Source organism: Pseudomonas sp. SB113, assembly GCF_040754745.1.
In the GTDB taxonomy this organism is placed as follows: domain Bacteria; phylum Pseudomonadota; class Gammaproteobacteria; order Pseudomonadales; family Pseudomonadaceae; genus Aquipseudomonas; species Aquipseudomonas grimontii.
Genome location: NZ_JBFMHW010000006.1, coordinates 230,687 through 286,646 on the forward strand (window position 1 = coordinate 230,687; position 55,960 = coordinate 286,646).

At 62.6% G+C, this 55,960-nt stretch carries 53 protein-coding genes and 1 pseudogene (2 of these 54 cut by a window edge); 23 read left to right on the forward strand and 31 right to left on the reverse strand.

The window, feature by feature from the left end:
* The 6 genes in view from AB1462_RS10685 to AB1462_RS10710 are tightly spaced (at most 30 nt apart) and all read right to left on the reverse strand, a layout consistent with a single transcriptional unit that may run on beyond the window.
* On the reverse strand, positions 1-1,262 hold the 5' portion of the coding sequence (locus tag AB1462_RS10685) for an NAD(P)-binding domain-containing protein (protein WP_090402548.1). The gene continues 106 nt to the left of window position 1, outside the view; 1,262 of the gene's 1,368 nt are visible here — the first part of the coding sequence; it begins with the start codon at positions 1,260-1,262; its stop codon lies beyond the left edge, outside the window.
* A 20-nt stretch (positions 1,263-1,282) separates the two neighbouring features.
* A complete protein-coding gene (gene purU / locus AB1462_RS10690; RefSeq protein WP_367246702.1) occupies positions 1,283-2,149 on the reverse strand; it encodes a formyltetrahydrofolate deformylase in 867 nt (288 codons plus the stop codon).
* 30 nt (positions 2,150-2,179) lie between these two features.
* On the reverse strand, positions 2,180-3,310 hold the full coding sequence (locus tag AB1462_RS10695; RefSeq protein WP_367246703.1) for an aminomethyltransferase family protein: 1,131 nt from the start codon (positions 3,308-3,310) through the stop codon (positions 2,180-2,182).
* 30 nt (positions 3,311-3,340) lie between these two features.
* Positions 3,341-4,357, reverse strand: coding sequence for a DUF3445 domain-containing protein (locus AB1462_RS10700; RefSeq protein ID WP_090402554.1), 1,017 nt, complete (start codon positions 4,355-4,357; stop codon positions 3,341-3,343).
* An 11-nt stretch (positions 4,358-4,368) separates the two neighbouring features.
* Entirely contained in the window at positions 4,369-5,298 is a 930-nt protein-coding gene (locus tag AB1462_RS10705) for a 2Fe-2S iron-sulfur cluster-binding protein (RefSeq protein WP_367246704.1), read from the reverse strand.
* Positions 5,295-5,741: a dimethylamine monooxygenase subunit DmmA family protein gene (locus tag AB1462_RS10710; RefSeq protein ID WP_090402558.1), complete on the reverse strand. Its 447-nt coding sequence runs from the start codon at positions 5,739-5,741 to the stop codon at positions 5,295-5,297. Before AB1462_RS10710 ends, AB1462_RS10705 begins: the two co-directional genes overlap by 4 nt.
* 249 nt (positions 5,742-5,990) lie before the next feature.
* Between AB1462_RS10710 and AB1462_RS10715 the strand changes: the two genes are divergently transcribed.
* Genes AB1462_RS10715 through AB1462_RS10725 form a run of 3 tightly spaced genes read left to right on the forward strand, consistent with a single transcriptional unit; the run spans position 5,991 to position 8,406 of the window.
* A complete protein-coding gene (locus AB1462_RS10715; RefSeq protein WP_090409894.1) occupies positions 5,991-7,037 on the forward strand; it encodes an ATP-binding protein in 1,047 nt (348 codons plus the stop codon).
* On the forward strand, positions 7,006-7,665 hold the full coding sequence (locus AB1462_RS10720) for a response regulator (RefSeq protein ID WP_090402560.1): 660 nt from the start codon (positions 7,006-7,008) through the stop codon (positions 7,663-7,665). Before AB1462_RS10715 ends, AB1462_RS10720 begins: the two co-directional genes overlap by 32 nt.
* On the forward strand, positions 7,666-8,406 hold the full coding sequence (locus AB1462_RS10725; RefSeq protein ID WP_090402562.1) for a PAS domain-containing protein: 741 nt from the start codon (positions 7,666-7,668) through the stop codon (positions 8,404-8,406). It abuts the gene before it with no gap.
* A 518-nt stretch (positions 8,407-8,924) separates the two neighbouring features.
* Here the strand turns inward: AB1462_RS10725 and AB1462_RS10730 are convergent.
* From AB1462_RS10730 to ribBA, 5 genes are all read right to left on the reverse strand, one after another.
* The gene (locus tag AB1462_RS10730; RefSeq protein WP_090405953.1) at positions 8,925-10,079 is read right to left on the reverse strand and encodes an ABC transporter ATP-binding protein; all 1,155 of its coding nucleotides are present in this window, start codon (positions 10,077-10,079) and stop codon (positions 8,925-8,927) included.
* A 17-nt stretch (positions 10,080-10,096) separates the two neighbouring features.
* Entirely contained in the window at positions 10,097-10,906 is an 810-nt protein-coding gene (locus tag AB1462_RS10735; protein WP_010567348.1) for an ABC transporter permease, read from the reverse strand.
* A 6-nt stretch (positions 10,907-10,912) separates the two neighbouring features.
* On the reverse strand, positions 10,913-11,830 hold the full coding sequence (locus AB1462_RS10740; RefSeq protein ID WP_367246705.1) for an ABC transporter permease: 918 nt from the start codon (positions 11,828-11,830) through the stop codon (positions 10,913-10,915).
* Positions 11,827-12,852 carry an ABC transporter substrate-binding protein gene (locus tag AB1462_RS10745; protein WP_367246706.1) on the reverse strand — a complete coding sequence of 342 codons (1,026 nt, stop codon included), beginning with the start codon at positions 12,850-12,852 and terminating at the stop codon, positions 11,827-11,829. Before AB1462_RS10745 ends, AB1462_RS10740 begins: the two co-directional genes overlap by 4 nt.
* A 228-nt stretch (positions 12,853-13,080) precedes the next feature.
* Positions 13,081-14,190 carry a bifunctional 3,4-dihydroxy-2-butanone-4-phosphate synthase/GTP cyclohydrolase II gene (gene ribBA, locus AB1462_RS10750; protein ID WP_259194860.1) on the reverse strand — a complete coding sequence of 370 codons (1,110 nt, stop codon included), beginning with the start codon at positions 14,188-14,190 and terminating at the stop codon, positions 13,081-13,083.
* A gap of 69 nt (positions 14,191-14,259) precedes the next feature.
* On the opposite strand from ribBA, the gene AB1462_RS10755 reads away from it, so the two are divergent.
* A complete protein-coding gene (locus AB1462_RS10755; RefSeq protein WP_259194859.1) occupies positions 14,260-14,553 on the forward strand; it encodes a DUF1330 domain-containing protein in 294 nt (97 codons plus the stop codon).
* Between the two features lie 139 nt (positions 14,554-14,692).
* Here AB1462_RS10755 and AB1462_RS10760 read toward each other — a convergent pair whose 3' ends face one another.
* The 8 genes from AB1462_RS10760 to AB1462_RS10795 form a co-directional block, all read right to left on the reverse strand.
* A complete protein-coding gene (locus AB1462_RS10760; protein ID WP_090405938.1) occupies positions 14,693-15,256 on the reverse strand; it encodes an NUDIX hydrolase in 564 nt (187 codons plus the stop codon).
* A 2-nt stretch (positions 15,257-15,258) separates the two neighbouring features.
* Positions 15,259-16,011: a GntR family transcriptional regulator gene (locus tag AB1462_RS10765; RefSeq protein WP_027603600.1), complete on the reverse strand. Its 753-nt coding sequence runs from the start codon at positions 16,009-16,011 to the stop codon at positions 15,259-15,261.
* A gap of 130 nt (positions 16,012-16,141) precedes the next feature.
* Entirely contained in the window at positions 16,142-16,627 is a 486-nt protein-coding gene (locus AB1462_RS10770) for a flavin reductase family protein (RefSeq protein ID WP_053139508.1), read from the reverse strand.
* A 12-nt stretch (positions 16,628-16,639) separates the two neighbouring features.
* Complete coding sequence (locus AB1462_RS10775) at positions 16,640-18,121, reverse strand: aldehyde dehydrogenase (RefSeq protein ID WP_367246707.1); 1,482 nt, start codon at positions 18,119-18,121, stop codon at positions 16,640-16,642.
* Positions 18,118-18,951 (reverse strand): alpha/beta fold hydrolase, encoded by an 834-nt coding sequence (locus tag AB1462_RS10780; RefSeq protein ID WP_090405928.1) that lies wholly within the window; start codon positions 18,949-18,951, stop codon positions 18,118-18,120. The genes AB1462_RS10775 and AB1462_RS10780 overlap by 4 nt, the downstream gene beginning before the upstream one ends.
* 42 nt (positions 18,952-18,993) lie before the next feature.
* On the reverse strand, positions 18,994-19,584 hold the full coding sequence (locus AB1462_RS10785; protein WP_065939735.1) for an amino acid synthesis family protein: 591 nt from the start codon (positions 19,582-19,584) through the stop codon (positions 18,994-18,996).
* 162 nt (positions 19,585-19,746) lie between these two features.
* Complete coding sequence (locus tag AB1462_RS10790) at positions 19,747-20,631, reverse strand: proline iminopeptidase-family hydrolase (protein WP_367246708.1); 885 nt, start codon at positions 20,629-20,631, stop codon at positions 19,747-19,749.
* Positions 20,632-20,712: 81 nt separating this feature from the next.
* On the reverse strand, positions 20,713-21,471 hold the full coding sequence (locus tag AB1462_RS10795) for an autoinducer binding domain-containing protein (RefSeq protein WP_090405923.1): 759 nt from the start codon (positions 21,469-21,471) through the stop codon (positions 20,713-20,715).
* A 139-nt stretch (positions 21,472-21,610) separates the two neighbouring features.
* On the opposite strand from AB1462_RS10795, the gene AB1462_RS10800 reads away from it, so the two are divergent.
* Positions 21,611-22,984 carry an APC family permease gene (locus tag AB1462_RS10800; RefSeq protein WP_090405920.1) on the forward strand — a complete coding sequence of 458 codons (1,374 nt, stop codon included), beginning with the start codon at positions 21,611-21,613 and terminating at the stop codon, positions 22,982-22,984.
* A gap of 49 nt (positions 22,985-23,033) precedes the next feature.
* Here the strand turns inward: AB1462_RS10800 and AB1462_RS10805 are convergent, their stop codons facing one another.
* Both AB1462_RS10805 and AB1462_RS10810 read right to left on the reverse strand, forming a co-directional pair.
* The gene (locus tag AB1462_RS10805; protein WP_090405916.1) at positions 23,034-24,977 is read right to left on the reverse strand and encodes a methyl-accepting chemotaxis protein; all 1,944 of its coding nucleotides are present in this window, start codon (positions 24,975-24,977) and stop codon (positions 23,034-23,036) included.
* Between the two features lie 143 nt (positions 24,978-25,120).
* Positions 25,121-26,011, reverse strand: a complete 891-nt coding sequence (locus tag AB1462_RS10810; protein WP_090405912.1) for a bestrophin family protein — start codon at positions 26,009-26,011, stop codon at positions 25,121-25,123.
* A 261-nt stretch (positions 26,012-26,272) separates the two neighbouring features.
* On the opposite strand from AB1462_RS10810, the gene AB1462_RS10815 reads away from it, so the two are divergent.
* From AB1462_RS10815 to AB1462_RS10835, 5 genes are all read left to right on the forward strand, one after another.
* On the forward strand, positions 26,273-27,151 hold the full coding sequence (locus tag AB1462_RS10815; protein ID WP_367246709.1) for a hypothetical protein: 879 nt from the start codon (positions 26,273-26,275) through the stop codon (positions 27,149-27,151).
* A complete protein-coding gene (locus AB1462_RS10820; RefSeq protein ID WP_090405905.1) occupies positions 27,136-28,164 on the forward strand; it encodes a GGDEF domain-containing protein in 1,029 nt (342 codons plus the stop codon). Before AB1462_RS10815 ends, AB1462_RS10820 begins: the two co-directional genes overlap by 16 nt.
* Positions 28,165-28,286: 122 nt before the next feature.
* Positions 28,287-28,550, forward strand: a complete 264-nt coding sequence (locus tag AB1462_RS10825; protein WP_090410054.1) for a hypothetical protein — start codon at positions 28,287-28,289, stop codon at positions 28,548-28,550.
* A complete protein-coding gene (locus tag AB1462_RS10830) occupies positions 28,547-29,302 on the forward strand; it encodes a Fic/DOC family protein (RefSeq protein WP_367246710.1) in 756 nt (251 codons plus the stop codon). Before AB1462_RS10825 ends, AB1462_RS10830 begins: the two co-directional genes overlap by 4 nt.
* A gap of 7 nt (positions 29,303-29,309) precedes the next feature.
* Positions 29,310-29,771: a metallophosphoesterase family protein gene (locus AB1462_RS10835; RefSeq protein WP_367246711.1), complete on the forward strand. Its 462-nt coding sequence runs from the start codon at positions 29,310-29,312 to the stop codon at positions 29,769-29,771.
* 8 nt (positions 29,772-29,779) lie between these two features.
* Here the strand turns inward: AB1462_RS10835 and AB1462_RS10840 are convergent, their stop codons facing one another.
* Positions 29,780-30,091: a helix-turn-helix transcriptional regulator gene (locus AB1462_RS10840; RefSeq protein ID WP_090405896.1), complete on the reverse strand. Its 312-nt coding sequence runs from the start codon at positions 30,089-30,091 to the stop codon at positions 29,780-29,782.
* A 78-nt stretch (positions 30,092-30,169) separates the two neighbouring features.
* Between AB1462_RS10840 and AB1462_RS10845 the strand changes: the two genes are divergently transcribed.
* Together AB1462_RS10845 and AB1462_RS10850 are read left to right on the forward strand one after the other, a co-directional pair.
* A complete protein-coding gene (locus tag AB1462_RS10845) occupies positions 30,170-31,261 on the forward strand; it encodes an NADH:flavin oxidoreductase/NADH oxidase (RefSeq protein WP_090405894.1) in 1,092 nt (363 codons plus the stop codon).
* Between the two features lie 221 nt (positions 31,262-31,482).
* Positions 31,483-33,609, forward strand: a complete 2,127-nt coding sequence (locus AB1462_RS10850) for a TonB-dependent siderophore receptor (protein WP_367246712.1) — start codon at positions 31,483-31,485, stop codon at positions 33,607-33,609.
* Positions 33,610-33,733: 124 nt separating this feature from the next.
* On the opposite strand, the gene AB1462_RS10855 is transcribed toward AB1462_RS10850, so the two are convergent.
* Entirely contained in the window at positions 33,734-34,456 is a 723-nt protein-coding gene (locus AB1462_RS10855; protein ID WP_027603617.1) for a FadR/GntR family transcriptional regulator, read from the reverse strand.
* A gap of 48 nt (positions 34,457-34,504) precedes the next feature.
* Complete coding sequence (locus AB1462_RS10860; RefSeq protein WP_367246713.1) at positions 34,505-36,241, reverse strand: IlvD/Edd family dehydratase; 1,737 nt, start codon at positions 36,239-36,241, stop codon at positions 34,505-34,507.
* A gap of 193 nt (positions 36,242-36,434) precedes the next feature.
* Here AB1462_RS10860 and AB1462_RS10865 point away from each other — a divergent pair, with 193 nt between their 5' ends.
* From AB1462_RS10865 to araH, 7 genes are read left to right on the forward strand one after another with little or no spacing between them, the layout of a single operon-like run.
* A complete protein-coding gene (locus tag AB1462_RS10865) occupies positions 36,435-37,757 on the forward strand; it encodes an MFS transporter (RefSeq protein ID WP_367246714.1) in 1,323 nt (440 codons plus the stop codon).
* Between the two features lie 15 nt (positions 37,758-37,772).
* On the forward strand, positions 37,773-38,765 hold the full coding sequence (gene araD1, locus AB1462_RS10870) for an AraD1 family protein (protein WP_367246715.1): 993 nt from the start codon (positions 37,773-37,775) through the stop codon (positions 38,763-38,765).
* Between the two features lie 10 nt (positions 38,766-38,775).
* Positions 38,776-40,356: an aldehyde dehydrogenase (NADP(+)) gene (locus tag AB1462_RS10875; protein WP_315338656.1), complete on the forward strand. Its 1,581-nt coding sequence runs from the start codon at positions 38,776-38,778 to the stop codon at positions 40,354-40,356.
* Positions 40,357-40,375: 19 nt separating this feature from the next.
* Positions 40,376-41,239, forward strand: coding sequence for an SMP-30/gluconolactonase/LRE family protein (locus AB1462_RS10880; RefSeq protein ID WP_367246716.1), 864 nt, complete (start codon positions 40,376-40,378; stop codon positions 41,237-41,239).
* A gap of 31 nt (positions 41,240-41,270) precedes the next feature.
* A complete protein-coding gene (locus AB1462_RS10885; RefSeq protein WP_090405878.1) occupies positions 41,271-42,275 on the forward strand; it encodes a substrate-binding domain-containing protein in 1,005 nt (334 codons plus the stop codon).
* Positions 42,272-43,774: an L-arabinose ABC transporter ATP-binding protein AraG gene (gene araG, locus AB1462_RS10890; RefSeq protein WP_367246717.1), complete on the forward strand. Its 1,503-nt coding sequence runs from the start codon at positions 42,272-42,274 to the stop codon at positions 43,772-43,774. Before AB1462_RS10885 ends, araG begins: the two co-directional genes overlap by 4 nt.
* 9 nt (positions 43,775-43,783) lie before the next feature.
* A complete protein-coding gene (araH, locus tag AB1462_RS10895; protein WP_090405872.1) occupies positions 43,784-44,752 on the forward strand; it encodes an L-arabinose ABC transporter permease AraH in 969 nt (322 codons plus the stop codon).
* Between the two features lie 121 nt (positions 44,753-44,873).
* On the opposite strand, the pseudogene AB1462_RS10900 reads toward araH, so the two are convergent.
* Together AB1462_RS10900 and AB1462_RS10905 are read right to left on the reverse strand one after the other, a co-directional pair.
* Positions 44,874-44,999, reverse strand: a pseudogene (locus AB1462_RS10900) (galactose-1-epimerase); the annotation flags it as partial.
* 104 nt (positions 45,000-45,103) lie between these two features.
* Positions 45,104-46,252 (reverse strand): aldose epimerase family protein, encoded by a 1,149-nt coding sequence (locus tag AB1462_RS10905; protein ID WP_367246718.1) that lies wholly within the window; start codon positions 46,250-46,252, stop codon positions 45,104-45,106.
* Positions 46,253-46,388: 136 nt separating this feature from the next.
* Between AB1462_RS10905 and AB1462_RS10910 the strand changes: the two genes are divergently transcribed.
* Positions 46,389-47,156 carry an SDR family NAD(P)-dependent oxidoreductase gene (locus AB1462_RS10910; RefSeq protein WP_090405866.1) on the forward strand — a complete coding sequence of 256 codons (768 nt, stop codon included), beginning with the start codon at positions 46,389-46,391 and terminating at the stop codon, positions 47,154-47,156.
* Positions 47,157-47,293: 137 nt separating this feature from the next.
* Here AB1462_RS10910 and AB1462_RS10915 read toward each other — a convergent pair whose 3' ends face one another.
* Positions 47,294-47,890 (reverse strand): glutathione S-transferase family protein, encoded by a 597-nt coding sequence (locus tag AB1462_RS10915; protein ID WP_367246719.1) that lies wholly within the window; start codon positions 47,888-47,890, stop codon positions 47,294-47,296.
* Between the two features lie 113 nt (positions 47,891-48,003).
* On the reverse strand, positions 48,004-48,966 hold the full coding sequence (locus tag AB1462_RS10920; protein ID WP_367246725.1) for a cupin domain-containing protein: 963 nt from the start codon (positions 48,964-48,966) through the stop codon (positions 48,004-48,006).
* A 100-nt stretch (positions 48,967-49,066) separates the two neighbouring features.
* Between AB1462_RS10920 and AB1462_RS10925 the strand changes: the two genes are divergently transcribed.
* Both AB1462_RS10925 and yghU read left to right on the forward strand, forming a co-directional pair.
* Entirely contained in the window at positions 49,067-50,302 is a 1,236-nt protein-coding gene (locus tag AB1462_RS10925; RefSeq protein WP_367246720.1) for an MFS transporter, read from the forward strand.
* A gap of 44 nt (positions 50,303-50,346) precedes the next feature.
* On the forward strand, positions 50,347-51,174 hold the full coding sequence (gene yghU / locus AB1462_RS10930; protein WP_315339116.1) for a glutathione-dependent disulfide-bond oxidoreductase: 828 nt from the start codon (positions 50,347-50,349) through the stop codon (positions 51,172-51,174).
* 123 nt (positions 51,175-51,297) lie between these two features.
* On the opposite strand, the gene AB1462_RS10935 is transcribed toward yghU, so the two are convergent.
* The 3 genes from AB1462_RS10935 to AB1462_RS10945 are packed head-to-tail and all read right to left on the reverse strand — an operon-like array spanning position 51,298 to position 54,039.
* Positions 51,298-52,224 carry a sugar ABC transporter substrate-binding protein gene (locus AB1462_RS10935; protein WP_090405854.1) on the reverse strand — a complete coding sequence of 309 codons (927 nt, stop codon included), beginning with the start codon at positions 52,222-52,224 and terminating at the stop codon, positions 51,298-51,300.
* Between the two features lie 19 nt (positions 52,225-52,243).
* Positions 52,244-53,023: a TIM barrel protein gene (locus AB1462_RS10940; protein WP_090405851.1), complete on the reverse strand. Its 780-nt coding sequence runs from the start codon at positions 53,021-53,023 to the stop codon at positions 52,244-52,246.
* The gene (locus AB1462_RS10945) at positions 53,023-54,039 is read right to left on the reverse strand and encodes a Gfo/Idh/MocA family oxidoreductase (RefSeq protein WP_315339119.1); all 1,017 of its coding nucleotides are present in this window, start codon (positions 54,037-54,039) and stop codon (positions 53,023-53,025) included. The genes AB1462_RS10940 and AB1462_RS10945 overlap by 1 nt, the downstream gene beginning before the upstream one ends.
* Positions 54,040-54,224: 185 nt before the next feature.
* Here AB1462_RS10945 and AB1462_RS10950 point away from each other — a divergent pair, with 185 nt between their 5' ends.
* Positions 54,225-55,960: the 5' portion of a sigma-54 interaction domain-containing protein gene (locus AB1462_RS10950; protein ID WP_367246721.1), read on the forward strand. Its footprint extends 238 nt past the window's final position; the window shows 1,736 of its 1,974 coding nt (coding positions 1-1,736); it begins with the start codon at positions 54,225-54,227; its stop codon lies beyond the right edge, outside the window.

Genomic DNA, 55,960 nt, shown 5'->3' on the forward strand with positions numbered 1-55,960 from the left:
GTCATCAGCGAGCGATAGGACTTGTCGCGATAGCCCATGATGTTTTCCGCCTTGTCGTGCTTCCAGTGCAGAAAGGTTTCGTTGACGGCGGCGATGTCGAAATTCGGGTAGTCGGTGGCGTCCACCAGTTGCTGGATATAGGCGCCCTGGTACTCGAACATCTGCTGGTTGGTTTCCAGGGTCTGTTCCCGTGCGTGCCACGCTTGGCTGTCGGCGACCATCTCGGCGTGGCCGGGCAGCTGAATGCGCCCGAGGATCACATCGCGGGCATACCAGGCCTGGGCGTCGAACATGTTGAAGGAGTACCACTGGTCCTGCATGCCGAGGTAGATCAGGCGCGGGTTGGGTTCCCAGAACACGCCCTTGTAGAGGTTCATCGGCCACAGGCGGTTGTCGGTCTTGAGGCTCAGTTCATCGGGCAGGAACGGGAAGTGGTGCTTGTAGCCGGTGCACAGGATCACCGCGTCGATGTGCTTGCTGCTGCCATCGATAAAGTACGCGCGGTTGTTTTCCAGGCGCTGGAGCAGCGGTTTTTCTTCCCAGTTATCCGGCCAGGCATAGCCCATGGGCGCGCTGCGGTAGCAACTGGTGATGCTGCGCGCGCCGTATTTGTAGCATTGCGAGCCGATGTCCTCGGCCGAATAGCTGCTGCCGACGATCAGCAGGTCCTTGTCCTTGAACTCCAGCGCCTCGCGAAAATCGTGGGCATGCAGGATACGCCCGGCGAACTGTTCGAAGCCTTCGAAGTACGGCACCTTGGGCGTAGAGAAGTGGCCGCAGGCGTTGATCACGTAGTCGAATTCTTCGCAGGTCAAGGTGTCGCTGGTGTAGTCGTGGGCGTAGAGGGTGAAGCGCTGGCTCTGTTCGTCGAAGGTGACTTGGCGCACCACATTGTTGAAGCGGATGTAGTCGCGCACGCCGGCCTTTTCCACGCGGCCCTTGATGTAGTCCCACAGCACTTCACGCGGCGGGTAGGAGGCGATGGGTCGGCCGAAATGCTCTTCGAAGGTGTAGTCGGCGAACTCCAGGCATTCCTTGGGGCCGTTGGACCACAGGTAGCGGTACATGCTGCCGTGCACCGGCTCGCCGTTCTCGTCGAGGCCGGTGCGCCAGGTGTAGTTCCACATGCCGCCCCAGTCCTGCTGTTTTTCGAAACACACCAGCTCAGGGATGGCGGCGCCTTTGTCGCGGGCCGACTGGAACGCGCGAAGTTGCGCCAGGCCGCATGGGCCGGCACCGATGATTGCAACACGTAGGGTCATGAGCGTGCCTCCTGAAGGTTTCAGCGAAAGATCACTGTCTTGTCCTGGTTGATGAACACCCGGTGTTCCAGGTGGTATTTCAGGGCTTTGGAAAGGGCCACGGTTTCGGTGTCACGGCCGATGGCGACCAACGAGTCGGGCAAGTGGGTATGGTCGACGCGCTGGATTTCCTGCTCGATGATCGGGCCCTCGTCGAGGTCGCTGGTGACGTAGTGGGCGGTGGCGCCGATCAGCTTGACGCCGCGGTCATAGGCCTGGTGATAGGGTTTGGCGCCCTTGAAGCCGGGCAGGAACGAGTGATGGATATTGATGGCGCGCCCCGACAGTTGCTGGCACAGACCGTCCGACAAAATTTGCATGTAGCGCGCCAGCACCACCAAGTCGGTCTGGGTGTCTTCGACGATGCGCATCAGCTCGGCTTCCTGGCTGGCCTTGGTGTCCTTGGTGATCGGCAGGTAGATGAAGCGGATGCCTTCGCGCTCGGCCATCGCCCGCAGGTCCAGGTGGTTGGAGACCACGGCGGTGATGTGCATGTCCATCTCGCCCTTGCGGTGGCGGTAGAGCAGGTCGGTAAGGCAGTGGTCGAACTTGCTGACCATCAGCAGCACGCGGGTCGGTTGGCGCGAGCTGAACAATTGCCAGTGCATGTCGAAGCCACCGGCGAGGTCGCCGAGGCCCTTGCGCAGGGCGCCGATGTCGCCGCTCACGCCGGTGTTGAAACGGAACACCGCACGCATGAAAAACTGCCCGGTGAACTCATCGTCGAACTGCGCCAGCTCGCTGATGTAGCACAGTTGTTGGGCCAGGCACGCGCTGATCGCGGCGACAATCCCGGACGCCGCCGGGCAGGTGATCTTGAGGATGTAATGTTCGCTGGAGGCGTCCATCGAAGGCTCCTGAATTGCGTGAAGGAAGGCTCAGCCCTTGGCCGTGCGCTTGGTTTTTTGCGGGTCGTCGAAGGGCAGGGCGTGGGTGCTGGCGCTGGCCTCAAGGCTGCCGCGCACCTGCAAGGCGATGCCGGGTTCGGAGCAGGCGACGCTCATGCGCGCGATGGCCATCGAGCGTTTGCTCAGGCGTGAATACATGCCGCAGGTGATCACGCCGACTTGTTGGTTGCCTTGCCACACAGTGTCGCCGGCCTCGGCGGCGCGGACGCCCTCAAGCAGCACGCCGGTGATCTTGAAGCGCTCCTGGCCGCGCAGGCGCAGGTGTTCTTCGGCGCCACGGAAGGCGTTCTTGCCAGGGGAAACGGTGAAATCCAGGCCCATTTCCCAGAGGGTGTCGCCGGCCTTCTGGTCGGCGAAGGGGTACATCTGCGAGTTGTCGTAGGGGAAAAACATCAGCGAGCTTTCCACCCGCAACCAGTCCAGGGCGGTGAAGGCGCAGGGGATGATCCCCAGGCTCGCGCCTTGTTCGAGGATGCTGTCCCACAGGAACGGCGCATCGGCGGCCTTGCAGAAAATCTCGTAGCCACGTTCTCCGGTGTAGCCGGTGCGCGAGATCATCACCGGGCGGTCGAACAGGCGGGTTTGCAGGTGGTGGAAGTACGCCAGTTGGCGGATGCCGGGCACGTGTTCGGCGAGGAAATCCACCGCCAGCGGGCCTTGCAGCGACAGGTCGTGCAGGTCGTCATCGAACAGCACCGCCACTTGCCGGCCCTGGGCCGAGCGCACGAGCATTTCATGCCCGGTGCCGGCGCCATGCACCACCATGAACGCGTTGGGGCCGGTGCGGTAGACGATGCAGTCATCGACGAATTTGCCATCCTCATCGAGCATCGAGGCATACACCGATTTGCCGGGGTAGAGCTTGGCGATGTCGCGGGTGGTGGCCCACTGCAACAGGCTCTCGGCGTGGGGGCCCACGTAGTGGACTTTTTTCAGGCCGGACACGTCCATCAGGCCGGCGCAGGTGCGGATCGCCTGGTGGTGGTCGGCGAGGTCACTGCTGTAGGTCCAGGCAGTGCCCATGCCGTTCCAGTCTTCGAGGTTCGAGCCGAGGGCGCGGTGCCGGTCGGCCAATGCAGAAATACGCCATGAGTGGGTCATGTGAGGTTCCTTGTCGTAGAAGAAGGGGCGTCAGGCCTGTGGGTCGAACTGGCTCAGCCACTCGACCAGCGTGTGGCGGTAGCGGGTCATGCCCTTGTAGTCGGCGATGGGGTCGGGCAGGTCGCGCAGCACACGGTGCAGGCGACAGCCCCAGCCGGGTTGCGTGACCAGTTCGTCCAGGCTGATCAGGTAAGTGCGGATGCTGAACATCACCGCGTGGCTGCGCGGCAGGCGCGCCATCACTTGCAGCTCGACCCGCAGGTGCACTTGTCGGCCGACGTTCTGCGCGGTGATCTGGCCGCGATCGGCGCCCCATTCATGGAAGGTTTCCGGCGACGAATCCAGGCGCGGGTTGATGGTCAGGGTCCAGTTCAGGCGCCGCACGGGCTGGCCGACCTGCAGGTTGAGCAGGTACTTCAGCGCCCGCTCGAACACGCCCATCTGATGGGCCATGGGCACCGGTGCGTGCCACTGCTTGAAACTCATGCCGGCGTCGAACGCCAGCGACCAGTCGGCCGGGCTGGTGACCAGGCCGGCGTCCATGTACAGGTCGCCGTCGCGCTGGTCGAGCAGGGCGAAATCCCCCTGCACCTGGCGGCCGATGTACTCCAGCGGCGCGCAGGGCAGGCTGCTGGCATCGCCGAAGATGAAGGACTGGTCGATGTCCAGCAGGTGGTTGCGCCACTGCCAGCGCTCGCCGTTTTGCGTCAGGCTGAACGACTGCGGGTAGTCGGCGGCCAGGTGTTCCATGATCATCTGCAGCGCATCCCAGGCTGCCACTTGCATGTGCGGCATCACCAGGTAGCGGCGCGGGTCCTTGTCCAGCACCAGGGCGCGCTCGGCCATTTCCGAGCGGTAGTGCTCGTCGATGTCGAAGGCGTGTTCATAGATCGAGCCGGGGTCGCGGGAGATGGCCGGTTCGATGTTCACCGAGTACAGGTAGCTGTCCTCGATAAAGGGAAAGGGAAAACGCCGGATCGCTGCGGGGCTGTTGCGAAAACTGAAATCGTCGCGATAGCTCAGCACGGGGCTCGTTTGCAGGGGCATGGCACTCACTCCTATAGGTCCAGCGAAACGCAGGGGCCGCTGCCGCGCGAGACGCAGGGCATCAGAAAGTCGGCCTGCTCGGCCGGGCTGAGGAAGCTGTCGCGGTGTTCGATGGCGCCGCCCTGATGGCGCGTGATGCACTGGCCGCAGACCCCGCCACGGCATAGGTTGGGCACCTGTAATCCTGCGTGTTCCAGGGCTTCGAGCAGGCTTTGTTCGGCCTCGACCCGCAGGCGCCGGCCACTGCGCAGCAGGTGCAGGTCGAATGGCTGGCCGGGTTGTGCGCCCTTGAAGGCTTCCGAATGCACACGCCTGCTCGGCCAGCCGAGGCGTGAAGCGTGTTGCTCAACCGCCTCGAGCAAGGGCTGCGGACCGCAGGTGTAGACGTGGCTGCCCAGCGGCCGGTTGGCGAGGATCTGGTTCAGGTCCGGGCGGCGGTCGTAGGTGTGCAGGCGCGGGCCGAGGCGCTGTTGCAGCTCGTCGAGATAGGCGTCGCTGAGGCCCCGGCGGAACAGGTAATGCAGTTCGAAGTCGGCCTGCTGCTGTTCCATCGCGGCGATATAGGCCATGAACGGCGTGATCCCGATCCCGGCGGCGATGAGGATATGCAGGCGCGCGGTGCCATGGGGCGCGAACAGATTGGCCGGCGGGGAAATCTGCAAGGTGTCGCCGACCTGCACCTGCCTGTGCAGGTACTGCGAGCCACCGCGCGAGGCGTCTTGCAGGCGTACGGCAATGCGATAGTGCTGGGGGTACGCCGGGTCGCTGGTGAGTGAATAGGCGTTGCGCACCGTGCCTTCGGCCAGCGGCAGGTGCACCTGCACATGGCTGCCGGGCGAGAAGCCGGGCAGGCTGCCCGTGGCGGGCGTCAGGGTGAATTCGCGCACCACCGGCGTGAGCATGCGTGCCGCACTGACGTGGACGTTGAGGGCCGCGCTCATGGCTGGAACCCCGCGTAGGGTTGGTCGGGGTTGATGCATACGCCGAGATACGCCCCCAGGCGCCGGGAAAAATGCGTGCGGACCTCCAGCCCGACGTGGCAGCCGATGCAGTTCAACAGCGGCTCCGGCCCCGCCGCCTGGGTCAGGCCGCAGTGCGCGCAATACACCTGGCGCAGGCCCGGCGTGGTGCAGGTCATGTCGATCTCGTCGTCTTCCAGACCGGCGGCGCGGGCCTCGCCGTGCACACGCCAGATAAAGGCTTCGTCGCCCAGCAGGTAGAGCCGGCAGCCCACGGTGGCGCTGGCCAGCGCCTGTTGCAGGCGCCGCGTAAAGTCGGGGTGTTCGCCGTTCAACAGCACGGGCATGTGCAGTTCGCTGATGAACGCTGCGCTGGCGGCGGCTGATTGCATTACCACGATGGGGCGGCTGCGGGTAGGCGTCATGCGGGCTCTCCACGGTGTGTTTTGTTTCCTGTTGGGAGAGATACTTTCCTATGGGGAAAATCTTCTCAATCTGGAAAAAGGGCTATGCCTTTGGAGATAAGCCTTGCATGCCGGCCATTCGGGGCATGGAAGTTGCTGGGCCTTTGGACCACGCAGAGCAACCGGACGGGGAGTTATCAAAGAGTGCTGACACGACCAAAAGGCTGGCCGCTCTGGTTGGGGCCTGTACGCCCCGAACAGGCGCGCAGCGTGCGCAGGTTGTTGGCCGGGTTGCCCCTGCACGCTGACGGTGCCTTGTCGGGTTTCCTGGACCGTTTCGACGCACTGCTGCCGCCTGCCAGGCTTAACCTGATCCTCGGCGGTGAAGACCTGGGCCCGACGCGGCGAGGGTGGCTCGACGGCTGCCAGGAGGTCGCGCGTTGCCCCTGGCGCGACGCCAGCGTGACGGACGCTCCCCAAGCCTGCGGACCTTGCCGGCAACGGGGCGTGCACCGTCTGGTGTGCGCCTTGCCCGAGGGTGAGAAGGGCGCATTGCTGCTCGACACCCCCCGGCGGGCCGGTGCCAGTTGGCGCCAGTTGCTCGAAGAGGCGGCGCAGGCGGTGGGCGTGAGCGTGCGCCTGCGCAGCCACCACCGTGAGCAGCAGCGCAAACAGGCGACCTCCCGCCACGGCGCCCTGGCCCGTGAGCTGCACGATTCGGTGGCGCAGCAGTTAGGCTACCTGTCGTTCCAGGCCCATGGCTTGCAGTCGCAACTGGGCGAGCCGGCGCTGCAGGACCTGTGCAGCGGCCTGAGCCAACTGCAACGCCAGGTGCGCGAGCTGATCACCAGTGCGCGCCTGACCATGGACGGGCGCTCGCTGCGCCAGGCCCTGGCCGATTCGGTCGCGGAGTTCTCGCGGCGCTGCATCATTGTCTTCGAACTCGACAACCGCCTGGCCGACGACGCCCTGAGCCCGGAAACCGAATTGCAGATCCTGCAGATCATTCGCGAGGCCCTGGCCAATGCGGTGCGGCATTCCCACGCGCGCCACGTGCGCATCGAACTGCGCCAGACCCAGGATGGCGACGCCTCGGTGTCGGTGGAAGACGATGGCATCGGCTTGATCCCGGCCTGCGACGAGCACAACCATTTCGGCCTGGCGATTATCCGCGAGCGCGCCGCCAGCATCGGCGCACGGTTGAGCATTGAAGCGATCCGCCCGCACGGGGTGCGTGTGCACCTTGGCCTGCGCCGCCACCACGATCTGCCACAGGGGAGTCTCGATGGACTGCACGACCTTATTACTGATCGATGATCACCCGTTGTTTCGCAAGGGCCTGGCGCAGTTGTTCGATGCCAGCGGCGACTTCGAAGTGGTGGGGCAGGCGGCCAGCGGCCGCGAGGGCATCAACCTGGCCGTGAGCCTGACGCCGCAACAGGTGCTGCTGGATTTGCACATGCCCGGACTCAGCGGATTACAAGTGCTGGATGAACTGCGCCAGTTGCGCCTGGATTGCCAGGTGGTGGTGCTCACCGCCTCCATGGACCGCGCCGAGTTGCTCACGGCCTTGCGCCTGGGCGCCAGCGGTTATGTACTCAAGGAAACCGAGCCGGACGCGTTGCTGGCGTATATGCGCAACTGTCACAAGGGCGCGATCGTGCTGGACTCGAGCCTGATTGCCTTGCTCGCCGACCAGGCCGAGCCGTCGCCGTCGTGCGACCCCATCGACAGCGGCAACCTCACCGAGCGCGAAGGCCAGACCCTGGCGCTGATCGCCGCCGGCATGAGCAATAAGCAAATCGGCCGGGAACTGGGGATCAGCGACGGCACGGTGAAAATCTACGTGCGCAGCCTGTTGCAGAAGCTCGGCCTGCATTCGCGCCTGGAACTGGCGGCCTGGGTGCACAGCGGCGCCTTGATGAAACACGAGGAGCGCCACTAGATGAGGGACAGCCCCGAAGCGTTTGCGCCGCCGCCAATGGACTTGATGGATTGCTTTCCCGCCGCCTTATTGCAACTGCGCGACAACGGCCAGATCGCCCACTTCAACCTGGCCTGGGCCGAGTTGATGGGCCCGCCGGGCGCGGAGCGCAACCTGATGGACTACGTGCACCAGGAAGACCGCCCGCTATGGCGCCAGGCCCTGAATGAACTGCGCCGTCGCCCCGACACCTCATTCAACCAGCGCCTGCGCTTTGTGCACCCCAGCGGCGAGTTACGCTGGTTCGAGATCAGCCTCAAGCGCGGCCCCCAAGGCTTCTACCTGGTGGCCGGCGATGTCACCGCCCACAAGCGCCGCGAAATCGCCTGGCAGGCCAGCCAGCGCAGCAGCATGAGCTTGCTCGACAGCATGCCGGGCCTGATCTATCGCGGCCGCAACAATCGCGACTGGACCATGGAATTCGTCAGCGCCGGTTGCCTGCAACTCACCGGCTACCCCGCCGAACGCCTGGTGGACAACCATGAGTTCACCTACAACAGCCTGATCCTGGCGCAGGACGCTGACTACGTATGGCGCGAGGTGCAATATGCGTTGTCACGGCAGGAGCCGTTCGAGCTCAATTACCGGATTCGCTGCGCCGACCGGTCGATCAAGCATGTGTGGGAGAAGGGCGTGGGGATTTATGCGGATACCCGTGAAGTGTTGGGGATCGAGGGGGCGATTTTCGAGCGCAAGCTTTAACGGGTAAACGCAGCTCAAATGTGGGAGGTGGCGGTGCGACGATTCAACTTGCCCCCGATGAGCATGGGTATCTACACAACGTTGTATTAGCCAACGCTAACCACGATGCGAAGCGAGCCGCCCTTGATCTTGCTTTAGATCTTGATCTTGATCTCAGGCGGCCCCCCAAATCACTGTCGGATTACGGGCACACCGAGCCTGGGCGAGGTGCCGAGTGGTGGGGCGAAGCGTTTTGCTTACTTTTGCGCTGTTCAAAAGTGAGCCGCCGTCAGGGCGGAACCCATAGCGGCCGTTACCGCAGCAACGGATATGTACTCATTCCAACCCCAGCAAATGGTCGGCCCAGAGGCCGCCATCGGGGGCAAGCCCCCTCCCACAGTTTGATCTCCATACATCCGTGAGGTATCAGCCTGCTTTTGCTCTTGCCTTTGATCGTGATCTCAGGCGCCCCGTTAACCACGCTGGCCGGAGTGAGGGCATGCCAAGCCTAGGCGAGGCACCGAGTGGTGGGGCGTGACTCAATGCGCGCCAGCGGCCTTGTTCAGATCGCTTTCAGCCCACTCGGTATACACACACGCATCCGCCGTCGCCCAGCGCACACGCACCGGGTCGCCGGCCTTGAGCGGCATGCCGGCAGCGGACAGTGCCTTGACTGTCATCGACGTGCCACCCAGGGTTTTCACTGTGCAGGTCTGGCTTTCGCCGAGGAACAGCACCTCACCCACAATCGCCGACACTTCATTCCAGCCCGCCGCCAACGGTTGTTCAGCGGCCTGTTCGACACTCAGCGCCAGGGCTTTTTCCGGGCGTACCATCAGCAGCACATCCTGCTCGGTGTGCAGCCCGCTGGTCAGGCGGATCGACAGCGCCTGGCCTTCGAACGTCGCCACGGCGTTGCCCTGGGCCTTGAGCTTGAGGAAGTTGGAATTGCCGAGGAACGATGCCACGAACGCGTTCGGCGGGTTCTGGTAGAGGTCGAAGCCGCTGCCCAGGCCGACGATCTTGCCGTGGCTGAAAATCGCGATGCGCTGGGACAGGCGCATGGCTTCTTCCTGGTCGTGGGTCACGTAGACGATGGTGATGCCCAGGCGCCGGTGCAGTTGACGCAGTTCGTCTTGCAGGTCTTCGCGCAGCTTCTTGTCGAGGGCGCCGAGGGGTTCGTCCATCAGCAGGATGCGTGGCTCGTACACCAGCGCGCGGGCGATGGCGACCCGTTGCTGTTGGCCGCCGGACAATTGCGAAGGGCGGCGATGGGCGAACGGCTCCAGTTGCACCAGCTTGAGCATGGCGTCGACGCGCTTTTCGCGTTCGGCGCTGGCCAGTTTGCGAATCGCCAGGGGGAAGGCGATGTTGTCGCGCACCGACAAATGCGGGAACAGTGAGTAACGCTGGAACACCATGCCGATATCGCGCTTGTGCGGCGGCACGTTGACCAGTGATTGGCCGCTGACCAGGATCTCGCCGCTGCTCGGCGTTTCGAAACCGGCAAGCATCGACAGCGTGGTGCTTTTACCCGAGCCGCTGGAGCCGAGGAAGGTGAGGAATTCGCCGTCCTTGATGTCCAGCGAGATGTTGTCCACGGCAGCGAATTCGCCGTAGTGCTTGTTCAGGTTGCGCAGGCTGACCAGGGGTTGGCCATGGCTCTGCGCGACATCGTTGATCACTGCACTCATGTTCTTCTCCTCGGCGCTCAAGCGCGGGTTTCGGTACGCCGGCGAACGGCGGCGGCAATCACCATGACCAGCACCGAGAGGCCGATCAGCAGCGTCGACGCGACGGCGATCACAGGCGTCAGGTCCTGGCGCAGGGTGGTCCACATTTTTACGGGAAGGGTTTGCAGGGTCGGGCTGGCCATCATCACGCTGAGCACCACTTCGTCCCACGAGACCAGGAAGGCGAACAACGCACCGGCCACCATCCCCGGGCGAATCGCCGGAAAGGTCACCTTGAACACCGCCTGCAACCGCGAGGCGCCGCAGATTACCGCCGCGTCTTCGATCGACTGGTCGAACAGCTTCAGCGAGTTGATGATCGAGATGATGGTGAACGGCAGCGCCACGATCACATGGCTGACCACAAAGGCGAACATCGTGCCGGTGTAGCCCAGCTTGAGGAACAGCGCATATACCGCCACGGCGATGATCACCAGCGGCACGATCATCGGCAGGGTGAACAGGCCGTAGAGCAATTCGCGGCCGGGGAAGCGCCCGCGCACCAGGGCAAAGGCGGTAGGCAGGCCCAGGGCGACGGCGAACACGGTGGTCAGCACGGCCACCTTGAGGCTGGCCATGGCCGCGTTCATCCAGTCAGCGTTGGAGAAGAACTGGCCGTACCATTTCAGCGTCCAGCCCGGCGGCGGGAACACCAGCCATTGCGACGAGCCGAACGACAGCAGCACGATGAACACGATCGGCAGCAGCAGGAACAGGCCAATCAACCCGGTGGTGGTGTAGAGGCCCAAGCGCATCCTGCGGCTCATGGCATTGGGGGTCAGGAGCATGACGGCTTACCTCGCGTTGCTGGCGCCAACCGGGGATTCCGGCTGAAGCTTCAGGTAGAAGTAGAACAGCACCAGCGTGATGAAGATCAGCAACGCGGCGCCGGCACTGGCCAGGCCCCAATTAAGGAACGATTGCACCTGCTGGATGATGAACTCGGGCAGCATCATGTTCTGCGCACCGCCGAGCAGCGCCGGGGTGACGTAGTAACCGAGGGACATCACGAACACCATCAGGCCGCCGGAGAACAACCCCGGCCGGCACAGCGGCAGGAAGACGCGGAAGAAGTTGGTCCACGGGCTCGCGCCGCAGATCGAGCCGGCCTGCAGGATCATCGGGTCGATGGCCTGCATGGTCGCCTGCAATGGCAGCACGATGAACGGGATCATGATGTAGCTCATGCCGATCACCACGCCGGTGAGGTTATGCACCATCTCCAGGGGCACATCGATGATGCCCAGGGCCATCAGCGCCTTGTTGATCACCCCGGAGGCTTGCAGCAACACCAGCCAGGAATAGGTGCGGGCGAGCAGGCTGGTCCACATCGACAGCAGCACGATGTTGAGGATCCAGCGTCCCCAACCGCGCGGCACCAGGGTGATCGCCCAGGCCAGCGGAAAGCCCAGCAGCAGGCTGAACAGGGTCACCAGGCCCGCTACCGAAAAGGTGTTGAGCAGCACCCGTGCATAGGCCGAGTTGGCGAACAGCTGTTCATAGTTGCCCAGGCCCGGCACCGGCTCCAGCACGCCGCGCAGCAACAGGCCGATCAGCGGCGCCAGGAAGAACAGGCCGAGGAACAGCAGGGCCGGGATCAGGTTGCTCGAGCCCCGCCAGCGCTGCGCCAGGGACGGCGCCCCGGCCTTGGGCGAAACCGCGCCGGCAGCGCCGAGGGCGCTCCCGGTCGGTGTGGTTGCCGTCATTTTCATTTGACTAGCCATTCATTCCACCGTGTCGCAATGGCCGGGCCGTTCTTGGCCCAGTAGGCGAAATCGAGGGTGACCTGGTCCTTGACGTAGGCGGTCGGCAGGTTCGGCGCGAGTACCGAATCCAGGCGTTGCACGCTGTCGATGTTCACCGGTGCATAGGCGGTCAGGTTGGAGAAATCCGCCTGGCCCTTGGCGCTGCTGGCGTTGGCGAGGAACTTCATGGCAGCGGCTTTGTTTTTGCTGCCTTTAGGCACGACGAGGATGTCGGCCATGACTAGGTTCTGCTTCCAGCTCACGCCCACGGGCGCGCCGTCTTCCTGCAGGGCGTGGATGCGACCGTTCCAGAACTGGCCCATGCTGACTTCGCCGGACGCCAGCAACTGTTGCGACTGCGCACCGCCGCCCCACCAGACGATGTCTTTCTTGATGGTGTCGAGCTTCTTGAAGGCGCGGTCCAGGTCCAGGGGGTAGAGCTTGTCGGCGGGGACGCCGTCGGCCAGCAGCGCCAGTTCGAGCACGCCGGGGCTTGGCCATTTGTAGAGGGCGCGTTTGCCGGGGTAGGTCTTGGTGTCGAACAGCGCGGTCCAGTCTTGGGGCTTGCCGGCGCCGAGCTTGCTTTCGTTGTAACCGAGCACGAAAGAGAAGAAGAACGAACCGACGCCATGGTCGGAGACGAAGCGCGGGTCGATCTTGTCGCGCTGGATCACCGAGAAGTCCAACGGTTCGAGCAGGCCTTCGGCGGCGGCGCGCAAGGCGAAGTCGGCCTCGACATCCACCACGTCCCACTGCACGTTGCCGCTTTCGACCATGGCCTTGAGTTTGCCGTAGTCGGTGGGCCCATCCTGGACCACGGTAATGCCGCTGGCCTTGCTGAACGGGTCGGCCCAGGCCTGCTTCTGCGCATCCTGGGTGCTACCGCCCCAGCTCACGAAATTGACGCTTTCGGCCGCCATGGCCGCGTGAGTGGCCGTGGCCAATAAACCCGCGAACAGCACCGCGGTTGCACGTTTGTTCAACACCATTTTCACGCCCTCATTTGTTTTGTTATTGAGCGGGCTTGGTAATGCCCGCCTATCGGGAGCAGTAGGTCCATCGGGGGCCTCTAATCGAGACCCCAAAAGGCGACCGTGCCAAGGGCTGTTATTGGTGCTCTCCCTGGCGGGCGCACTTGGCGAAAGCGTTCGGTCTATGGAATATCATATTATGGTATTCCAAACTTTGTGCAAGCATTTTGCCTTACCGGTTATCCGTCATTCGGTGAAGGGAATGCTCTCGACCACCTCCAGGTCGTAGCCGGTGAGCCCGGCGTATTTGAGGGGCGGGCCGAGGTGACGCAGCTTGCCGACGCCGAGGTCCTGCAAGATCTGCGCCCCGGTGCCCACTTCGGAATAGATGCGCGACTGCGAACGGTTGAACTGGCGCGGTGCCTGGGTCAGTTGCGGCACGCGTTCCAGCAGCGCCTGGGACGATTCATGGTTGGCCAGCACTACCACCACGCCGCTGCCTTCAGCCGCGACACGTTGCAAGGCCGCCCACAGCGTCCAATTGGACGGGCCGCTGTAGTCGGCACCGACCAGGTCGCGCAGCGGGTCGATCACATGTACGCGCACCAGCGCCGGGGTATCGCGGTGCAACTGGCCCATCACCATGGCCATGTGCACGCCGCCGTCGATGCGGTCTTCAAAGGTGATCAGGCGGAATGTGCCGTGCACCGTGGGCAGGTCGCGTTCACCGATGCGCACCACGGTGCGTTCGGTGCTGAGGCGGTAGTGGATCAGGTCGGCGATGGTGCCGATCTTGATGCCGTGCTTGCGCGCGAAGATTTCCAGGTCGGGGCGGCGCGCCATGGTGCCGTCGTCGTTCATCACTTCGACAATCACCGAGGCCGGCGTATGCCCGGCCAGGCGCGCCAGGTCGCAACCGGCTTCGGTGTGACCGGCGCGGGTCAATACACCACCGTCCTTGGCGCGCAACGGGAAGATATGCCCCGGCTGCACGATGTCGGCCGGTCCGGCATTGCTGTCGACGGCAGCGGCCACGGTACGCGCGCGGTCGGCGGCGGAAATGCCGGTGGTCACGCCGCTGGCGGCCTCGATGGACACGGTAAATGCGGTGCTGAACACACTGCCATTGCTCGGCACCATCTGTTCCAGGCCCAGGCGCTGGCAGTGTTCGTCGGTGAGGGTCAGGCAGATCAGGCCACGGGCTTCGCGGGCCATGAAACTGATAGTCTCGGCGGTGCAGCAGGCGGCGGGCAGTAGCAGGTCGCCTTCGTTTTCCCGGTCTTCGTCGTCCACCAGTAGCACCATCTTGCCCTGGCGATAGTCTTCGATGATGTCTGCGATGCTGTTGAAGGCCATGTAAAATGCTCGACTTGTTGGTTGTATGTATTATGGTATACCACAAATTCTAAACAAGAGGATGTCCCGATGAAGGCCTACTGGATTGCCCATGTGGATGTGTCCGATGTAGAGCAATACACGCAGTACACCCAGCGCGCGCCGGCGGCGTTTGCAAAGTTTGGCGGACGGTTCCTGGCCAGGGGCGGGCGCAGCGAAGCGATGGAAGGCGGGCCGGCACGGCAGCGTAATGTGGTGATTGAGTTTGAGAGCTATGAGCAGGCGGTGGCGTGTTATGAGTCCAGGGAGTATCAGGAGGCGAAGGGACACCGCGAGGGGGCAGGGCAGGCGCAGATCATCATCGTGGAAGGGCTGGCGCGCTGATTTTTTCAGGTATAAACCGATTCAAATGTGGGAGGGGGCTTGCTCCCGATGGCGGTAGTTCAGTCACTTCATGTATTGACTGACCTACTGCTATCGGGAGCAAGCCCCCTCCCACATGTGGACCCGGTTTAGCTGAAGATCAGCGGATGAAGTGGATCTTGCCGCTGTCGTCATTACCGATATAGATGCCATACACCCCAGCCTGGCGTTCCTCGATATACCGTTCGAGGATCTGCCGGATCGCCGGGTAGTAGATGCTGTCCCAGGGAATCTCCTCGGGCGCGAAGAATTTGTAGTCGAGGGTCTCCGGGCCGAACTGGCCGGTGATCTCCAGCGCGATGGCGCGGAAGATGATGTAGACCTCGCTGATCCTGGGCACGCTGAAGATGGAGTAGGGCGAGACGATCTCGGCGCGTACGCCACTCTCTTCCCACACCTCTCGCAGCGCGGCCTGTTCGGTGGTTTCGCCACCTTCCATGAAACCGGCAGGCAATGTCCAGGTGCCGGGGCGCGGCGGAATCGCGCGCTGGCACAGCAGGTACTTACCGTCCTGCTCGATGATGCAGCCGGCGATGATCTTGGGGTTGATGTAGTGGATATAGCCGCAGCCCCGGCACATCAGGCGCTCATGGGTATCGCCCGGTGGCAGCTGGTGACCGAGGTCACTGCCGCCGCATGTCGGGCAAAAGCTGGGGCTGGACACGGTCAGTGACCTATGCGCGGTTCTTTCAGTGCGATGGGCAGGGTGATTTCCGGAATCTTGCCGGTTTCTTCCTGTTTGCGCTTGAGGTAGTCCAGGGCCACGGCGGCGGCGGCGCGCACGTGATCGACGCAGGCCTGGTGGGCCGCCAGCGGGTCGCCGCTCTTGATCGCCTGGACCATGCGTTCCATTTCCTGATTGCTGGTGCCGCGACGGTTTTCCTGGGACACCGAGGTGGCGCGCAGGTAGCTGATGCGCGCCTGCAACTGGCGCAACTGGGTGGCCGCCACATGGTTGCCCGAACCTTCGAGCAGCACGTCGTAGAAGCCCTGGACCGAGTCGATCACCTGCTGCAGCTCACCGTCCTTGAGGGCCTTGCGGTTTTCTTCCAGGGCTTTTTCCAAGGCCTTGATGTCCTTGGCCTTGGCGCGCAGGGTGAACAATTGCACGATCAAGCCTTCGAGCACGCAACGCAGTTCATAGATGTCGACGGCGTCCGCCAGGGTGATGATCGCCACTTGCGGGCCCTTGGCATCGGCGAATTCCACCAGGCCTTCGGACTCCAGGTGACGCAAGGCTTCGCGTACCGAGGTGCGGCTGACGCCGAGGCGGTCGCACAGGTCGCGCTCCACCAGGCGGTCACCGGGCAGCAGTTGGAAGTTCATGATGGCGCTGCGCAGTTTTTCCAGCACGATTTCGCGCAGGGTGACCGGGTTGTGATTGACCTTGAAGCTGTCGTCGAGGGGCGCGCGTTTCATGGGGTCTGCTCTGAATTTAGCGGTTAACTGGAGGCCTCGGCCGGCCGGGGCCGATTGAGGGCCGAAAATCGTGCCCAAGTTTATCATGCTGAGTTCCTTAAGCGACAAACCCTCACGGCCCCCGCGCGCCTCAGGCCAGGGCCGGCAGCGGGCCCAGCTTGCCCTTGTGGTAGATCATCGGCGTGACCGGTTCCTTGGGCAGGATCAGGTTCTTCACCGCGCCGACGATGATCGCGTGATCGCCGCCGTCGTATTCGCGCCACAGTTCGCACTCGATGATCGCCGTGGCCTTGGCCAGCAGCGGGTTGCCCAGCTCGCTCAGGTGCCACTCGATGCCCTTGGCCTTTTCCTTGCCTTTGCTGGCGAAAGCATAGGCCTCGGCGGTCTGGTCGGCGGACAGCAAGTGGATCGCGAAGCGCTTGCTGTCGCGCAGGATCGGGTAGGTGTCCGACGCATAGTTGGGGCAGAACAGCACCAGTGCCGGGTCGATCGACAGCGCGCTGAACGCACTGGCGGTAATGCCGACGATGCCGCCGTCGGGGTCGAGGGTGGTGACCACCGTGACGCCCGAAGGGAACGAGCTCATGACGTCTTTGTAAATGCCGGGTTCGATCATGGTCGGGGTCTCTTAACGCATCACGAAAGGATCAGGCATGGGCGCCTGGGAGAGGTTGATCCACACCGTCTTCAGCTCGGTGTAGGCGAGTACCGAATCGATGCCGCTTTCACGTCCGTAGCCGCTGTTCTTGAAGCCACCGATAGGCGCCATTGCCGACACGGTGCGGTAGGTGTTGACCCAGATGATCCCCGAGCGCACGTCCCGCGCCAGGCGGTGGGCGCGGCCGAGGTCGCGGGTCCAGATGCCGGCGGCGAGGCCGAATTGCGAGTCGTTGGCGATGGCCAGCGCTTCGGCTTCATCCTTGAAACGGATGACCGAGGCCACCGGGCCGAACACTTCTTCCTGCATGATCTTCATCGAGTTGCTGTCGCACTCGAACAGCGTCGGCTCATAGAACCAGCCTTCACCGAGGTTCTGCGGGCGTTTGCCACCGGTGCGCAAGCGCGCGCCTTCGGCGATGGCATCCGCGACCAGGCCTTCGACCACGGCCAGTTGCTGCGCGGTGGCCATGGGGCCCATTTCGCTGGCGTCGTCTTGGGGGTTACCGATGCGGATGCGCTGGGCGCGAGCCACCAGGCGCTCGACGAATTCGTCGTAGATCTCGTCCTGCACCAGCAGGCGCGAACCGGACACGCAGCTCTGCCCGGACGCCGCGTAGATACCGGCAATCGCGCCGTTGATGGCGCTGTCGAGGTCGGCGTCGGCAAAGATGATATTCGGCGACTTGCCGCCCAGCTCCAGGGACAGCTTGGCGAAGTTCTCCGCGCTGCTGCGCACCACATGGCGGGCCGTGGCCGCGCCGCCGGTGAAGGCGATCTTGCGCACCAGTGGGTGGCGGGTGAGGGCGGCGCCGGTGCTGGGGCCAAAGCCTGTGACCACATTGACCACGCCTGGCGGGATCCCGGCTTCGAGGGCCAGGCGCGCGAGTTCGAGGATGGTTGCCGAGGCGTGTTCCGAGGGTTTGATCACGATGGTATTGCCCGCCGCCAGGGCCGGCGCGAGCTTGATCGCGGTCAGGTACAGCGGGCTGTTCCACGGAATGATCGCGGCGACCACGCCCATGGCTTCGTGCACGGTGTAGGCGAACAGATCCGGCTTATCCAGCGGCAGGGTGCCACCCTCGAGCTTGTCGGCCAGGCCGGCGGTGTAGTGGAAGAACTCCGGCAGGTAGCTGACCTGGCCACGGGTTTCGCGGATCAACTTGCCGTTGTCGCGGCTTTCCAGCTGGGCCAGTTGCTCTTTGTTCTCGGCGATCAGGTCGCCCAGGCGGCGCAGCAATTTGCCCCGTGCGGTGGCGGTGAGGCCACGCCAGGCCGGGCTGTCGAAGGCGCTTTGGGCGGCCTGCACGGCGCGCTCCACGTCGGCTTCGTCGGCGTCGGGCAGTTGCGCCCAGGGTTCGGCGAGGGCCGGGTTGAGGCTGTCGAAAGTCTTGCCGGACAGGGCATCGACCCATTCACCGCCGATGCACATCTGGAAGCGTGCGAGTGTCATGCAACGATCCCCTTGATTGGATTGTTTTGGGCGTACACCGTGTCGAGGAAACCCAGCAGCAGCTGGTTGACCAGGCGTGGCGATTCTACCGGCATCATATGCCGTTGCTCGGCCAGCACCGCAACGGTGGCGCCGGGAATACGATCGGCCAGTTGCCGGGCCATTTCCGGGGTTGAACCGGGATCGAGTTCGCCGGTGGCGACCAGGGTCGGTACGCGCAAACCCTTGAGGTCGTCGGCGCGGTACATGTCCTGGGTCGCAAACAGTTCGTAGGTGGTCAGGTAGCCCTGGGGGTCGTTGCCCGCCAGGGTTTCACGCAGGGCGGCGATCTGCGCCGGGTTGGCCGCCTGATATTCACGGCTGAACCAGCGCGACAGCGCGGCTTCGGCATTCGCATCCGGGCCGTGTTCGGCGGCCTGGGCGGTGCGTGCAATCACGCCGGCACGCTGTTCGGGGCTGCGGTTGAACACACTGTTGAGCACCACCAGGCCTTGCAGGCGTTCGGGGTAATGCAGGGCAAACGCCCGCGCGACCAGGCCGCCCATGGAAAAACCGATCACCGTGGCCTGGGGCAGTTGCAGGTGGTCGAGCAGTTCCAGCAACTGGTCGGCATACCCCAGCAGCGGCGTGCCGGCGGCCGGGCGCGGGCTGGCGCCATGGCCGAGCATGTCATAGCTGATCACGCGGTAGTTCGAGGCAAGGCCAACGACTTGCCCGCCCCACATTTCTTTATTCAGGCCCACGCCGTGGATCAAAACCACAGGCTGGCCTTGGCCGGTCGCCAGATAACTGGTGCCAGCCGGGGTGCGTTCAGCGGTGAGCCGAATCATGGAGCGCTCCTGCATGTTTTTTGTTGTGGTGGCCGGCCGTGCTTACTGGGCTTTTTCCGCCGCCAGTTCTTCCAGGTCGATGTAACGGTTACCGATCCGTGGATGCAGGCGGCCACCGTCGGCGCACCCCAGGACCACCACGATTTCGTCGGCACGCGGCGAATCTTCGATGTGCATTTCCAGGGTGATGTAGTGCGAACGCAGGCCTTCGTCGTCCTTGTGCATCATCGGGATCTGGATCGAGGTGCCCGGCCCGCCGCGCTTGTTGGTGAAGCTCAGGTAGCTCTTGGCCTTGACCGCTTCACGGTAGTGATTGCCGAAGCGCAGGGTGTGGATGATCGCGCTGGCGTGTTCGATCTCGCCGTCGGCACCGACCACGGCAGCCTTGCCATAGGCCTCGATGTTTTCGGCGCCGCCAATGATGCCCACCAGGCGCTCGACCATCAGCGCGCCGAGGTCGGAGCAATTGGCCCGGATTTCCGGCTTGAGGTCTTCGACGAAACCGCGACCCAGCCATGGGTTTTTCAGGACCACGGCGAGGCCGACCATTTTCACCGGGGTGTCTGCGGCCTTGCCGCCTTCGATGAAGGTTTCTTCTACATAGCTGACGATCTTGCGGATTTCGAAACTCATGGACGGCTCCATCGGATGCGTGGGATTTCCGTATGATGGTATACCATAATACGAGAAGCGCAAGAGGCTGGAGTGCGTCGTCATGGAGGGGGCTGGGAAATCCCTCGGCCTGCTGGCCCCGGTGGCGTCAACGGCCGCCGGGTACCGGGGGTGGCGGTCTGGCTAGTGCGCGTTGAGGAATGCTGCGACGCTCGCCATGCATGCCTCACGCTCTTCGACGTGGGGCATATGGCTGGACTGCTCGAAAATCTGCCACTGCACCTCCTCAATCCCGTCGGCAAACGGCTGCACCGTCGCTGGCGTGGCCTCGTCGAAACGCCCGGAAATCAGCAGGGTGGGTACCTGGATGTGCGACAGACGGTCGATGATGGTCCAGTTGCGCATGCTGCCGACCACATGGAATTCGGTCGGGCCGTTCATGGCATGGTAGACAGTCGGGTCGGCGTCGATCGCGGCAAAGGTGCGTGCCACCTCGGCGGGCATTGGCTGGATACGACACACGTGGCGCGCGTAAAACACGTCGGAGGCGGCGCGGTATTCAGGGGTATCGGTGGTGCCGGCGTCTTCGTGCCGCTGCAAGGTGGCTTGCACGTCGGCGGGCAGTGCCTGGCGCAGTTCGTTGGCCGCTTCGCACCACAGTTCCATGGACGCCGGCGAGTTGGCGATGATCAGGGCCTTGAGGCCGACCGGTTGGCGAACCGCATGTTCGGCACCAAGAATGCCGCCCCAGGATTGCCCAAGCAATGCGTAATCATGCAGGCCCAGGTGGGCGATCAGGTTGTCCAGTTCGGCCAGGAACAGGTCCACGCACCAGAAATCCTTGGGTGCCTGGGGCAGGTGGGTCGAGCGGCCATTGCCGAGTTGGTCGTAGTGCACCACGGCGCGGCCGGTGGCGGCCAGGTCTTTGAAACTGTCGACGTAGTCATGGGTGCAGCCGGGGCCGCCGTGGGCAACGATCAAGGGCAGGCGCCCTGAATTCAAGTCGCCAGTGACCCGGAACCAGGTTCGGTAATCACCGAAATCGGCATAACCTTCGCGTACCAGCATGTTGTGTACCTCATTGGGGAACGATGGGGTACAGGCTATTCAAAGCAGGCGCTCAGGTGCACTGGCAAAAATGCTAGGTTCTCAGACTTCCACCAGGCGGTAATGCAAGCCACGTACGACGGCTTCCACGCGGTTGCGCGCGCCCAGTTTGCGCGCGGCGGCGATCAGGTGCAGGTTGACGGTGGCCTCGGAGCGGTGGAGCGTGGCGGCGATGCCCTTGGCCGTCAGCCCCTTGGCCGAATGCTGCAGGCACTCACGTTCTCGACGGGTGAGACGAATGTACGTGCAGTCGCGTTCCGCCGGCGCGAGCAGGTCGGTGACCTGGGCCTGGAGCGCATGGGCCAACACCAGCATTTCACCGAGGTTCTGCCGCGTGTGATGCTCGGCGTCCGCCGGTGTGCCGTCGATGATGGCGGTCAGCGTGGCAAAGCCGCCATCGGGCAAGTGCAATGGCACGGTCAGGCCGGTGCTCAGGCCGCAGTCGCGGATGTAGTGGGCTACCGGGCGGTGGGCTTCGGTCAGCGCGCCGTTCCAGCCGGTGTCGGCGCTGAACGACCAGGCAAATGGTGTGGTGCGCCGCGCAGCGCACTGTTGCACCGGGTCGATCTGGTAATAGCCGCGTTCGCACCACTGCGCGTACATATCTCCCGGGGCATTCAGGGTCTTGAACACCGAGGGGGTAATCAGCGCGCCCTCGTGGCTGACGGGGACCGGCGCATAGTCATAGATCAGTGTCTTGAACCCGAGGCGGTTGGTGGCCTGCTGAACATGGGCCAGACAGGCATCAACGCTGTTCAAGTGGGCGAGCTGATCGCTGAATGTCATCAGGTCGGTGTGCATGGTGGCTCCGGGTGTTGGGATGCACGGTTTTTCAAGCAAACAGTCTGCCAAGGCCGAAAACCTAGTAGTTTTCAGGATAACGCCCGGACGGGCGTCGCCCTAGAGTGAGGCTTCTGTTCAATCCCTGCGGAGCGCATCCATGTCCGACATTCCCACACCCGCCGACAGCGCGCAGCTCGCGCGTTTCGGATATACCCAGCAACTCAAGCGCCAGCTCAGCCTGGGCGACCTGCTGATCTACGGTATGGTCTTCATGGTGCCGCTGGCGCCGTTCTCGATCTTTGGCGGCGTGTTCGACGCCAGCCATGGCATGGTGCCGCTGACTTACTTGATCGGCTTTGTCGCCATGCTCTTCACCGCGATCAGCTACCAGCAGATGTCCCAGGCGTTTCCGGTGGCGGGCTCGGTGTATGCCTATGTCGGTCGCGGCTTGAACAGCCAGTTGGGCTTCCTCGCGGGGTGGGCGATCCTGCTGGATTATCTGCTGGTGCCGACCTTGCTCTACGTCATCGGTGCGAATGCCATGGCCAACGTTTTTCCGGGGATATCCCAGCCGGTGTGGATCGTGTTTTTCGTGCTGGTCAACACGCTGGTGAACCTGCGCGGCATCCAGACCACCGCCCGCGCCAATCGCCTGTTCCTGTACGGGCAATTGGTGGTGCTGGTGGTGTTTGTGGTGCTGGCGAGTATCGCCATCAGCAATGGCGTCAATGGCGCGAGTTGGACGATGAAGCCGCTGTACAACCCGGCCGAGTTTTCCCTGCCGCTGATCTTCAGCGCGCTGTCGGTGGCGGTGTTGTCGTTCCTGGGCTTTGATGCGATTTCCACCTTGTCCGAAGAAACCCGTGGCGGTAGCCGTGCCGTGGGCCGCGCGACGTTGTGGGCCCTGACCCTGGTGGCGGCGCTGTTCATGGTGCAGACCTGGCTGGCGGCGTTGCTTCAACCCAACCTGGTCCAGTACCCGAGCCCCGAAGCATCCAACAACGCCTTCTATGAGATCGGCCGACTGGTGGCTGGCCCCTGGCTGCAAATCGTGATTGCCCTGGCAGTCGCCATCGGCGCGGCGATCGCCAACTCACTGGTGGCCCAGGCCGCGACGTCACGGCTGCTGTTCGCCATGGCTCGGGACCGTCAGTTGCCGCAGTTTCTCAGCCAGATCGACGCGAAGACCGGCGTACCGCAACGCGCCACGCTGTTGGTGGCAGGCTTGAGCCTGGTGCTGGGGCTGTTGTTTGTCGGGCAGATCGACCTGTTGGCGTCGATGTGCAACTTTGGTGCGCTGACCGCCTTCCTGCTGCTTCATGTGGCTGTGGCCTGGCATTACCGGGGGGCCGGCCGCCGCGTAGTGCACGGGTTGGTACCGCTGATCGGCTTCGTGATCATCAGTTATGTGCTGGTCAATTCGGATATCTACGCCAAGGTCGGCGGCAGTTGCTGGATCGTGCTGGGGATTGCGGTGCTGGTTTTCTTCAAGGCAACCGGGCGGTCGACCGAGCTCAAGGTGGCGGCGTAGGGTTAAACCAACGAGGCGGTGCGTGGATCACCGCCTCGAATGCGTCAGGCTAGAACTTGAACCGGCCCACCAGCCCCTTGAGCTGACCGGAAATATCCGTCAACCGACCTGATCCGGTCTGTGCCGAGTGGGCAAAGCCTTCGACCAGCTGCGCATCGGCATGGATCTGCGCGATGTGGCGGTTGATCTCCTCGGCCACCTGGTGCTGTTCTTCGGCGGCCGTGGCGATCTGGGTGTTCTGGTCGCGGATCGAGTCCACCGAGCCCTGGATCTTGTCGAAGCTGTCGCGGGCCTGCTGGATGCGTTCCACGCTGGTGTGGGACACCAGCAGGCTGCCTTGCATCTGCAGGGTGACTTCCTGGGTGCGACGGGCGAGGTTGCCCAGCAGGCTGTCGATTTCACCGGTTGAATCGGCGGTGCGGCGGGCGAGGGCGCGGACTTCGTCGGCGACCACGGCAAAACCTCGGCCCTGATCACCGGCGCGTGCGGCTTCAATCGCCGCGTTGAGCGCCAGCAGGTTGGTCTGTTCGGCGATCGACCGGATGGTGTCGAGGATGGTGTTGATGTTCTGGCTGTCCTGCTCCAGCAACTGCATGGTCTGGGTCGACTTTTGCAGGTCTTCGCTGAGCTTGAGCACGCTGCCGGTGGCTTCGCCGATATGTTGCTGGCCATTGTGCACGTCGCGGTAGCCTTCGTCGGCACTCGCGGCGGCGGCGCTGCAGGAGCGCGCGACTTCGTTGGCGGTGGCGACCATTTCATTGAACGCGGTGCTCACCAGCTCCACGGCTTCCCGTTGGCGGCCGGCGGCCTGGTTCATGTTATTGGCGACTTCGCTGGTGTCGGCGGCGGCGGTCTGCAGGTCGGAAGAGGCGTTGCCGATGCGCTGCACCAGTTGCGCGATCATGCTCAGGAACTGGTTGAACCAGCCGGCCAGGCTGGCGGTTTCGTCCTTGCCTTGCACCTTGAGTTGGCGCGTCAGGTCGCCTTCGCCTTCGGCGATTTCTTGCAGGCCGTCGGCCACGCCGCGAATCGGGCGTACGATCATGCTGGCAAAGCTGGCGCCGACAATCGCGAACACCACGGCCAGGGCAGCGGCAATCGCGGCGATCAACCACGTGAGGCTGGTGGCGCCGGCCATTACTTCATCGCGTTTGATCAGGCCGATAAAGCGCCAGCCCAAATCCTTGGAACTGACCACATTGGCCATGTAGGCCACGCCGTCGATGTCGATCTGGGTCACGCCGTCGCCGCCCTTGGCCAGTTCGGCGTAGTTGGGGCCCAGGTCGGCCAGAGGCTTGAAGTTGTGCTTGGCGTCGCTGGGGTCCACCAGCACGTTGCCGTTGGCTTCCACCAGCATCAGGTAGCCGCTGTCGCCCAGCTTGATGTTGCGCACCAGCTCGGTGAGCTGCTTGAGCGACACGTCCAGGCCGACCACGCCAAGGATGTTGCCGGTGGCGTCGGCGACGGTGTGCACGGTGCCGATCAGCACCACGTCGTCCGGTGCCCAGTAATAGGCACCGGTGCGCACGGTGGCGCCTGGCGCGGCGATGGCGGCTTTGTACCAGGGGCGTACGCGCGGGTCGTAGTTGTTCAGTTTGGTGTCATCAGGCCAGCTGGCATAACCGCCGTCGGCGAGGCCCAAAGACAAGTAGGCGGTGCTCGGGTGGCTCTTGGCGAACTGGTCGAAAATCGCCAGCAGGTCTTTGTTGGTCTGGGTCAGGGGGACCTGCGCGGCGTCGGCGCCGGCGTAGCTCTTGAGGTCCTTGGCCGCGACAACGCGCGGGTCCTTGGCCACGAAGTCGACGTTCTGGCTGATGCCATCGAAAAACTGCTTCATGCCGTTGTCGATCTGACGGATCTCGCGACCGCTGCTGTCGAGGAAATTGGCCAGGGCCCCCTCGCGCAGATTCAGCACTACCAACACGGCCACCAGGATGACCGGAAGGCACGCGATAGCCGCGAACGCCCAGGTCAGCTTCTGCTTGATATTCATGACTTCACCTGCGGGTATTTATAGTTTTGGCAAGGGGAAACGCTAGTGCTGAATGCCGCATGTGTTGTTATGAAGGGATATGGCCCATGCGTACCCTTGGTTTATCGACCGAAAGGGCACGCACTTTAGGGCGCGGGGCATGATCAGCCGATGTGGTGGTCGGCCAGGGCGTCGCGGCGCATCGATTGCAGGTTCTTTTCGATGGTTTCGCAGATGGCTTCCATCTGGATCTGGTGTTCGCTGGAGCGGAACGGGCTTTGCAGGTCGGTGCCGATGCGTTCGATGGCCAGCAGCATAAAGCCCACCACGGTGGACGCCAGCGGGGTGAACCAGCCCAGGGATTCCACCAGGCCCACGGGCACGATCAGGCAGAACAGAGAGATAAACAGGCGGGGGAAATACACGTAAGGGTAGGGCAGTGGCGTGTTGGCGATACGTTCCATGCCGCCCTGGGCATTGGACAGGTCCACCAGGGTCGACTCCAACCGTGCCAGGCGAATGCTGTCCAGGTGCCCGGCCTTGTATTCACGGGCCAGCAACGCCGCAGAGCCGGTGAGGATGTCATTGGCAAAGTTGTTGGTGGCGCCGTTGCGGGCGAATTCCTCGGTGGGAATAAAGGCGCGTACTTCATCAGGGCACGGTTCGCCCCTGAGGTGGGCGGCCAGGCAATTCACGTAGGCCACGTGGCGGCGTAGCAGGGTGGACTTGACCGGGTTCACGTCGCCGTCGGGATCGTCCAGCAAGGTCAATACTTGCCGGGCAAAACTGCGCGAGTTGTTGACCATCGCGCCCCACAGCGTACGCGCCTCCCACCAGCGGTTATAGGCGCTGCTGTTGCGAAAGCTGATGAGCACGATCAGTGCCGAGCCCAACAGGGTGAGGGGCATCAGCGGCAAGTTGATCTTGGCGGTGAGAAACAGCATGAAGTCCACGGTGACGGCAACGTCCCACAGCAACAGCCAGAATAGCGACCAGCCCACATAGCCCATGGTCTTGATGATCAGGCGGTACTTTTTGATGATGGCGGCTTTCAAACGACAACCTCGCGGCGAGCAGTAGGCAACAGTGCCTTAGCTCGGACGTCGGCTGGCGGGGAAGGTTCGCTGCGGCGCCTGAAACGGTTAAGCCGCCTGAGTTTTCTGGAACAATTTTGGTAGCGACGGTGTCCTCAGAGCTAATCACGCTAGATTGCGCCCAAGGCAAAACGCCATTATCGGTACTGCAATTGAGATCAGTGGATCCAAGTTGTTTGATCAGGGCTCTTTCTCATGTGCAGTGGTTCGTTGAAGTTGGCGATGGAACAGTCGGCGCGGGCGTTTGAGCGCCATGTGGAGTTTGAAGCGAGTATTCGTACCCATTATTCGATTTTGCTGGAGTCCTATTCAAAAAGACCGTTTTTCTACAAGACCGCACTGAAGTTCAGTCGCTTGATGGTGTCCTTTACGTTATTGAGCACGTATTTCTCCAAGCCAGTTCCCTTACTGTCCGAGGTGAAAGAGTTTTGTGTGGCGCGCGGGTTCTGTTCGCGAAACAGCCTGGAGTCGATCTTCCTGCTGTTCAGGGCGCTGGGGTTCATGACGGTGTCGAGGCATCCGGACGACAGCCGCCTGCGGCTGTTCAGCCCATCGTCCCAAGCCTGCGCGGAGATCAGGCCGATGCTCACGTCCATGGTCGAGGCGCTGGGCGTGATGTGCCCCGAACCCGCGGTTTGCGGTTCAATGGTCGGGTTGGATGATCGCGCCTATCTGGCCCGGTATTTCAAAGGGTTTTCGGTGCTTCTCTGCCGTAACCTGAGCATTGACCTGTTGATGCCCGATTGTTATTGGCTGGTAAAACGCGATGCCGGGCATATGTTGATGCTGGCGATCTATAACGATGCGTGTGCGCGGGATAACCAGGGCGCAAGTTTCAGGTCATCGTCCTACCTTTCCATCGCTGAGCAACTTTCGGTGTCCAAGACCCACGTCATTCGTCTGGTGCAAGAGGGGGCCGAGCGGGGCTATTTCAAGATTCATTCCAAGACGCAGCTTGAGGTCCTGCCATCTTTTGTCGTGCTGGTAAGACGGTTCATGGCCTATTCGTTTGCGATCTGCCTGCACAGTCTTCAACTGAGTCATGCCGATGACACACCGGCCACGCATGCACAGGGAGTGACGGGATGCCGGCAAATGTGAAACTCAGGCCACGGATGCAGAGGCTGTTGTCGCCCGCCATCGCCCAGGCCGAACTGATCGGGATTTTCGCCTGGCTGGCGGTGTTGCTGGTGGATCGTGGGGGGATGCTCGGCTGGCCGGTGGTGCTGGTTACGCTGGGGCTGTGCGTGGTGTATGGGGTTCACCGGGTGGTGACGCATTATGTGCTGTGGCGGGCGCTGGGCGGGTTCTACATGGTGCTGCTGTCCGCAGGTTTTGCCTATGTGGTGCACACCCGCCCCGCGTTGCAGGTGTTCGCCTTGCCGCTGGCCGTGACTTTGGTGATGAGCAGCGCAATCCTGTTTATCGTGGTCCAGGATTTTCTGGTTTGCGCCGCCCTGGTCTGGTTACTGACGTGGCCCAACATTCAGCTGAGCCTTTATGACGGCGTCGACACCTATGTGTTTATCTTCTGTGCCGCGTCGGTATCGATCGGCTTTATCTTGAATGTCTACTACCTGAAAAACCTGCGTTCCGTGTTACTGGTCGAGAGTGAGTTTCGGGAATTGGCCGAGACGGATTACTTGACCTCCATCCTGAACCGGCGCGCCTTTATGGAGAGCTTCTCCAAACTGATTGCGGCCGGTGATACCGGCTACTTCATGATGTTGGATATCGACAGTTTCAAGTTGAAGAATGACCAGTTCGGCCATGATGTCGGCGACCGGATTCTCTGCGCCATGGCCGCATGCCTGAAATCCACCCCCGGCAGCCACAGTTTCGGCAGGATTGGCGGCGAGGAATTCGGCGTGCTGCTGGTGGGCGATGACCCTGATGTCGCCAGCGATTTTGCGCTGCGGCTGTTGCATGGGATTCGCTACAGTGTCGCACCGCCCCATCACTACACCTGCAGTGCTGGCATGACGCGTTTTACGGCCGGGGACGATATGTCGGCGGTCCTCAAGCGTGCCGACCGCAATCTCTACGCCGCCAAGGGCAACGGTAAAGACCGTGTGTATCTGGATGGCGCCCCGGTCTGCCATGGAGTGCCTTAGCTCGGACGCCGGCTTGTGAGGAAGGTTCGCCCTGAACCAGAAACGTTTAAGTGGCGTGCGCTTCGGTTGAGGTGGAAGGAGGGCACCATGCTATGCTCTGGAAGCTAATTGAGGGATTTCAGATGACTAAAACAGCCGATATCAGTATTGCCAGCCACGTGCGCCGCCTGGCCAGGGCTCATCATGTTACAGCTGAGTGTGATGGCATAAGCCGAATGGCTGCTGCGATTACTAGCCTGGCTGGCGATGTGGTCGAGTTGGATGGTGTGGAGCAGTTGTTGGTCAATCTCAAGAGGAAGGGTGTTCTGAGCAAATCGGAAACCCTGGCGCTTCAGGGCAGCTACCTCCAAGAGAAGCGGCGCTCCAAGAAGAAGTTAAGCGCATGAATTTTGATCCCTTCGGCGATTTTGAGACCGCTGGGTACCTTCAAAATGCTCTACAGCTTAAAGATCCCATCGAAATAAAAGAGTCAGAGCATCTATCGTTCGAACTGAGCATGGAAGACGCGCTTCGATACTTGGCCCAAAAAAAAAGTATCGATTACTCGTCCGTACTCAAAGTGCACGAGCTCCTGTTCTCTGATTTTTATCACTGGGCGGGTAAGGATCGAACTGAGCTTGTTCCACATCTTGCCGTTTTCAAAGGTTCTCAAGACGATCCACACCATACCCCGTTTGAGCATCCGGCATCGATCAAACTCTCCGTCGACTATGCATTTGAGCTGGCGTCGAACAAGAAGCGCTTCAGGGAGCGCCCTGGTGACGTCATGGGCCAGTTGGCATTCGCGCATCCTTTTCTCGATGGCAATGGGCGCACGATTCTGCTGGTTTTCATGGAACTTTGTTATCGAGCCAAGTTCGCCATTGAATGGTCAAAAACCAACAAGGATGATTACCTCCGGGCACTCAGTGCGGAAATCAAAGAGCCGTTTAAAGGGCATCTGAATGATTACCTGCAACCCTTCGTGGTCGATATTGCACATCGTGACGAATGGCCAGGAATGATAGGTGGTCTAAAAGGTTTGGATGGGCTTGATAAGGAAAGGATTACCTACGAAAGCCTTGATAATCCTGAGGTTCAAAAGATTTACACAACCTACAGAGCGCAATCGCTCGCTGCGCCTTCATCCAAAAAATAGGACCACGATGTCCAGAGTTGGCGTGATTTCCGACACCCACGGCCTGCTGCGCCCTGAGGCTGTCGCAGCCTTGCAGGGATGCGAGCAGATCATCCATGCCGGTGATATCGGCAGCCCTGAAATTCTTCAGCAATTGGCACAGATCGCGCCCCTGCACGTGGTGCGTGGCAACAATGACCAGGACGCGCCGTGGGCAGAGCAGGTGCCCGATCATCTGATGCTGGAGGTGGACGGATGGCGGACGTTGGTGGTGCATGATATCGCCGACGTACCCGCCTTACTCGACACGTCTACTCGGCTGGTGATCACCGGCCATTCGCACAAGCCCTTGATCGAATGGCGGGGCGCAACACTCTACGTAAACCCCGGCAGTGCAGGGCGGCGGCGCTTCAAGTTGCCGGTGATGTTGGCGGTGCTGGAAGTGCGGGAAATGACGATCGAGTCGCGGCTGATTGCGCTGCTGGACTGATCCGGCTTTTATCGTTGCGCCAGGATGCTCTGCAACAACCCCGGAAAGCGTTCCTCAAGCACCTCGCCGCGCAATGAATTCATATGGGTAGTGCCCACGCTGCGGGTGTGTACCAGGCCGGCATCGCGCAGTACCCGGAAGTGGTGGGACATGCTGGACTTGGGGCGCCCGCCGTCCAGTTCGCCGCAGGTGGCTTCGGGCACACCGGCCAGGCAACGCACGATTTCCAGGCGCACCGGGTCACTCAGGGCGTACAACAGACGCTCGAGGGTCAGGTCTTCAGGGGGAGGGTGTTTAAAGGCTCGCATAAAACGAATCATAACAGGGGGCTATCATCGAATACCATAGTTCGATTACCATCGAACTATCGAATCATCCACTCGCTCCCGGAGTTCTCAATGTCCGCTTTGTTCGAACCGTTCACACTCAAAGACGTCACCCTGCGCAATCGCATCGCCATCCCGCCAATGTGCCAATACATGGCCGATGACGGCATCGTCAACGACTGGCACCTCGTGCACCTGGCCAGCATGGCGCGTGGCGGCGCCGGTTTGCTGGTGGTCGAGGCCACCGCCGTCGCGCCTGAGGGGCGTATCACCCCAGGTTGCGCCGGTATCTGGAGCGACGCCCACGCCGCAGCGTTCGTGCCCATGGTCAAGGCCATCAAGGCTGCCGGCTCGGTGCCAGGCATCCAGATCGGCCACGCCGGTCGCAAAGCCAGCGCCAACCGCCCGTGGGAAGGGGACGACCATATGCCTTCCTCCGATGCGCGCAGCTGGGAAACCATCGCGCCGTCGGCCATCGCCTTCGGTGCCAACCTGCCGCAAGTGCCACGTGCCATGACCCTGGACGACATCGCGCGGGTCAAGCAGGACTTCGTCGACGCCGCCCGCCGTGCCCGTGACGCCGGTTTCGAGTGGATCGAACTGCACTTCGCCCATGGCTACCTGGGCCAGAGCTTCTTCTCCGAGCATTCCAACCAGCGTACCGACGCCTACGGTGGCAGCTTCGACAACCGCAGCCGTTTCCTCCTGGAAACCCTGGCCGCCGTGCGCGACGTCTGGCCGGAGAACCTGCCGCTGACCGCGCGTTTTGGCGTGATCGAATACGACGGCCGTGACGAGCAGACCCTTACCGAATCCATCGAACTGGCCCGCAACTTCAAGGCTGGCGGCCTGGACCTGCTGAGCGTCAGCGTCGGCTTCACCATCCCCGACACCAATATCCCATGGGGCCCGGCGTTCATGGGCCCGATCGCCGAGCGCGTGCGCCGCGAAGCGGGCATCCCGGTGACTTCGGCCTGGGGCTTTGGCACGCCGCAACTGGCAGAAGGCGCATTGCAGTCTGGGCACCTGGACTTGGTCTCGGTCGGTCGTGCGCACCTGGCTGACCCGCATTGGGCGTACTTTGCGGCCAAGGAACTGGGCGTGGAGAAATCCTCCTGGACCTTGCCGGCGCCTTACGCCCATTGGCTGGAGCGCTATCGCTGATCGGATCCATTTCTAACGTTGTATAAAAATCCAAATGTGGGAGGGGCGGTGCGACGATTCGACTTGCCCCCTCCCTTATTGGATTTGCGTCAAATTTAAGCTGTTACCTGAAAAATAGTGAATGAGAATAGATGTCAAACGCGAATGGATTGATATACCATTCCCGCGATTTTTTGGCAGGCTTGCCGCCCCTTCTGGCTCATTCACTAGGTTCAACATCCATGCGTCGTACCCTGATTTCCCTCTGTGTGCTTCAGGCGTTTTCGCCTTTTACCTGGGCAGAGGTCGTCCCTGCCGATAAGGCCAGTCTTGAGTTGCAAGCCACCAATGTCACGGGCGAGGCGGACTACGAGACGGCTCAAGGCCCGGTCAAGGGATACCACGCCACACGTTCGGCGAGTGCGACGCGCACCGACACCTCGATTCATGAAACCCCGCAGTCCATCAGCGTCGTGTCCAAGGATGTAGTCGAAGACATCGGCGCCACCCGTTTGCAGGATGCACTGGACTACGCCGGCGGCGTGGGCCGCGCCAACAACTTCGGCGGCCAGGGGCTCACCACCTTCACCGTGCGCGGCTTTACCACCGGCGAGTTCTACCGCAACGGTTTCCCGATCAACCGCGGCTATCCGAACATGCCGGACGCCAACACCATCGAACGCCTCGAAGTGCTGCGCGGCCCGGCGACCATGCTGTATGGCCGTGGCGATCCCGGCGGTACCTTCAATGTGGTCTCCAAGCAACCGCTGGCCGAACCGACAGTGACCCTCGGCAGCCAACTGGATGACCAGGGCATGCAGCGCGCCACCCTCGACGCCTCCGGCCCGCTGGACGAACAAGGTCGCCTGGCCTATCGGCTGAACGTGGTGGGCGAGGGCGGTGACACGTTCCGTGATCACGTCGAAACCGAACGCTATGGCGTGACCCCGGTGATCACCTGGCAGGCCAGCGATGACACCAAGGTGATCTTCGAAGGCGACTTCATGCGCAACAACCATCCGCTGGACCGTGGCCTGACACGCTACACCAATCAAAAAGGCACCGCCTCGCGCGACACCTTCTGGGGTGAAAAGGACGTCGGCAAACTGCACAACGACAACAGCATGGCCCAGCTGCGTTTCGAGCACCTGCTCAACGACAGCTGGACCCTGGGCGGTGGTTTCCAGTGGCTGGACGGCACCTTGCAAGGCAATGCCATCGAAGCCAACAGCCTGGGCGCCGACGGTCGCACCCTGAGCCGTAACTTCAACTACCGCAAACTGGAGTGGACCGATAAAGACACCCAGCTCAATCTCACCGGGCATTTCTCCGCCGGCGGTTTTGATCACACCTTGCTCACCGGCATCGAGTTCGAAGACTACGACTACAAGTCGATTATCCAGCGTTCCAGCGGCGTGGCGGGTAGCTATCCCATCGACATCTTCAACCCGGTTTATGGCCAGGCGCGCCCGAACCTCACACGCACGCCGACTCACGACAAGGAAAACCTCAAGACCTACGCCGCGTTTGTGCAGGACCAGGTTGCCCTCACCGAGCGTTTGAAAGTCCTTGCTGGCGCACGCTTCGAGCGCTTTGAGCACGACTACCACACCTACGTGCCGGGCGGTAAAAGCTGGGAAGCCAGCGACAACGCGGTCACCCCACGCGTCGGCGTGATCTACGACCTCACCGATACCGTCGCGGTCTACGCCGACGCCGCGCGTTCGTTCAAGCCCAACACCGGTGCAAGCCGCCAGGGCGGTGGGTTTGAGCCGGAGAAGGGCAAGTCCTACGAGATGGGCATCAAGTGGGAAGCCCTGGACCGTCAACTCAGCGTCGACGCCGCGATCTACCAGATCGAGAAGAAAAACGTCCTCACCACCGACCCGCTGGACAACACCTTCAGCGTCGCCGCCGGCCAGGTGCGCAGCCGTGGTTTCGACCTCAACGTCGCTGGCAATATCACCCCCGAATGGCGGGTGATCGGTGGCTATGCCTACGTGGACGCCGAAGTGACCAAGGACAACACCCTGCGCACCGGCACGCGCTTGCTGAACATCCCGCGCAACAGCTTCAGCCTGCTCAACGTCTACGAATTCCAGGACGGCGCCCTCAAAGGCCTGGGCCTGGGCGCGGGTGGCAAGTATGTGGATGAGCGGGCCGGCCAGACCTCCAACACCGCCTTCTCGATGGACGCCTACACCGTGGTCGACCTGCTCAGCTACTACAAGGTCAACGACAAGGTGCGGCTGAACCTGGACGTGAAGAACCTGTTCAACCGCGACTATGAAGAAGGTGCATTCGGTAACGTATACGCCTACCCAGGCGAACCGCGCACAGTGCAGGTCGGCATCGCCTACACCCTATAACGGCCTATACAAAACCCAATGTGGGAGGGGGCAAGCCCCCGATAGCGGTAGACCAGTCAATGTTGCTGTGACTGATTCACCGCTATCGGGGGCAAGCCCCCTCCCACATTTGATTGCGTTTACCTTACAACGGCGTGAGCACATTCATCACCGTATCCAACGCCACCCGCGTGTCATCCAGCTGCACCAGCGAAGCATGCCGCGCGCCGAGGGCGTCGCGGTTCTGGATCGCGGTGAGGATCGCCTTGTGCCGGGGCAGGCTCAGGCCCTGGATGTCCGGGCGGCGGTTGGTGATGTTGATCGACTCGCGCAACGGCAACGACAGCATGTTGCACATATAAGCGAGCAAGTCGTTGCGGGTGGCGTCGGCAATGGCGCGGTGGAAGTCCAGGTCAGCCTGCAACAGCTGTTCGTGGGTCTGCGCGGTTTCCATGCCCTGGTAGGCTTTTTCGATGGTGGCGATGTCTTCATCGGTGGCGGTGGTCGCCGCCATGGCGGCGATCTCCGGTTCGAGGATGCGCCGCACACCGGCCAAGGTATTGAAGAATTCACTGTGGGGCGTGGACTGCATCAGCCAGGACAACACGTCCGGGTCGAGCAGGTGCCATTTCAAGCGCGGCCGCACCACTGCGCCCACCCGTGGCTTGGAATACACCAGGCCCTTGGCGCTGAGCACGCGAGTCGCCTCGCGCAACACCGAACGGCTGACCTTGTACTCCTCGCAGAGCGTGGCCTCCATGGGCAGCCGTTCTTCGGGCTTGAAGCGACCGGAAACGATGTGCATGCCCAAGTCCTGAACGATCTGGGCATGCATGCTCTTGCGCGGCTTGGACGGCTGGTGATCCATAACGACAGGGATGCTCTGACTTAAATTCGCGGCATCATAGCATCCCAATTAGTGGGAATGCCGGGGGACTTCAGCCCCACGGCAACCCACCAGGAAGTCAAAGTCGCAACCCTGGTCAGCCTGCAGCACATGGTCGATGTACAGCTGGCGGTAACCGCCGACGATCAGGTTCTGCGGTGGTTTGAGGTCGGCCATGCGCGCCGCCAGCTCTGCGTCGGGGATGTCCAGGTGCAGGCGACCGTTGGCGCAGTCGAGTTCGATCCAGTCACCGTCCTTCACCGTGGCCAACGGCCCACCGGCAGCGGCTTCCGGCGCCACGTGCAAGACCACGGTGCCGTAGGCGGTGCCGCTCATGCGCGCATCGGAGATCCGCACCATGTCGGTCACGCCCTGGGCCAGCAGCTTGGCCGGCAAGCCCATGTTGCCGACTTCGGCCATGCCCGGGTAACCCTTGGGCCCGCAGTTTTTCATGACCAGGATCGAGTTGGCGTCCACGTCCAGCTCCGGGTCATTGATGCGTGCCTTGTACATGTCGAAGTTCTCGAACACCACCGCACGGCCGCGATGCTGCATCAGCTCGGCGCTGGCCGCCGACGGCTTGAGCACCGCACCCAGTGGCGCCAGGTTGCCGCGCAGTACGCAGATGCCACCGTCGGCGCGGATCGGGTTGTCGAGGGTGCGGATCACTTCGTCCTGGCCGTAGATCGGCGAGTCCTTGGTGTTTTCGCCCAGGGTCTTGCCGTTGACGGTCAGGGCGTTCGGGTGCGGGATCAGGTTGGCTTCACCGAGGCGACGCAGCACGGCGGGCAGGCCGCCGGCGTAGTAGAACTCTTCCATCAGGAAGCGCCCCGACGGTTGCAGGTCGACGATGGTCGGCATGCCGCGACCGATGCGGGTCCAGTCGTCCAGGTCGAGCTCGACGCCGATGCGCCCGGCGATGGCTTTCAAGTGGATCACGGCGTTGGTCGAACCACCGATGGCGGCGTTCACGCGGATGGCGTTTTCAAACGCCTCCTTGGTGAGGATCTTCGACAGCTTCAAGTCTTCGCGCACCATCTCTACCGCACGCATGCCGGACATATGGGCCAGCACATAACGCCGCGCATCCACCGCCGGGATCGCCGCGTTGTGGGGCAGGGAAGTGCCCAGTGCTTCGGCCATGCAGGCCATGGTCGACGCGGTGCCCATGGTGTTGCAGGTGCCCGCCGAACGCGACATGCCGCCCTCGGCCGCGAGGAAATCATCCAGGGTAATGGTGCCGGCCTTGACCTGTTCACTGAGCTGCCACACCACGGTGCCCGAGCCGATGTCCTGGCCCTTGTGCTTGCCGTTGAGCATCGGCCCGCCCGTGACCACGATGGCCGGCACGTCGCAACTGGCGGCGCCCATCAGCAGGGCCGGGGTGGTCTTGTCGCAGCCGGTCAGTAGCACCACACCGTCAATCGGGTTGCCGCGAATGGCTTCCTCCACGTCCATGCTCGCCAGGTTGCGGGTGAGCATGGCGGTGGGGCGCAGGTTGGATTCGCCGTTGGAGAACACCGGGAACTCCACCGGGAAGCCGCCGGCCTCGATCACGCCACGTTTGACGTGCTCGGCGATCTGGCGGAAATGCGCGTTGCACGGTGTCAGTTCCGACCAGGTATTGCAGATACCGATGATCGGCTTGCCATGGAACTGATGGTCGGCAATGCCCTGGTTCTTCATCCAGCTGCGGTACATAAAGCCGTTTTTGTCGGCGGTACCAAACCACTGGGCGGAGCGTAGGCCGGGCTTTTTATCAGACATGATCGATTCTCTTATTGTATGACTATATGTTCTATGCGTGCTTAAACATAAGCGCAAAATCGATGCTTTGGAAGAGTTGTTTTGTAAATAGTCCTACTATATAGTCTGGCTTAACTGAGGTATGACCCTGGCGGATTTTCGCGAGAGGCGTCCCCCGAGCTTCTATAAAAACAACAATCGGAGATCGACCCCCATGAGCCAGGAACTGCGGCTTATTCGGCGCATTACGCTGAAACTGATTCCCTTCCTGATCCTGCTGTACCTGATCGCCTACGTGGACCGCTCCGCCGTGGGCTTTGCCAAGCTGCACATGGGCGCCGACGTCGGTATCGGCGATGCGGCCTATGGCCTGGGCGCGGGGTTGTTCTTTATTGGCTACTTCCTCTTCGAGATCCCCAGCAACCTGATGCTCGACCGCTTCGGCGCACGGCGCTGGTTCGCGCGCATCATGATCACCTGGGGCACAATCACCATCGGCATGGCCTTCGTGCAAGGGCCGCACAGCTTCTATGTGATGCGCTTCCTGCTCGGCGCGGCCGAAGCCGGATTCTTTCCCGGCGTCCTGTACTACATCACCCAATGGTTCCCGGTGCGCCATCGCGGCAAGATCCTTGGGCTGTTCATCCTCTCCCAACCGATTGCGATGATGATCACCGGCCCCGTGTCCGGCGGCCTGTTGGGCATGGACGGCATCCTCGGCCTGCATGGCTGGCAGTGGCTGTTCATCGTGATCGGCAGCCCGGCGATCCTGCTGACCTGGCCGGTGCTGCGCTACCTGCCGGATGGCCCCAAGCAGGTCAAATGGATGAGCGACGACGAAAAGGCCTGGCTCACCGGTGAGCTGGAAAAAGACCTGCAAGCCTACGGCCAGACCCGCCACGGCAACCCGCTGCATGCCCTCAAAGACACACGCGTGCTGCTGCTGGCGCTGTTCTACCTGCCGGTGACCCTGAGCATCTACGGCCTGGGCCTGTGGTTGCCGACCCTGATCAAGCAGTTCGGCGGCACCGACCTGGTCACCGGCTTTATCTCCGCCGTGCCGTACATCTTCGGCATCATCGGCCTGCTGATCATCCCGCGCAGTTCCGACCGCCTGAATGATCGCTACGGTCACTTGGCCGTGCTTTATGTACTGGGCGCCATCGGCCTGTTCTTCAGTGCCTGGCTGAGTGTGCCGGTGCTGCAAATGGCCGCGCTGTGCCTGGCGGCGTTTGCGCTGTTTTCCTGCACCGCCGTGTTCTGGACCTTGCCGGGGCGCTTCTTTGCCGGCGCCAGTGCGGCGGCGGGCATTGCCTTGATCAACTCGGTGGGCAACCTCGGCGGCTATATCGGTCCGTTCGTGATCGGTGCGCTCAAGGAATACACCGGCAACCTCGCCTCGGGCTTGTACTTCCTGTCCGGGGTCATGGTATTCGGGCTGGTCTTGACCGGCGTGGTCTACCGCGTGCTGGAGCGCAAGCACGTACTGCCCGCCGATCAATTCGCCGCCAGCGCCCGTGGCGCCACACGTACTTAATCTGGGAGAAGTTTCATGCGTTTAGTTCAGTTCGAGTCAAGCAACGGTGAGCGCCGGGTCGGCGTTGTAGAGGGCGATACAGTGCGCGAAGTGCGCAGCGCGCGCAGCGTGCGCGAACTGGCGCTGGCCGCCATCGAGGCGGGCGTCAAGTTGCAGCAGCAGGTCGAGAGCCTGGGCCTGGGCGACAGCCATGACTACGCCGCACTGCTGGCCGACCTGAAGATTTTGCCGCCGTTGGACCACCCGGACCCGGCCCATATGCTCATCAGCGGCACCGGCCTGACCCACTTGGGCAGCGCCTCGGCGCGGGACAAAATGCACCAGCAGGCCGGCGACGAGAGCGCCTTGACCGACACCATGCGCATCTTCAAATGGGGCGTGGAAGGCGGCAAGCCCGCGGCTGGCCAGGCCGGCGTGCAACCGGAATGGTTCTACAAGGGCGACGGCAGCATCGTCATACGCCCGGGTGAAGCCTTCCCGGTGCCACCGTTTGCCGAAGACGCCGGTGAAGAGCCGGAAATCGGCGGCCTGTATGTGATCGGCCCGGACAGTAAGCCTTATCGCCTGGGTTTTGCGGTGGGCAACGAATTCTCCGACCACGTCATGGAGCGCAAGAACTACCTGTACCTGGCCCATTCCAAGCTGCGCAGTTGCAGCTACGGCCCCGAGCTGCGCGTGGGCGAATTACCTCAGCACCTGGCCGGCACCAGCCGTATCCTGCGTAACGGCGAGGAAATCTGGCGGAACGAATTCCTCAGTGGCGAGGCCAATATGTGCCACAGCTTGGAAAACCTCGAGTACCACCACTTCAAATACCGCCAGTTCCTCAAGCCGGGCGATGTGCACATTCACTTCTTCGGCACCGCCACGCTGTCATTCGCCGATGGTATACGTACCCAACCGGGCGATGTGTTCGAGATCAGCCAGGCCGAGTTCGGCGCGCCGTTGGTCAATGGCGTCGGCAACAGCGATGCGGCATTTGAACCCGGCCAAGTCACCCCCCTTTAAGGAGATCAACATGACCCAGTTCCTCGGCCACAACTATATCGGCGGCCAGCGCAGCGCCAACGGCAGCGTTAAGCTGCACAGCGTCGATGCCAGCACCGGTGAAACCTTGCCGCAGGATTTCTACCAGGCCACGCCGGAAGAGGTGGATGCCGCCGCCAAGGCCGCCGCCGCTGCGTATCCGGCTTACCGTGCGTTGAGTGCCGCGCGCCGTGCGCAGTTCCTGGACGCGATAGCCGACGAGCTGGATGCCCTGAGCGATAACTTCATCGAGTTGGTCTGCCGCGAAACCGCGCTGCCCGCCGCGCGCATCAAGGGCGAGCGTGGGCGTACCAGCGGCCAGATGCGCCTGTTCGCCACGGTGCTGCGTCGCGGCGATTTCTATGGTGCGCGTATCGACAAGGCACTGCCGGATCGCCAGCCACTGCCACGCCCGGACCTGCGCCAATACCGCATCGGCCTGGGCCCGGTCGCCGTGTTTGGCGCGAGCAACTTCCCCCTGGCGTTTTCCACGGCCGGTGGTGATACCGCAGCGGCGCTGGCGGCCGGTTGCCCGGTGGTGTTCAAGGCCCACAGCGGGCATATGGCCACGGCTGAACAGGTGGCCAGTGCAATCATTCGCGCGGCTGAAGCGACCGAGATGCCGGCGGGTGTGTTCAATATGATCTTTGGTGGCGGCGTCGGCGAGGCGCTGGTCAAGCACCCGGCGATCCAGGCGGTCGGCTTTACCGGCTCGCTCAAGGGCGGTCGCGCCTTGTGCGATATGGCCGCGGCGCGCCCGCAGCCGATTCCGGTGTTTGCCGAGATGTCGAGCATCAACCCGGTGATCGTCCTACCCCAGGCCCTGCAGGCGCGGGCGGACGCTGTCGCTCGGGATCTGACCGCGTCGGTGGTGCAAGGCTGCGGCCAGTTCTGCACCAACCCTGGCCTGGTAATCGGTATCGCTTCGCCGCAGTTCACCGCGTTTACCCAACAGGTCGCCCAACTGATCGGTGAGCAACCGGCGCAAACCATGCTCAATGCCGGCACCCTGAGCAGCTACGGCAAAGGTCTGGAAAAACTCCTGGCGCACCCTGGCATTCAGCATTTGGCCGGTAGCACCCAGGCGGGCAATCAGGCGCAACCGCAGCTGTTCAAGGCGGATGTACGCTTGCTGATCGATGGCGATGAAGTGCTGCAGGAAGAAGTCTTCGGCCCTACCACGGTGTTTGTCGAAGTTGCTGATCAAGCCCAACTCAGCGCCGCCTTGCACGGCCTGCACGGCCAGCTCACGGCGACGATCATTGGCGAACCGGCAGACTTTCAACAGTTCGCCGAACTCACGCCGCTGCTGGAACAGAAAGTCGGGCGCATCCTGCTCAACGGCTACCCGACCGGCGTCGAAGTCTGCGATTCGATGGTGCATGGCGGCCCATACCCGGCGACGTCGGATGCCCGTGGCACCTCGGTCGGCACCTTGGCCATCGACCGTTTCCTGCGTCCGGTGTGCTTCCAGAACTACCCTGACAGCCTGCTGCCCGACGCGTTGAAAAACGCCAACCCGTTGCGCATCCAGCGCCTGGTGGATGGCACGCCATCGCGCGATTCGCTGTAAACACTCATCAGGAGGCGTCATGTCGTGTACCGCTGTCACTGAGCACCGTGCGCAACTGGGGGAAGGCCCGTTCTGGGACGTGCCGACCCAGGCGCTGTACTGGGTCAATATCGCCGGCAAACAGGCCCTGCGCCTGATGGGCGGGCAGTTGCAGATCTGGCAGTTGCCCGAGCACGTCTCGGCGTTTATCCCGTGTGAAAGTGGTGATGCGCTGGTGACCTTGAGCAGCGGTGTCTACCGCCTGGACCTGGCCACCGAAGCCCTGACCCTGCTCTGCGTGGCCGACCCGCAACCGGGCAACCGTGGCAATGAAGCGCGCTGCGATGCCCAGGGCCGCCTGTGGCTGGGCACCATGCAGAACAACATCGGCGAACACTGCGAAGACCTGCCGATCACGCGGCGCTCCGGCGGCCTGTTTCGTATCGATGCGGATGCACAGGTCACGCCGTTGCTCCACGGCCTGGGCATTCCCAACACCTTGCTGTGGAGCGAGGACGGCAGGCAGGTGCATTTCGGTGACAGCCTGGACGCTACGCTCTACCAGCATACGATCCAAGCCGACGGCCAACTTGAGCCGGCAACGCTGTGGTTCGGACCGCACGCACGCGGCGGGCCGGATGGCTCAGCCATGGACAGTCAAGGCTACATCTGGAACGCCCGTTGGGACGGCAATTGCCTGCTGCGCCTGACGCCCGAGGGGGAGGTGGACCGCATTATCGAGTTGCCCGTGAGTCGCCCCACCAGTTGCGTATTCGGTGGCCCCAACCTCACCACCTTGTATATCACCAGCGCCGCCAGCCCATTGGATCACCCTCTGGACGGCGCGGTGCTGGCCATCGAAGTCGATGTCCCCGGCATGCCTTGCCATCGCTTTGCCGGTTAATGCCTAAAAACAACAACAAGGAGTCACCCGTATGAATCGTCGTCGTGGTATCCGTTCCCTGTGCTGCGCCGCTGTGGCGGTCTCGGCCATGAGCTTGAGCGGGCTGTTGCTGGCCGCTGAAGAAGTGAAGATCGGTTTCCTGGTCAAGCAGGCCGAGGAGCCGTGGTTCCAGACCGAATGGGCCTTTGCCGAGAAAGCCGGCAAGGAGCATGGCTTTACCGTGATCAAGATCGCCGTGCCCGATGGCGAGAAAACCCTCTCGGCCATCGACAGCCTGGCCGCCAACGGCGCCAAGGGCTTTGTGATCTGCCCGCCGGACGTGTCCCTGGGCCCGGCCATCGTCGCGAAGGCCAAGGCCAACGGCTTGAAAGTGATTGCCGTGGATGACCGCTTTGTCGACGCCAAAGGCAACTTCATGGAGGACGTGCCGTACCTGGGCATGGCCGCGTTTGAAGTGGGCCAGAAACAGGGCGCGGCCATGGCTGCCGAAGCAAAAAAACGCGGTTGGGACTGGAAGGACACCTACGCGGTGATCAACACCTTCAATGAACTCGACACCGGTAAGAAACGCACCGACGGCTCGATCAAATCCCTGGAAGAAGCCGGCATTCCCAAGGACCACATTCTGACGGCTGCGCTGAAAACCCTCGACGTTCCCGGCAGCATGGACGCCACCAACTCGGCCCTGGTCAAGCTGCCCAGCGGCGCGAAAAACCTGATCATCGGCGGCATGAATGACAACACCGTGCTCGGCGGCGTGCGCGCCACCGAAAGCGCCGGTTTCGCCGCCGCCAATGTGATCGGCATCGGCATCAATGGCACCGACGCTATCGGCGAATTGAAGAAAGCCAACAGCGGCTTCTTCGGCTCGATGCTGCCGAGCCCGCACATCGAGGGCTACAACACCGCGCTGATGATGTACGAGTGGGTCACCAAGGGCACTGAGCCGCCTAAATACACGGCCATGGACGAAGTGACCCTGATCACCCGCGCCAACTTCCAGGAAGAACTGACCAAGATCGGGCTGTGGAAATGACTGCGGCGGCCCTGCGTTTTGACGCTATCGGCAAAACTTTCCCTGGGGTCAAGGCGCTGGACGGCATCAGCTTCACCGCCTTGCCGGGGCAGGTGCACGCCTTGATGGGCGAGAACGGTGCGGGCAAGTCGACGCTGCTGAAGATCCTCGGCGGCGCCTATATCCCCAGCAGCGGCAGCGTGCATATTGGCGCGCAGACCATGGCGTTCAAGTGCGCCGCCGACAGCATCGCCAGCGGCGTCGCGGTGATCCACCAGGAGCTGCATCTGGTGCCGGAAATGACCGTCGCCGAAAACCTGTTCCTCGGGCATTTGCCATCGCGCTTTGGCGTGGTCAACCGGGGCCTGCTGCGCAAGCAGGCCCTGGCCTGTCTCAAGGGCCTGGCGGATGAAATCGACCCCGAGGAAAAACTCGGGCGCCTGTCCCTGGGTCAGCGCCAACTGGTGGAAATCGCCAAGGCGCTGTCCCGTGGCGCTCATGTGATTGCCTTCGACGAACCGACCAGCAGCCTCTCGGCGCGGGAGATCGACCGCTTGATGGCGATCATCACGCGCCTGCGCGACGAGGGCAAAGTGGTGCTCTACGTGTCGCACCGCATGGAAGAGGTGTTCCGCATCTGCAACGCGGTCACGGTGTTCAAGGACGGCCGCTATGTGCGGACCTTCGACGACATGAGTGCGTTGACCCACGACCAGTTGGTGACCTGCATGGTCGGTCGCGACATCCAGGACATCTACGACTACCGCCCGCGCGAGCACGGCGAGGTGGCGCTCAAGGTCGATGGTTTGTTGGGGCCGGGTTTGCGTGAGCCGGTCAGTTTTGACGTGCGCAAGGGCGAAATCCTCGGCCTGTTCGGCTTGGTGGGGGCAGGGCGCACGGAGCTGTTCCGTTTGCTCAGTGGTTTAGAGCGCGCCAGTGCCGGCAGCCTTGAGTTATGCGGGAAGGCCCTGCAACTGCGTTCACCCCGCGACGCCATCGCCGCCGGTGTACTGCTGTGCCCGGAAGACCGCAAGAAGGAAGGCATCATTCCGCTCTCAAGCGTCGCCGAGAACATCAATATCAGCGCGCGTGGCGCCCACTCGGCGTTCGGCTGGTTGCTGCGCGATGGCTGGGAGAAGGGCAACGCCGACCAGCAGATCAAGGCGATGAAAGTCAAAACCCCGACCGCCGCGCAAAAGATCATGTACCTGTCCGGCGGCAACCAGCAGAAAGCCATTCTTGGCCGCTGGCTGTCGATGCCCATGAAGGTCCTGCTGCTGGATGAGCCGACGCGTGGTATCGACATCGGCGCCAAGGCCGAGATCTACCAGATTATCCATAACCTCGCGGCCCAGGGCATTGCGGTGATCGTGGTGTCCAGCGACCTCATGGAAGTGATGGGCATCTCCGACCGCATCCTGGTGCTGTGCGAAGGCGCGATGCGCGGCGAACAAACCCGTGAACACGCGACTGAATCCAACCTGCTGCAACTGGCCCTGCCGCGCGGCCTGGCGAACTGAGAGAAGACCATGACGACTCAAAACAACGCGCTGCCGACGGCACGCAAACCCCTCGATATGCGCGCACTGCTCGACAACTGGGCGATGTTGCTGGCGGCGGTGGGCATCTTTGTCCTGTGCGCCTTGCTTATTGATAACTTCCTCTCGCCGTTGAACATGCGTGGCCTAGGCCTGGCGATTTCCACGGTGGGCATCGCCGCGTGCACCATGCTGTTCTGCCTGGCGTCGGGGCACTTCGACTTGTCGGTGGGCTCGGTGATCGCCTGCGCCGGCGTGGTGGCGGCGATTGTGATGCGCGATACCGACAGCGTCATGCTGGGCATCGGCGCGGCGCTGCTGATGGGCCTGGTGGTCGGGCTGATCAACGGCATCGTGATCGCCAAGCTGCGGGTCAATGCGTTAATCACCACCTTGGCGACCATGCAGATCGTGCGCGGCCTGGCGTATATCTTTGCCGACGGCAAGGCGGTGGGGGTGTCCCAGGACCAGTTCTTTATCTTTGGCAATGGCCAGTTGTTCGGCGTGCCGGTGCCGATCCTGATCACCATCGTGTGTTTCCTGTTTTTCGGCTGGCTGCTCAACTACACCACCTACGGGCGCAACACCATGGCCATTGGCGGCAACCCGGAAGCGGCGTTGCTGGCGGGGGTGAACGTCGACCGCACCAAGATCCTGATCTTCGCCGTGCATGGCCTGATCGGTGCATTGGCGGGTGTGATCCTCGCCTCGCGCATGACCTCGGGCCAGCCGATGATCGGCCAGGGCTTCGAGCTGACGGTGATTTCTGCCTGCGTGCTGGGCGGGGTGTCGCTGAGCGGCGGGGTGGGGATGATTCGCCACGTGATCGCCGGGGTGTTGATCCTGGCGATCATCGAGAACGCGATGAACCTGAAGAACATCGACACCTTCTACCAGTACGTGATCCGCGGTTCGATCCTGCTGCTGGCGGTGGTCATCGACCGCATGAAACAACGCTAAGGGTCATTGCACCGATACCTTGGCGCAGCTGTCGAGCCCTGGCGAGGCTGCGTAACGGTGTGTCAGACATACCGCGTACGCAGCCTCGCCAGGGCTCGACAGCTGCTACGCGTGGGGTGCGTTAATCGGCGGTGAATTTGAAGACGGTGTTCTGGCTGTAGGTCTGCCCCGGATTCAAACGGGTCGAGGCAAACGTCGGTTGGTTAGGCGCATCCGGGAAATGCTGGGTCTCCAGGGTGAAACCGCTCCTTGGCGTAGCAGCTGTCGAGCCCTGGCGAGGCTGCGTAGCGGTGTGTCAGACATACCGCGTACGCAGCCTCGCCAGGGCTCGACAGCTGCGAGTGGGGTGCGTTAATCGGCGGTGAATTTGAAGACGGTGTTCTGGGTATAGGTCTGTCCTGGGTTCAGGCGAGTTGAGGCGAAGTTTGGTTGGTTAGGCGCATCCGGATAGTGCTGGGTCTCCAAGGTGAAACCACTCCAGTGCAGGTAAGTCTTGCCACCTTTGCCCTTCACCGAGCCATCAAGGAAGTTGCTGGTATAGAACTGCACGCCCGGTTCGCTGGTGTAGAGCTGCAAGCGTCGGCCTGATGCCGGGTCATGCACCTCGGCGGCGAGTTGCTTGACGTCGCCTTTGGTATCCAGCGCCCAGTTGAAGTCAAACCCACCCTGTTTGGGCTCGGCAAACTTGAGCTGCGGATGATCCTCCTTGATGTGCTGCCCGATCGGGGTGGGCTTGAGGAAGTCCATCGGCGTGCCCTTGACCGGTGCGAGTTCGCCGGTCGGAATCAGGGTGGCATTCACCGGGGTGTAATGGCTGGCGTGCAAGGTAGCGACTTGCTTGAGGATGTCGCCGTTACCCGCACCGGCCAGGTTGAAGTAACTGTGGTTGGTGAGGTTGAGCACCGTCGGTTTGTCGGTGGTGGCTTTGTAATCGATGTGCAGTTCGTTCTTGTCGTTGAGGCGGTAGGTGACTTCGGTTTTCAAGTTGCCGGGAAAACCCATCTCACCGTCCTTGGACAGGTAGCTCAGCTTCACACCGACCGAGTCCTTGTCCTTGACCGGCTCGGCCTTCCACACCTGCTTGTCGAAGCCCTGGGCGCCGCCATGCAAGGAGTTTGGGCCATCGTTGAGCGGCACCTGGAAGCGCTTGCCGTCGAGTTCAAAGGCGCCGCCAGCCAGGCGATTGCCGAAGCGACCGATGGTTGCGCCGAAAAACGCCGTACCGGCTTGATAGCCTTGCACGTCGTCAAAGCCCAGTACCACATCGTCGACCTTGCCGTTTTTATCCGGCACTTTCAGCGACTGCAGCACGCCGCCGTAGGTGATCACCGTGGCTTGCATGCCGTGGCTGTTGCGCAAGATGTACTGTTCGACGGCGGTGCCGTCGTTGGTTTTACCGAAAGGTTTTTGCTCACTGCTCAGGCCGGCTGCCTGGGCGCCGCCGCTGGCGATCAGCATGGACAGCGCCAGTCCGGACAGCAGGTATCGAGGGTGCTTCATGGTCGAACTTCCTTTTGTTGTTTTGAGTGGAATAGTTCTACTAATAGCGATATTTTGTCGTTGTGACAGCGAATTTATAGCCTTTTACCCCGGTTTCGTAAAATAAAATAAGACTAATTGATCGAGGCATCCTTTTATGAGTAGTGAACACGCCGTTTATCCCGACCTTAAGGGCAAGACCGTATTGATTTCCGGGGGCGCCTCGGGGATCGGCGAATTCATGGTGCGGGCCTTCGCTGTGCAGGGTGCCAAGGTCGGCTTTGTGGATCGCGCGCAAAGCCAGGGCGAACGCCTGGCGGCGCTGTTGAGTTCCCAGGGGCACACCGTGGAGTTCGTGTGTTGCGACATCACCGATGAAATCGCCTACAAGGCGGCGATAGGGCGCTTCGAGCATTCCCTGGGGCCGATCACCGTGCTGGTGAACAACGCTGCCAATGACGTGCGTCACACCCTGGAAGAGGTCGATTCGGAAATGTTCGACCGGCTGATCTCGGTCAACCTCAAACACGCCTTCTTCGCCGCCAAGGCCGTGGTGCCGATGATGAAACGCGCCGGCAGCGGCTCGATCATCAACCTCGGCTCCGTCGGCTGGATGATGGCCTCCGCCGGCTACCCGGTGTACGCCGCCAGCAAGGCCGCCGCCCACGGCATGACCCGCGCGTTGGCACGCGAGCTGGGCCCGAACCGTATCCGTGTGAACACGCTGGTGCCGGGTTGGGTGATGACCGACAAACAGCTGGCCATGTGGGTGGATGACGCCGCCAGGGAACTGATCAGCCGCAGCCAGTGCCTGCCCGGCAGCGTCCTGCCGGAACACATCGCCAATATGGCGCTGTTTCTTGCTTCCGATGCGTCGGCGATGTGTTCGGCGCAGAACTTTATTGTGGATGGCGGCTGGGTCTGAGCCTGACTCAATCCTTCATGCAACCCAGGCCAATGTGGGAGGGGGCTTGCTCCCGATAGCGGTGGTTCAGGCAGTACTTCTATAACTGACCCACCCTTATCGGGAGCAAGCCCCCTCCCACATTTGAACGGTGTCGCTTATTCGATGGGGTAACGCTTGAACGCCGGATGCTGCTCCAGTCGCTCGGCATGCCGTTGCAGGTTGTGAAACGCATCCGCCTTGACCACCGACGCCACGGTGAACTGGCTGAACGACCACGCCACCGCCGCCGTAATCGACGCCTGGGTCAGTGCTTCGCTGTCGTCCAGTTGCTTGTCCAGCAACGCATAGGCGGCGAGCAATTGGCCGGTCACGCGCTCAAGCCACGGTGCATGCAGTTTCTCGGCCGGGCGCAGGTTGTGTTCATAGACGATCTGCACGCTCTTCTCACAGGCTGCCAGCGCCAGTCCCAGAACGTGCAAGTCCTTGGCGAGTGCCGCCGGTTGCTGGGGCAGCAGCTTCCTGTCAGCCGGGGCCAGGGCTTCGAGGTAATCCAGGATCAGGCTGGAGTCCATCAATACCGTGCCATCGTCCAGCACCAGGGTAGGGGCCTTGACCACCGGGTTGATCTGCGCAAATTCGTTGAAGGTGCGGAACACGGACAAGGGCTCGTGCACGAAATCCACCCCGTACAGGTCCAGGGAAATTGCCACGCGGCGTACGTAGGGCGAGTCCAGCATGCCGACCAGTTTCATGAAGCCTCCATTGCTATCAGGGTGATGAGCTCAAGAGATTAAGGGCACTCGGTCGCCCGGCGCAATTGTTGATGCGCCTGCATCCCCTGTTCAATCGGTCGGCGAGGAACCCTTCATGCCGGGCTGCTGAAGCCTTGGCGGCTGGCCCCCGGCGGTTGCCCGGTGATGCGTTTGAAGGCGCGGCTGAAGGCCGCCTGGGAGGTATAGCCGAGGCGGTACGCGACTTCTTCGATGGGCAGCCGCTCCAGGGTCAGCCACTGGCTGGCGAGGCGCATGCGCAGTTCGGTCACGTAACGCAGCGGTGGTACTCCCAGGGTGGCCTGGAAACGATCCGCGAACACCGAGCGTGAGGTATGACAGTGCGCCGCCAGTTCGGCCACGCTCCAGTCGCGCCCCGGTTGCTGGTGCAGGGCGAGCAGGGCGCCGGCCAGGCGGGTGTCGCGCAAGGCGGCCGCGAGGCCCGACGCATTGGCGCAGGCGCATTCGACCCAGCCGCGCACGATCATCGCCGCCACTACATCGGCCAGGCGCGCGAGGATCCCGGCATAACCGACGCGGGCGCTGGAGACTTCGCGTTCCATCACCGCCAGGATCGGCATCAAGCCGGGGTAACGCTGGCCCCCGGCGTCGATCAGCATCAAGGCCGGCATCAGGTTGCCGAGGCCCTGGATGCTGTCGAGCTCGAACTCCATGCAGGCGCTGAACAGCAGGGTGCTGGGGGCCTCATCGGGCGAGGCATTTACGCCGCACACGGTATCGCCCAGCGGTGCGGCATCGAAGCTGGCGATGTCCTGCACAGGGTCATCCGGCTTGGACAACAGCGCATGGGCGCCACCGTGGGCGATAAACACCGCATTACCGGCCGACAACTCAAAGAGGCTGCCGTCGTGCAGGCGCAGGGTCGCGCAGCCGGCGGCCAGGAAATGGAAATACGCGTGGCCGGGCTTGGCCGCAAAGCTGATACCGAACACCGGCCCGGCCTGGATGCGCCGGTACTGCACGCCGCGCAGGCGCATGCTGCGCAGCAGCTCATTGATCAGCTCGGAGGACAGGGTGAATGCATTGTCGGCTGGCATATTCGGGGTTTCGGTCAAAAACTCAAGGGTTTGAATCATAGATCATCCTGAGGGTGGAACCTAGACTGGCCGTCACGCTAATGCCTGAGGATCTCTTGTGATGAATGATTGTGTGTCCCATTCCCCTGTCGATGGCAGGGCAGAACCGACCACGCCGGCCTGGATGGCGGTGTTTTCCCTGGCGATGGGCGTGTTCGGCCTGCTCACGGCGGAGTACCTGCCGGCCAGCCTGCTGACGCCGATGGCCCTGGACCTGGGCGTGTCGGAAGCGTTGGCCGGTCAAGCGGTCACGGTCACGGCAGTGGTGGCGTTGTTCGCCGGTTTGCTGGTGCCTGGCCTGACGCGCGGCATCGACCGACGCCTGGTGCTGTTGGGGTTCTCCACGCTGATGATTGCGTCCAACCTGCTGGTGGCGTTCTCGTCCAGCCTCCTGGTGCTGTTGTTGATGCGCATCCTGCTGGGCATTGCCCTCGGCGGTTTCTGGAGCATGGCGGCGGCCGTTGCGATGCGCCTGGTACCGGCGGCATTGCTGCCGCGTGCCCTGTCGATCATCTTCAGCGGCATTGCGGTGGGTACCGTGGTCGCGGTGCCATTGGGCAGCTTTCTGGGGGATCTGTACGGCTGGCGCAGTGCATTTGTGGCGGCGGCTGCCGTCGGCGGGGTGACCCTGGCGTTCCAGCTGTTCACGCTGCCGCGCCTGGCACCCAGCGGCACCGCGCGCCTGCGCACCGTGCTTGATGTACTGCTGCGCCCCGGCATCGCCATCGGCATGTTCGGCTGCGTGCTGGTGCACACCGCGCACTTCGCGCTGTTTACCTACATTCGCCCGTTTCTGGAAAGCACCACCGGGGTCGGCACCCAAGGGCTGGCGTTGATGCTGCTGGGGTTTGGCGCGGCGAATTTTGTCGGCACGTTGCTGGCCGGATGGTTGCTGGTGCGCAACCCCCGGGGAACCCTGGTGTTGATGCCGGTCCTGGTGGGCGTCGCTGCGTTGGCCCTGGTGCTGCTGCCCGCGTCACTGCCGGGTCAGGCATTGCTCCTGGCGCTGTGGGGCATGGCCTTCGGCGGCGTGCCGGTGGCGTGGTCGAACTGGGTGGCGCGTGCGGTGCCGGATCAGGCGGAAAGTGCCGGTGGCATGGTGGTCGCTTCGGTGCAATCGGCCATCGCGGCGGGTGCTGCGGGCGGGGGCGCGATGTTCAGTGCCACCGGCATCGACGGGGTGTTTCTGGGCGCGGGTTGCTTGATGCTGCTGGCGGCACTGTTGATCGCGCTACGTGTGCAGGTGCCCCGGCATAGCGAGGCGGGGAGTGTGACGCACCACCCGTCTTTGGTTTAGTCTCAAGCGCTTCGCTGATCGCAAACGCTTCTGGAGCCGTAAGCATGACCGAGTATGTACCCCCGAAAGTCTGGACCTGGGACGCCGAAAGCGGCGGCACCTTCGCCAGCATCAACCGGCCCATCGCCGGCGCCACCCATGACAAGGCGCTGCCGGTCGGCAAGCATCCGCTGCAGCTGTACTCTCTGGCCACGCCCAACGGGCAGAAGGTCACCATCCTCCTTGAAGAACTGCTGGCCCTGGGGCACAGCGGCGCGGAATACGACGCCTGGCTGATCAAAATCGGCGACGGCGACCAGTTCGGCAGCGGCTTTGTCGGGGTCAACCCGAACTCCAAGATCCCGGCCTTGATGGACCACAGCGGCGCCCAGCCGATTCGTGTGTTCGAGTCGGGTGCGATCCTGCAGTACCTGGCCGAGAAGTTCGGCGCCTTCTTCCCCACCGAGCCTGCGGCCCGCGCGGAGTGCCTGTCGTGGTTGTTCTGGCAAATGGGCAGCGCGCCGTACCTGGGTGGTGGCTTCGGTCATTTCTATGCCTATGCGCCGAGTAAGATGGAATACCCGATCAACCGTTTTGCCATGGAAACCAAGCGCCAGTTGGATGTGCTGGACCAGCGCCTGGCCGTGAGCGAATACATCGCCGGGGATGAATACACCATCGCCGATATTGCCATCTGGCCGTGGTACGGCGGGCTGGTCAAAGGCCGCCTGTATGGGGCAGCGGAGTTTCTGTCGGTGCACGAGTACACACACGTACAGCGCTGGGCCGACGCGATTGATGCGCGGCCGGCGGTGCAGCGTGGGCGGCGGGTGAATGGGGTGTCGGGCGAGGAACCGTTGCCCGAGCGGCATGACGCAAGTGACCTGGACTGATTGAGATCCAAGTGTGGGAGGGGGCTTGCCCCCGATAGCGGTGGATCAGTCACGGATGTATCAACTGACCCACTGCCATCGGGGGCAAGCCCCCTCCCACATTTTGATCGCCTTATCTTCGATTTACTTGTAGCGCTGTTCGAACACCGCCACCTGTTCGGGCTTAATGAGCTCGAACGGCACCCACACCTCCGACTCGATCGGCTCGCCCTTGATCATCTTGATCGCCGACTGCACTGCCTGAGTGGCCTGGGCCTTGGGGTCCTGGAACACCGAGGCGGTGAGCATGCCTCGCTTGATCGCCGCCAAACCGTCGGGCAAGCCGTCGATGCCGATAATCGCGATCTCACCCTTGGCCTTGCCTGACTGTTGCAAGGCCATGGCCGCGCCAATCGCCATTTCATCGTTATTGGCGACGATGGCATCGAACTGCGTGCCCGCCAGCAGCCAGTTGCTGGTCAGGTCCATGCCCTTGCTGCGTTGCCACTCGGCGCTTTGCTGCTCGACCACCTTGATGCCGGGAAAGTCCTTGAGCACCTGCTTGACGCCTTCGGTGCGGTCATGGGTGGCGTTCTGCGCGAGGTCGCCCATGATGATCGCCACATTGCCTTTGCCGCCGAGTTTTTCCGCGAGGTAGCGCATCTGCAATTGCCCGGCCTCGATATCGTTGGAGGCCACGGTGACCACGCCCTTGGGCAAGGTGCGCTCATCCGGGTGGCGGTTGACGTACACCAGCGGCGTCTTGGCTGCCACGGCGGCGCGGGTCATGTTGGCGGTGGCGGCGGTGTCCACCGGCAGCACGATCACGGCGTCGACTTTCTGGTTGAGAAAGCCTTCGACCTGGTTGAGCTGGCGCACCACGTCGCCCTGGGCGTCTTCGAACTGGATCTGCACGTCCTGTTGTTTAGCGGCATTTTCCAGGCCGGTGCGCACGTAGGTCATGAAGTTATCGTCGACCCGCGCGATGCTCACGCCGATGCGATACGCGGCGAAGGTCCATTGGCTGAACAGCAGTAAAAACGCAGCAACAAGCAATGAATAGCGATGCATGAGGGTGTTCCTTTTATTGTTATAGGGTGAACGCTTGACGGAAACGCTCCAGGGCCAACTCGCTGTCGCCGCTGGCCCAGCCTTCGAGGCCGACCACGCCGTTATATCCCATGGCGTGCAGGGCCCTGGCAATGGCCGGGTAGTGGATTTCGCCGGTGCCGGGCTCTTTGCGCCCGGGCACGTCGGCCACCTGGATCTCACCGATGGCACTGCCTGCGCGCTGGATCAGTTCGATCAGGTTTCCTTCGCCGATCTGCGCGTGGTACAGGTCCAGGTTCATCTTCAGGTGCGGGCTGCCCACGGCTTCGATCAGCGCCAGGGTGTCGTCGGCGCGGGCGAACGGGGTGCCTGGGTGGTCGACCTCGGTGTTGAGGTTTTCCAGCAGGAACACGCGGCCGGCGTCTTCGCCCAGGCGCGCGATTTTTTCCAGCGCCTTGCACGCGCTCAGCCACATGCGCCCGGTGGTCTGGCTCACGGGCTGCACCGGCAGGCCGCCGTCACCCAGGCCGGTGCCGTGCAGGTTGAGGCTGGGGCAGTTCAGGCGCTCGGCGACGCCGATGGATTCGCGCGCACTGTCGAGCAGTTGGCGGATACCGTCGGGGTCGGTGAGGGTGCCGCTGATGTAGCCGGTCATCGAGGTGAAATCGGCGCCGGTGGCAGCCAGGGCGCTGATGTCCTTGTTGGTCCAGTTCCAGATCTCGGCGCTGAAACCCAGTGCATGAATGCGCTTGACGCGCTCGATGAAGGGCAGGTCGAGAAACACCATCTCGGCACTGATCGCCAGTTTGAACGGGCTCATCAACGGGCTCCCTGCACGGCCACGGCCTTGCCGGTTTCGAACGACTCGATACAGGCGCGGGCAATCGCCAGGGCGGCGCGCGCGTCTTCACCACTGGCCATGGGCTTGGCGCCGGTGCGCAGGCAGTCGACAAAGTGGTTGAGTTCGGCGATGTAGGCGTCGCGCAGCAGGTCGGTGTCCATCCGTTGGGTGTCGGCCTGGATGCCCTGGGCCAGGTAGCGCACCAGGTCGGAGTCGTTGAGGCTGCCCATGCTCAGCATGCCGGCGCTGCCGAATACTTCGCCGCGCACATCGTAGCCGTACACTGCCTGGAAGTTGGCCTCGGCGGTGGCGATGGCGCCGTTGTCGAAGCGGATCGCGACCACGGCGGTGTCGAGGAAACCTTTGCTTTTGTACTCCGGCGCGATCAGTGCGTCGGCCATCACATACACCTGCACCGCTTCGGCGCCGGGGTTGAGGTAGCGCAGGGTGTCGAAGTCGTGGATCAGGGTTTCCAGGAAGATCACCCATTGCGGCGAATTGGCCGGGTTGTTGAGTGCCGGGTCGCGGGTCAGCGAACGCAACAACTGCGGCGTGCCAATGCGGCCGGCCGCCACATCGAGGTGGGCGGTGCGGAAGCTCTTGGCGAAACGCCGATTGAAACCGACCTGCAGCGGCACGCGCGCATCGGCCGCGGCGGCAATGGCGCGGTCGGCTTCGTCGAGGGTGATGGCCATGGGTTTTTCGCAGAAGATCCCCTTGCCGGCGCGGGCGGCGCTGATCACCAGTTCGGCGTGGCTGCGGGCAGGGGCGGCGATGAGGACGCCGTCGATATCCGGGTCGTCGAGCAGTTGTTGCGGGTCGGTGTAGACCTTGGCTACCCCCAGTTCGGCTGCCAGGCGTGCGGCTTGGCCGGGAGTGGGGTCGGCGATGGCGGCGAGGGTCGCGCCGGGGATGTGTCGCGCGGCGGTCAGGCCGTGGAAACTGCCCATGCGACCAGCCCCGATCAAGCCCAGGCGGATGTTCTGTGTACTCATGAAGTGACCCCTTTTTATTGTTGGCCGCAGGACAGCCCTGACTGGCAAAGGGGAAGGAGCAAAGGTTATGCCAATTTATAAGTAGCTGATAAGTAAGAATTTATAAAAAACGATAAACAGAATGTGTTCATTCTGATGACATGCCTATACTGACATGTCAAAAATATGAACATGGATACCTCCCGATGAGTATGGCGTTCAGCGTACAAGACCTCGACTACCTGACGGCCCTGGGGCCTGCGGCGCTGAACGACGGCCCCGTTGCCGCGCTGGAACACGCGTGGCGGGCGTGCCTGACCGGGCAGGTGCAGCGCCCGGCGGAGGTGCGGCAGGTGATCTGGGATTCCTGGCGGCGCAGCGTCGATGCCGGTATCGACCCGGATGACAGCCAGTACCGCTTTGTCGCGCCTCACGACCTTGATGCCACCCTGGGCATTCACCGCGTGCTGATCGCCGCCGCCGCGCAAGTCATGCACGGCTTGTTGGCCTACAATCCTCGCGGCCATATCAACCTCACCGACGCCGACGGCACCACCCTGTATTTCTGCGGGCTGGACATCACCCCCGTCGGCAGTCGCCTGCTCGAATCGGTCCAGGGCACCAACTGCACCGGCCTGGCCCTGGCCGAGGACCGCCTGGTGTACGTGCTGGCCGAAGAAAACTTCGGCAGTGGCCTGCGCCAACGCCGCATGCACTGCGCCGCCGCGCCGATCAGGAATGCCCAGGGCCAGACCCTGGCAATGCTGACCCTCACCGCCGAACCCGGCTGGTTTCACTTTCACACCCTTGGCACCGTGCAAGCCGCTGCCGAAGCGGTATCACGCCAGATGGCCCTGCAAGCGCTGTTGGAAGAGAAGCAAACCGTGCTTGAAGTCCTCAACGAAGGCCTGGTGGTGCTCGATGAGCGTGGCTGTATCAAGGCGCTCAACCGTTACGCCCGGCAACTGTTCGGAGTGGGGCTGGAGTTGATCGGCAGCCCCTTCCAGCGCCTGGGCCGCAGTGAGTTGAGTGACGCCATTCTTTTACGCGGTGGTGAGCCGGTGCGCGACCTCGACTGCACCTTCCACCTGCACGACCGCAGCCAACTCGCCTGCCTGGTCTCGGTGTGCCCGCTGGAGCAGGGCGGGGTGATCGTGTCGCTGCGCGAGAACCGCCGCATTCGTGAAATCACCCGGCGCATCATCAGCACTCAGGCGCGCTACACCTTCGACACCATCCAGGGCACGTCACGGGCGATCCAGGACGCGTTGCACCTGGGGCGCATCGCCAGTCGCAGTGAATCCACCACCCTGATCCTCGGCGAAAGCGGCACCGGCAAGGAGTTGTTCGCCCAAGCCATCCACAACGCCAGCGACCGCGCCAACGGCCCGTTCGTGGCGGTCAACTGCGGCGCGATCCCGCGCGACCTGGTGCAGAGCGAACTGTTCGGGCATGTCGAAGGCGCGTTCACCGGCTCGGCCCGGGGTGGATCGGCGGGCAAGTTTGAACTGGCGGATGGCGGCACCATCTTTTTGGATGAGATTGGCGATATGTCCTTCGACGCTCAGGTCAGCCTGCTGCGGGTGTTGCAGGAAGGCGAGATCACCCGCGTCGGCGCGAAAAACTCACGGCAGGTGGACGTGCGCATCATTGCCGCTACCCACCGCAACCTCAGCCAGGCGGTGGCCGAAGGTGCGTTCCGTGAAGACCTCTACTACCGCCTCAACGTACTGAACCTGACCGTGCCGCCGCTGCGCATGCGCCGTGAAGATATTCCGCTGCTGGCACGGCACTTCCTCATGCGCTGCGCCCGTTCGCTGCGCAAATCGGTACAGGGATTTTCCCCGGATGCGCTGGAACTGCTGTCGGCCTACGGCTGGCCGGGCAATGTGCGCGAGCTGGAAAACAGCATCGAGCGCGCCACCAACCTGGCGGCGGGCGA

Excerpts from the sequence above, each read along its gene's own strand:
- AB1462_RS10735 (WP_010567348.1), bottom strand. The coding sequence starts at position 10,906 with ATGCTCCTGACCCCCAATGCCATGAGCCGCAGGATGCGCTTGGGCCTC.
- AB1462_RS10850 (WP_367246712.1), top strand. The coding sequence starts at position 31,483 with ATGCGTCGTACCCTGATTTCCCTCTGTGTGCTTCAGGCGTTTTCGCCT.
- ribBA (WP_259194860.1), bottom strand. The coding sequence starts at position 14,190 with ATGGCCTTCAACAGCATCGCAGACATCATCGAAGACTATCGCCAGGGC.
- AB1462_RS10815 (WP_367246709.1), top strand. The coding sequence starts at position 26,273 with ATGGAACAGTCGGCGCGGGCGTTTGAGCGCCATGTGGAGTTTGAAGCG.
- AB1462_RS10765 (WP_027603600.1), bottom strand. The coding sequence starts at position 16,011 with ATGAAACGCGCGCCCCTCGACGACAGCTTCAAGGTCAATCACAACCCG.
- AB1462_RS10805 (WP_090405916.1), bottom strand. The coding sequence starts at position 24,977 with ATGAATATCAAGCAGAAGCTGACCTGGGCGTTCGCGGCTATCGCGTGC.
- AB1462_RS10840 (WP_090405896.1), bottom strand. The coding sequence starts at position 30,091 with ATGATTCGTTTTATGCGAGCCTTTAAACACCCTCCCCCTGAAGACCTG.
- AB1462_RS10880 (WP_367246716.1), top strand. The coding sequence starts at position 40,376 with ATGTCGTGTACCGCTGTCACTGAGCACCGTGCGCAACTGGGGGAAGGC.
- AB1462_RS10835 (WP_367246711.1), top strand. The coding sequence starts at position 29,310 with ATGTCCAGAGTTGGCGTGATTTCCGACACCCACGGCCTGCTGCGCCCT.
- AB1462_RS10905 (WP_367246718.1), bottom strand. The coding sequence starts at position 46,252 with ATGAAGCACCCTCGATACCTGCTGTCCGGACTGGCGCTGTCCATGCTG.
- AB1462_RS10825 (WP_090410054.1), top strand. The coding sequence starts at position 28,287 with ATGACTAAAACAGCCGATATCAGTATTGCCAGCCACGTGCGCCGCCTG.
- AB1462_RS10700 (WP_090402554.1), bottom strand. The coding sequence starts at position 4,357 with ATGCCCCTGCAAACGAGCCCCGTGCTGAGCTATCGCGACGATTTCAGT.
- AB1462_RS10790 (WP_367246708.1), bottom strand. The coding sequence starts at position 20,631 with ATGCTGGTACGCGAAGGTTATGCCGATTTCGGTGATTACCGAACCTGG.
- yghU (WP_315339116.1), top strand. The coding sequence starts at position 50,347 with ATGACCGAGTATGTACCCCCGAAAGTCTGGACCTGGGACGCCGAAAGC.
- AB1462_RS10910 (WP_090405866.1), top strand. The coding sequence starts at position 46,389 with ATGAGTAGTGAACACGCCGTTTATCCCGACCTTAAGGGCAAGACCGTA.
- purU (WP_367246702.1), bottom strand. The coding sequence starts at position 2,149 with ATGGACGCCTCCAGCGAACATTACATCCTCAAGATCACCTGCCCGGCG.
- AB1462_RS10860 (WP_367246713.1), bottom strand. The coding sequence starts at position 36,241 with ATGTCTGATAAAAAGCCCGGCCTACGCTCCGCCCAGTGGTTTGGTACC.
- AB1462_RS10885 (WP_090405878.1), top strand. The coding sequence starts at position 41,271 with ATGAATCGTCGTCGTGGTATCCGTTCCCTGTGCTGCGCCGCTGTGGCG.
- AB1462_RS10705 (WP_367246704.1), bottom strand. The coding sequence starts at position 5,298 with ATGAGCGCGGCCCTCAACGTCCACGTCAGTGCGGCACGCATGCTCACG.
- AB1462_RS10935 (WP_090405854.1), bottom strand. The coding sequence starts at position 52,224 with ATGCATCGCTATTCATTGCTTGTTGCTGCGTTTTTACTGCTGTTCAGC.
- AB1462_RS10855 (WP_027603617.1), bottom strand. The coding sequence starts at position 34,456 with ATGGATCACCAGCCGTCCAAGCCGCGCAAGAGCATGCATGCCCAGATC.
- AB1462_RS10695 (WP_367246703.1), bottom strand. The coding sequence starts at position 3,310 with ATGACCCACTCATGGCGTATTTCTGCATTGGCCGACCGGCACCGCGCC.
- AB1462_RS10945 (WP_315339119.1), bottom strand. The coding sequence starts at position 54,039 with ATGAGTACACAGAACATCCGCCTGGGCTTGATCGGGGCTGGTCGCATG.
- araH (WP_090405872.1), top strand. The coding sequence starts at position 43,784 with ATGACGACTCAAAACAACGCGCTGCCGACGGCACGCAAACCCCTCGAT.
- AB1462_RS10740 (WP_367246705.1), bottom strand. The coding sequence starts at position 11,830 with ATGAAAATGACGGCAACCACACCGACCGGGAGCGCCCTCGGCGCTGCC.
- AB1462_RS10755 (WP_259194859.1), top strand. The coding sequence starts at position 14,260 with ATGAAGGCCTACTGGATTGCCCATGTGGATGTGTCCGATGTAGAGCAA.
- AB1462_RS10785 (WP_065939735.1), bottom strand. The coding sequence starts at position 19,584 with ATGAGTTTCGAAATCCGCAAGATCGTCAGCTATGTAGAAGAAACCTTC.
- AB1462_RS10800 (WP_090405920.1), top strand. The coding sequence starts at position 21,611 with ATGTCCGACATTCCCACACCCGCCGACAGCGCGCAGCTCGCGCGTTTC.
- AB1462_RS10865 (WP_367246714.1), top strand. The coding sequence starts at position 36,435 with ATGAGCCAGGAACTGCGGCTTATTCGGCGCATTACGCTGAAACTGATT.
- araG (WP_367246717.1), top strand. The coding sequence starts at position 42,272 with ATGACTGCGGCGGCCCTGCGTTTTGACGCTATCGGCAAAACTTTCCCT.
- AB1462_RS10915 (WP_367246719.1), bottom strand. The coding sequence starts at position 47,890 with ATGAAACTGGTCGGCATGCTGGACTCGCCCTACGTACGCCGCGTGGCA.
- AB1462_RS10830 (WP_367246710.1), top strand. The coding sequence starts at position 28,547 with ATGAATTTTGATCCCTTCGGCGATTTTGAGACCGCTGGGTACCTTCAA.
- araD1 (WP_367246715.1), top strand. The coding sequence starts at position 37,773 with ATGCGTTTAGTTCAGTTCGAGTCAAGCAACGGTGAGCGCCGGGTCGGC.
- AB1462_RS10720 (WP_090402560.1), top strand. The coding sequence starts at position 7,006 with ATGGACTGCACGACCTTATTACTGATCGATGATCACCCGTTGTTTCGC.
- AB1462_RS10780 (WP_090405928.1), bottom strand. The coding sequence starts at position 18,951 with ATGATTCGGCTCACCGCTGAACGCACCCCGGCTGGCACCAGTTATCTG.
- AB1462_RS10745 (WP_367246706.1), bottom strand. The coding sequence starts at position 12,852 with ATGGTGTTGAACAAACGTGCAACCGCGGTGCTGTTCGCGGGTTTATTG.
- AB1462_RS10710 (WP_090402558.1), bottom strand. The coding sequence starts at position 5,741 with ATGACGCCTACCCGCAGCCGCCCCATCGTGGTAATGCAATCAGCCGCC.
- AB1462_RS10770 (WP_053139508.1), bottom strand. The coding sequence starts at position 16,627 with ATGATCGAACCCGGCATTTACAAAGACGTCATGAGCTCGTTCCCTTCG.
- AB1462_RS10875 (WP_315338656.1), top strand. The coding sequence starts at position 38,776 with ATGACCCAGTTCCTCGGCCACAACTATATCGGCGGCCAGCGCAGCGCC.
- AB1462_RS10725 (WP_090402562.1), top strand. The coding sequence starts at position 7,666 with ATGAGGGACAGCCCCGAAGCGTTTGCGCCGCCGCCAATGGACTTGATG.
- AB1462_RS10820 (WP_090405905.1), top strand. The coding sequence starts at position 27,136 with ATGCCGGCAAATGTGAAACTCAGGCCACGGATGCAGAGGCTGTTGTCG.
- AB1462_RS10730 (WP_090405953.1), bottom strand. The coding sequence starts at position 10,079 with ATGAGTGCAGTGATCAACGATGTCGCGCAGAGCCATGGCCAACCCCTG.
- AB1462_RS10845 (WP_090405894.1), top strand. The coding sequence starts at position 30,170 with ATGTCCGCTTTGTTCGAACCGTTCACACTCAAAGACGTCACCCTGCGC.
- AB1462_RS10940 (WP_090405851.1), bottom strand. The coding sequence starts at position 53,023 with ATGAGCCCGTTCAAACTGGCGATCAGTGCCGAGATGGTGTTTCTCGAC.
- AB1462_RS10920 (WP_367246725.1), bottom strand. The coding sequence starts at position 48,966 with ATGCCAGCCGACAATGCATTCACCCTGTCCTCCGAGCTGATCAATGAG.
- AB1462_RS10775 (WP_367246707.1), bottom strand. The coding sequence starts at position 18,121 with ATGACACTCGCACGCTTCCAGATGTGCATCGGCGGTGAATGGGTCGAT.
- AB1462_RS10795 (WP_090405923.1), bottom strand. The coding sequence starts at position 21,471 with ATGCACACCGACCTGATGACATTCAGCGATCAGCTCGCCCACTTGAAC.
- AB1462_RS10925 (WP_367246720.1), top strand. The coding sequence starts at position 49,067 with ATGAATGATTGTGTGTCCCATTCCCCTGTCGATGGCAGGGCAGAACCG.